The sequence below is a fragment of the Janibacter sp. DB-40 genome (assembly GCF_029510815.1).
Taxonomy (GTDB): Bacteria; Actinomycetota; Actinomycetes; order Actinomycetales; family Dermatophilaceae; genus Janibacter.
The window spans coordinates 1302571-1359598 of sequence record NZ_CP120360.1 but is presented as its reverse complement, the minus strand read 5'-3'; the positions used below and the strand labels follow the sequence as shown (position 1 = coordinate 1359598).

Annotated in this window: 53 protein-coding genes and 1 pseudogene (2 of these 54 running past the window's edge); 31 read left to right on the top strand and 23 right to left on the bottom strand. The window is 70.1% G+C overall.

Going from position 1 to position 57028, the window contains the following annotated elements:
• The 6 genes from PVE36_RS06440 to PVE36_RS06415 form a co-directional block, all read right to left on the bottom strand.
• On the bottom strand, positions 1–1118 hold the 5' portion of the coding sequence (locus PVE36_RS06440) for a branched-chain amino acid ABC transporter ATP-binding protein/permease (RefSeq protein ID WP_277455344.1). The gene continues 577 nt to the left of window position 1, outside the view; only the first 1118 of its 1695 coding nucleotides appear in the window; its start codon is at positions 1116–1118; the stop codon falls past the left edge of the window.
• A complete protein-coding gene (locus tag PVE36_RS06435; RefSeq protein ID WP_185989911.1) occupies positions 1119–1994 on the bottom strand; it encodes a branched-chain amino acid ABC transporter permease in 876 nt (291 codons plus the stop codon).
• 39 nt (positions 1995–2033) lie between these two features.
• Positions 2034–3206: an ABC transporter substrate-binding protein gene (locus PVE36_RS06430; RefSeq protein ID WP_277455340.1), complete on the bottom strand. Its 1173-nt coding sequence runs from the start codon at positions 3204–3206 to the stop codon at positions 2034–2036.
• Positions 3207–3247: 41 nt separating this feature from the next.
• Positions 3248–4414: an alpha-hydroxy acid oxidase gene (locus PVE36_RS06425; RefSeq protein ID WP_277455339.1), complete on the bottom strand. Its 1167-nt coding sequence runs from the start codon at positions 4412–4414 to the stop codon at positions 3248–3250.
• Between the two features lie 214 nt (positions 4415–4628).
• Positions 4629–5555, bottom strand: coding sequence for a haloalkane dehalogenase (locus tag PVE36_RS06420; RefSeq protein ID WP_277455338.1), 927 nt, complete (start codon positions 5553–5555; stop codon positions 4629–4631).
• A 63-nt stretch (positions 5556–5618) separates the two neighbouring features.
• Positions 5619–6953: a YjiH family protein gene (locus PVE36_RS06415; protein ID WP_277455337.1), complete on the bottom strand. Its 1335-nt coding sequence runs from the start codon at positions 6951–6953 to the stop codon at positions 5619–5621.
• A 152-nt stretch (positions 6954–7105) separates the two neighbouring features.
• On the opposite strand from PVE36_RS06415, the gene PVE36_RS06410 reads away from it, so the two are divergent.
• On the top strand, positions 7106–8185 hold the full coding sequence (locus PVE36_RS06410) for a helix-turn-helix transcriptional regulator (protein ID WP_277455336.1): 1080 nt from the start codon (positions 7106–7108) through the stop codon (positions 8183–8185).
• A 5-nt stretch (positions 8186–8190) separates the two neighbouring features.
• On the opposite strand, the gene PVE36_RS06405 is transcribed toward PVE36_RS06410, so the two are convergent.
• The 3 genes from PVE36_RS06405 to PVE36_RS06395 all read right to left on the bottom strand — a co-directional run bounded on the left by PVE36_RS06405 (position 8191) and on the right by PVE36_RS06395 (position 10993).
• Positions 8191–9330, bottom strand: coding sequence for an NAD(P)/FAD-dependent oxidoreductase (locus PVE36_RS06405; RefSeq protein WP_277455335.1), 1140 nt, complete (start codon positions 9328–9330; stop codon positions 8191–8193).
• A 98-nt stretch (positions 9331–9428) separates the two neighbouring features.
• The gene (locus PVE36_RS06400; RefSeq protein ID WP_277455334.1) at positions 9429–10376 is read right to left on the bottom strand and encodes a hypothetical protein; all 948 of its coding nucleotides are present in this window, start codon (positions 10374–10376) and stop codon (positions 9429–9431) included.
• Positions 10373–10993, bottom strand: coding sequence for a DUF6318 family protein (locus tag PVE36_RS06395; protein WP_277455333.1), 621 nt, complete (start codon positions 10991–10993; stop codon positions 10373–10375). The genes PVE36_RS06400 and PVE36_RS06395 overlap by 4 nt, the downstream gene beginning before the upstream one ends.
• A 109-nt stretch (positions 10994–11102) precedes the next feature.
• Between PVE36_RS06395 and PVE36_RS06390 the strand changes: the two genes are divergently transcribed.
• The 3 genes from PVE36_RS06390 (at position 11103) to PVE36_RS06380 (ending at position 14794) form a co-directional block, all read left to right on the top strand.
• The gene (locus PVE36_RS06390) at positions 11103–11390 is read left to right on the top strand and encodes a sulfurtransferase TusA family protein (RefSeq protein ID WP_277455331.1); all 288 of its coding nucleotides are present in this window, start codon (positions 11103–11105) and stop codon (positions 11388–11390) included.
• 291 nt (positions 11391–11681) lie between these two features.
• A complete protein-coding gene (locus PVE36_RS06385) occupies positions 11682–13385 on the top strand; it encodes an SPFH domain-containing protein (protein WP_277455329.1) in 1704 nt (567 codons plus the stop codon).
• Positions 13382–14794 carry an SPFH domain-containing protein gene (locus tag PVE36_RS06380; RefSeq protein WP_277455328.1) on the top strand — a complete coding sequence of 471 codons (1413 nt, stop codon included), beginning with the start codon at positions 13382–13384 and terminating at the stop codon, positions 14792–14794. The genes PVE36_RS06385 and PVE36_RS06380 overlap by 4 nt, the downstream gene beginning before the upstream one ends.
• Positions 14795–14901: 107 nt before the next feature.
• Here PVE36_RS06380 and PVE36_RS06375 read toward each other — a convergent pair whose 3' ends face one another.
• Positions 14902–16665, bottom strand: a complete 1764-nt coding sequence (locus PVE36_RS06375; protein ID WP_277455327.1) for a sodium:solute symporter family protein — start codon at positions 16663–16665, stop codon at positions 14902–14904.
• Positions 16662–16940 (bottom strand): DUF4212 domain-containing protein, encoded by a 279-nt coding sequence (locus tag PVE36_RS06370; protein WP_277455326.1) that lies wholly within the window; start codon positions 16938–16940, stop codon positions 16662–16664. The genes PVE36_RS06375 and PVE36_RS06370 overlap by 4 nt, the downstream gene beginning before the upstream one ends.
• Before the next feature lie 129 nt (positions 16941–17069).
• Between PVE36_RS06370 and PVE36_RS06365 the strand changes: the two genes are divergently transcribed.
• The 5 genes from PVE36_RS06365 (at position 17070) to PVE36_RS06345 (ending at position 21190) form a co-directional block, all read left to right on the top strand.
• Positions 17070–17465 carry a hypothetical protein gene (locus tag PVE36_RS06365; RefSeq protein ID WP_277455325.1) on the top strand — a complete coding sequence of 132 codons (396 nt, stop codon included), beginning with the start codon at positions 17070–17072 and terminating at the stop codon, positions 17463–17465.
• 163 nt (positions 17466–17628) lie between these two features.
• Positions 17629–19332, top strand: a complete 1704-nt coding sequence (locus tag PVE36_RS06360; protein ID WP_277455323.1) for a carbon starvation protein A — start codon at positions 17629–17631, stop codon at positions 19330–19332.
• Positions 19329–19586 (top strand): cory-CC-star protein, encoded by a 258-nt coding sequence (locus PVE36_RS06355; RefSeq protein ID WP_277240402.1) that lies wholly within the window; start codon positions 19329–19331, stop codon positions 19584–19586. Before PVE36_RS06360 ends, PVE36_RS06355 begins: the two co-directional genes overlap by 4 nt.
• Positions 19577–20596, top strand: a complete 1020-nt coding sequence (locus PVE36_RS06350; protein WP_277455776.1) for an ArsA family ATPase — start codon at positions 19577–19579, stop codon at positions 20594–20596. The genes PVE36_RS06355 and PVE36_RS06350 overlap by 10 nt, the downstream gene beginning before the upstream one ends.
• 69 nt (positions 20597–20665) lie before the next feature.
• Entirely contained in the window at positions 20666–21190 is a 525-nt protein-coding gene (locus PVE36_RS06345; RefSeq protein ID WP_277455321.1) for a YetF domain-containing protein, read from the top strand.
• Positions 21191–21196: 6 nt separating this feature from the next.
• Here the strand turns inward: PVE36_RS06345 and PVE36_RS06340 are convergent, their stop codons facing one another.
• On the bottom strand, positions 21197–22567 hold the full coding sequence (locus PVE36_RS06340; RefSeq protein WP_277455319.1) for an MFS transporter: 1371 nt from the start codon (positions 22565–22567) through the stop codon (positions 21197–21199).
• Between the two features lie 74 nt (positions 22568–22641).
• On the opposite strand from PVE36_RS06340, the gene PVE36_RS06335 reads away from it, so the two are divergent.
• The 10 genes from PVE36_RS06335 (at position 22642) to PVE36_RS06290 (ending at position 33895) form a co-directional block, all read left to right on the top strand.
• On the top strand, positions 22642–23421 hold the full coding sequence (locus tag PVE36_RS06335) for an IclR family transcriptional regulator (protein WP_277455317.1): 780 nt from the start codon (positions 22642–22644) through the stop codon (positions 23419–23421).
• Between the two features lie 157 nt (positions 23422–23578).
• Positions 23579–25309: a bifunctional 3-(3-hydroxy-phenyl)propionate/3-hydroxycinnamic acid hydroxylase gene (locus PVE36_RS06330; RefSeq protein ID WP_277455315.1), complete on the top strand. Its 1731-nt coding sequence runs from the start codon at positions 23579–23581 to the stop codon at positions 25307–25309.
• A complete protein-coding gene (locus PVE36_RS06325; protein WP_277455313.1) occupies positions 25306–26256 on the top strand; it encodes a 3-carboxyethylcatechol 2,3-dioxygenase in 951 nt (316 codons plus the stop codon). Before PVE36_RS06330 ends, PVE36_RS06325 begins: the two co-directional genes overlap by 4 nt.
• On the top strand, positions 26253–27104 hold the full coding sequence (locus tag PVE36_RS06320; RefSeq protein ID WP_277455312.1) for an alpha/beta hydrolase: 852 nt from the start codon (positions 26253–26255) through the stop codon (positions 27102–27104). The genes PVE36_RS06325 and PVE36_RS06320 overlap by 4 nt, the downstream gene beginning before the upstream one ends.
• 194 nt (positions 27105–27298) lie before the next feature.
• Positions 27299–28798 carry an SLC13 family permease gene (locus PVE36_RS06315; RefSeq protein WP_277455311.1) on the top strand — a complete coding sequence of 500 codons (1500 nt, stop codon included), beginning with the start codon at positions 27299–27301 and terminating at the stop codon, positions 28796–28798.
• Between the two features lie 4 nt (positions 28799–28802).
• Entirely contained in the window at positions 28803–30173 is a 1371-nt protein-coding gene (locus PVE36_RS06310; RefSeq protein ID WP_277455309.1) for a four-carbon acid sugar kinase family protein, read from the top strand.
• Complete coding sequence (gene pdxA, locus PVE36_RS06305; RefSeq protein ID WP_277455308.1) at positions 30170–31216, top strand: 4-hydroxythreonine-4-phosphate dehydrogenase PdxA; 1047 nt, start codon at positions 30170–30172, stop codon at positions 31214–31216. The genes PVE36_RS06310 and pdxA overlap by 4 nt, the downstream gene beginning before the upstream one ends.
• A 29-nt stretch (positions 31217–31245) precedes the next feature.
• The gene (locus PVE36_RS06300) at positions 31246–32043 is read left to right on the top strand and encodes a DeoR/GlpR family DNA-binding transcription regulator (RefSeq protein WP_277455306.1); all 798 of its coding nucleotides are present in this window, start codon (positions 31246–31248) and stop codon (positions 32041–32043) included.
• Positions 32043–33110 carry a glycerate kinase gene (locus PVE36_RS06295; RefSeq protein ID WP_277455305.1) on the top strand — a complete coding sequence of 356 codons (1068 nt, stop codon included), beginning with the start codon at positions 32043–32045 and terminating at the stop codon, positions 33108–33110. Before PVE36_RS06300 ends, PVE36_RS06295 begins: the two co-directional genes overlap by 1 nt.
• A 59-nt stretch (positions 33111–33169) precedes the next feature.
• Positions 33170–33895, top strand: coding sequence for a dienelactone hydrolase family protein (locus PVE36_RS06290; protein WP_277455303.1), 726 nt, complete (start codon positions 33170–33172; stop codon positions 33893–33895).
• A gap of 176 nt (positions 33896–34071) precedes the next feature.
• Here the strand turns inward: PVE36_RS06290 and PVE36_RS06285 are convergent, their stop codons facing one another.
• Positions 34072–35391, bottom strand: a complete 1320-nt coding sequence (locus PVE36_RS06285) for an HNH endonuclease signature motif containing protein (protein WP_277455301.1) — start codon at positions 35389–35391, stop codon at positions 34072–34074.
• 253 nt (positions 35392–35644) lie between these two features.
• On the opposite strand from PVE36_RS06285, the gene PVE36_RS06280 reads away from it, so the two are divergent.
• From PVE36_RS06280 to PVE36_RS06270, 3 genes are read left to right on the top strand one after another with little or no spacing between them, the layout of a single operon-like run.
• Positions 35645–36409 (top strand): alpha/beta hydrolase, encoded by a 765-nt coding sequence (locus tag PVE36_RS06280; RefSeq protein ID WP_277455300.1) that lies wholly within the window; start codon positions 35645–35647, stop codon positions 36407–36409.
• Positions 36406–37419, top strand: coding sequence for an asparaginase (locus PVE36_RS06275; protein ID WP_277455299.1), 1014 nt, complete (start codon positions 36406–36408; stop codon positions 37417–37419). The genes PVE36_RS06280 and PVE36_RS06275 overlap by 4 nt, the downstream gene beginning before the upstream one ends.
• The gene (locus tag PVE36_RS06270; protein WP_277455298.1) at positions 37416–38216 is read left to right on the top strand and encodes a DUF1295 domain-containing protein; all 801 of its coding nucleotides are present in this window, start codon (positions 37416–37418) and stop codon (positions 38214–38216) included. Before PVE36_RS06275 ends, PVE36_RS06270 begins: the two co-directional genes overlap by 4 nt.
• A gap of 24 nt (positions 38217–38240) precedes the next feature.
• Here the strand turns inward: PVE36_RS06270 and PVE36_RS06265 are convergent, their stop codons facing one another.
• Positions 38241–38885, bottom strand: coding sequence for a hypothetical protein (locus PVE36_RS06265; RefSeq protein ID WP_277455297.1), 645 nt, complete (start codon positions 38883–38885; stop codon positions 38241–38243).
• 89 nt (positions 38886–38974) lie between these two features.
• Here PVE36_RS06265 and PVE36_RS06260 point away from each other — a divergent pair, with 89 nt between their 5' ends.
• Positions 38975–39973, top strand: coding sequence for an MBL fold metallo-hydrolase (locus tag PVE36_RS06260; RefSeq protein ID WP_277455296.1), 999 nt, complete (start codon positions 38975–38977; stop codon positions 39971–39973).
• 24 nt (positions 39974–39997) lie between these two features.
• Here the strand turns inward: PVE36_RS06260 and PVE36_RS06255 are convergent, their stop codons facing one another.
• Both PVE36_RS06255 and PVE36_RS06250 read right to left on the bottom strand, forming a co-directional pair.
• Entirely contained in the window at positions 39998–40378 is a 381-nt protein-coding gene (locus PVE36_RS06255) for a hypothetical protein (protein WP_277455295.1), read from the bottom strand.
• 216 nt (positions 40379–40594) lie between these two features.
• Complete coding sequence (locus PVE36_RS06250) at positions 40595–41650, bottom strand: oxidoreductase (RefSeq protein ID WP_277455294.1); 1056 nt, start codon at positions 41648–41650, stop codon at positions 40595–40597.
• Positions 41651–41722: 72 nt separating this feature from the next.
• Here PVE36_RS06250 and PVE36_RS06245 point away from each other — a divergent pair, with 72 nt between their 5' ends.
• From PVE36_RS06245 to PVE36_RS06210, 8 genes and pseudogenes are all read left to right on the top strand, one after another.
• Entirely contained in the window at positions 41723–43645 is a 1923-nt protein-coding gene (locus PVE36_RS06245; protein ID WP_277455292.1) for a GAF domain-containing protein, read from the top strand.
• A 130-nt stretch (positions 43646–43775) separates the two neighbouring features.
• Positions 43776–44987 (top strand): annotated as a pseudogene (locus PVE36_RS06240) (hydroxymethylglutaryl-CoA reductase, degradative); the annotation flags it as partial.
• Between the two features lie 28 nt (positions 44988–45015).
• Entirely contained in the window at positions 45016–45411 is a 396-nt protein-coding gene (locus PVE36_RS06235) for a hypothetical protein (protein WP_277455290.1), read from the top strand.
• On the top strand, positions 45408–46913 hold the full coding sequence (locus tag PVE36_RS06230) for a hypothetical protein (protein ID WP_277455289.1): 1506 nt from the start codon (positions 45408–45410) through the stop codon (positions 46911–46913). Before PVE36_RS06235 ends, PVE36_RS06230 begins: the two co-directional genes overlap by 4 nt.
• Before the next feature lie 19 nt (positions 46914–46932).
• Positions 46933–48579: an AMP-binding protein gene (locus tag PVE36_RS06225; RefSeq protein ID WP_277455286.1), complete on the top strand. Its 1647-nt coding sequence runs from the start codon at positions 46933–46935 to the stop codon at positions 48577–48579.
• 54 nt (positions 48580–48633) lie between these two features.
• Entirely contained in the window at positions 48634–50094 is a 1461-nt protein-coding gene (locus tag PVE36_RS06220) for an APC family permease (protein WP_277455284.1), read from the top strand.
• 126 nt (positions 50095–50220) lie between these two features.
• Positions 50221–50490, top strand: a complete 270-nt coding sequence (locus PVE36_RS06215; protein WP_277455282.1) for a type II toxin-antitoxin system VapB family antitoxin — start codon at positions 50221–50223, stop codon at positions 50488–50490.
• Positions 50487–50876 carry a type II toxin-antitoxin system VapC family toxin gene (locus PVE36_RS06210; RefSeq protein WP_277455281.1) on the top strand — a complete coding sequence of 130 codons (390 nt, stop codon included), beginning with the start codon at positions 50487–50489 and terminating at the stop codon, positions 50874–50876. Before PVE36_RS06215 ends, PVE36_RS06210 begins: the two co-directional genes overlap by 4 nt.
• On the opposite strand, the gene PVE36_RS06205 is transcribed toward PVE36_RS06210, so the two are convergent.
• From PVE36_RS06205 to PVE36_RS06175, 7 genes are all read right to left on the bottom strand, one after another.
• Positions 50789–51184 (bottom strand): ERCC4 domain-containing protein, encoded by a 396-nt coding sequence (locus PVE36_RS06205; RefSeq protein WP_277455280.1) that lies wholly within the window; start codon positions 51182–51184, stop codon positions 50789–50791. The genes PVE36_RS06210 and PVE36_RS06205 overlap by 88 nt on opposite strands.
• Before the next feature lie 162 nt (positions 51185–51346).
• Positions 51347–51550 (bottom strand): hypothetical protein, encoded by a 204-nt coding sequence (locus tag PVE36_RS06200; protein ID WP_277455278.1) that lies wholly within the window; start codon positions 51548–51550, stop codon positions 51347–51349.
• Between the two features lie 29 nt (positions 51551–51579).
• Positions 51580–52785, bottom strand: coding sequence for an acyl-CoA dehydrogenase family protein (locus tag PVE36_RS06195; RefSeq protein WP_277455277.1), 1206 nt, complete (start codon positions 52783–52785; stop codon positions 51580–51582).
• A gap of 33 nt (positions 52786–52818) precedes the next feature.
• Positions 52819–53634: a 3-oxoacyl-ACP reductase family protein gene (locus PVE36_RS06190; protein ID WP_277455275.1), complete on the bottom strand. Its 816-nt coding sequence runs from the start codon at positions 53632–53634 to the stop codon at positions 52819–52821.
• Positions 53627–54709, bottom strand: coding sequence for a phosphotransferase family protein (locus PVE36_RS06185; protein ID WP_277455274.1), 1083 nt, complete (start codon positions 54707–54709; stop codon positions 53627–53629). Before PVE36_RS06185 ends, PVE36_RS06190 begins: the two co-directional genes overlap by 8 nt.
• A gap of 28 nt (positions 54710–54737) precedes the next feature.
• A complete protein-coding gene (locus PVE36_RS06180) occupies positions 54738–56117 on the bottom strand; it encodes an MFS transporter (protein WP_277455273.1) in 1380 nt (459 codons plus the stop codon).
• A gap of 45 nt (positions 56118–56162) precedes the next feature.
• A protein-coding gene (locus PVE36_RS06175; RefSeq protein WP_277455272.1) for an AMP-binding protein crosses the window boundary here: on the bottom strand, positions 56163–57028 show its 3' portion. Its footprint extends 778 nt past the window's final position; 866 of the gene's 1644 nt are visible here — the last part of the coding sequence; its start codon lies off the right edge, out of view — the gene reads right to left on this strand; its stop codon occupies positions 56163–56165.

Sequence of the window (57028 nt, the reverse complement as noted above, 5' to 3'; positions counted from 1 at the left end):
GGCTGCAGACCGAGCACCTCCGCGGTGCCGGAGGTCGGCTTGGAGAGGCCGCTGATCATGTTGATCAGCGTGGTCTTCCCCGCGCCGTTGGGGCCGATGAGACCGAGTACCTCACCGCCGGTGATCTGCAGGTCGATGTCCCGGTTGGCGAAGACCCCGCCGTAGTCCTTGCCCAGACCGGTGAGGCTGACGACGGTCTCGCCCGGGTCCGGGTGGACCCGCTGGGAGAGGCTGGTCTCCCCCCTTCGCCCGTCGTCGTCCCCGGCTGCACCGGTGGCCAGGCGCTGCCTGCGGTGCGGCAGGAAGCTGGCCAGACCACCGGGGAGGAAGAGGATGACGACGAGCAGCAGCAGGCTGGAGAGGAAGGGGCGGATCCAGCCGGCCTCGATGCCGATGGCGCGCTGCACCTCGGGGACCATCGTGAGGAAGACGCTGCCCAGGAGCGGGCCGATGAACATCGTCGAGCCGCCGACGACAGCCGTGACGAGCCCGTCGATCGCCTTGGCGAAACCGAAGTCCTCCGGGGCGATGAGCCGCACGTAGTAGGCCCACAGCACGCCGTAGAGCCCGGCGACCGCCCCCGCGGCGACGAAGGCGGACAGGCGGTGCCGACTGACGTCGATACCCATGGCCCGCGCGGCGAGCTCGTCCTCGCGGATGGCGTCCAGCGCCCGACCGTACCGGGAGGGGCCCTGCCGCCAGAACCAGTAGGCGACGAGCACCAGCGCCACCCACGCCATCCACGGCTCGAGCACCTTGGGCACCGACATCCCCCGGGCGCCGCCGGTCCACTCCATGTTGATCACGAGGATGCGCACCGCCTCGGCGAAGGCGAGCGTGGCGATGGCCAGGAAGACCCCGCGCAGTCGCATGGTCGGCAACCCGAGGATCACGGCGGTGACCGCACCGACGAGCATGCCGATGGCGATGGCGACGAGCAGCGCCGGCAGGTCCCCGATGTCACTGGGTGTCGGCGCCAGGGCGACCGCGGAGAAGGCTGCGAGCGAGGCGAAGCCGGCCTGGCCGAGGCTGAGCTGCCCGGCGACGAGGACGGCGTAGAAGGAGTAGGCGAAGATCCCGCCCAGGGCGATGAAGACGAAGGTCGATTCGACGAACATTCAGACCTCACGCACCTTCCGGGCACCGAAAAGACCCTGCGGTCGCACCAGGAGGATGAGGAAGAGCAGACCGAAGGCGACGAGGTCGCGCCACGAGGAGCCGACGTACTGCACCGCGAAGACCTCGGCGAGCCCCAGCAGCAGGCCCCCGACGAGCGCGCCGGGCAGCGAGCCCATCCCCCCGACGATGATCACGGCCAGCCCCTTGAGCTCGATCGCCGTGCCCATGCCCAGCTGGGCGCTGTTGACGTTCATCGCGAAGAGCGCGCCGGCGACGGCGCCCAGGGCCGAGGAGATGGCGAAGGTGGTGACCGTCACCCGGTCGACGTTGATCCCGAGGACCTTCGCGGCGGTCGGGTTCTCGGCGATGGCGCGCATGCCCCGCCCCAGGCGCGAGCGCGCGACGAGCAGGGTCAGGGCCACCATGAGCAGGACCGAGATGAGCAGGATCGCCACCTGCAGCACGGTGACCTGCGCACCGAGGATGCTGTAGGTCGTCGTCGGGAAGGACTCGGCGGGGAAGCGTCGCGTGTTCGGTCCGTATCTCCACTGGAGCAGGGCGATGAACATCCCCGCCAGGGCGATCGAGGAGATCAACCCCGCGAAGTGGGCATCGGGTCTGTTCTTCAGCGGCCGGAAGGCCACTCGCTCGATGACCACGCCGAGCACGCCGCCGACCGCGGCGACGATCGGCAGGGTGAGCCAGATCGAGAGACCGGCCACCTCGACCAGCTCGATCCCGATGAAGGCGGACACGGCGAACACTGACGGGTGCGCCAGGTTCAGCCGGTCCAGCACGCCGAAGACCAGCGTGAAGCCGATCGCGAAGAGCGCGTAGATCGAGCCGATGGACAGCCCGAGGAGCAGTTGTTGCACGTGTCCGCCTTCGTCAGGGGTGTCGATGAGGGGTGTCGGTCACTTCAGGACGGTGAACTCGCCGTCCTTGACGACCTGGACGACGGCCTCGTGCTCGGCGTCGCGGTCCTCGTTGATGCTGATGGTCCCCAGCACCGACTCCACCTCGGAGATGCTGCCCAGGCCCTCCTTGATGGCGTCGCGCTCAGCGGAGCAACCGCTGCGCACCGCGGAGTCGATGAGCATCATGCCGGTGTAGGCCTGCGCCGCGAACTGGTCGGGCTGGGAGTCGTACTCCTTCTCGTAGGCTTCGAGGAAGTCGGCGTTCTGCGGGTTGTCGGAGGCGGAGTTCCACGCGGCGCCAACGACCACACCCTCGGCGGCCTCGCCGGCATCGGCCATCAGCTGCGGGTTGTTGAAGCCGTTGCCGCCGATGATCGGCACGTCGATGCCCAGCTCACGCGCCTGGGTGACCAGCGGGATGGCCGCCTCGATCAGGCCGGAGACGAAGATGGCGTCCGGGTTCGAGGTCTTCGCCTCGGTCAGCAGGGCACGGAAGTCGGTGTCGGTGGTGGAGAACGTCAACGTGTCGGTGACCTCGGTGTCGCTGTCCTCCAGGGCGGAGGACATGACCTCGTAGCCCGACTCGGTGAACGCGTCGTCGTTGGAGTACATGACCACGACGTCCTCGAGGTCGTACTCCTCGATCGCCGTGGTCACGGTCTGCGGGATGACCTGGGACTCGGTCAGCGAGTCACGGAAGATGTAGTCGCCCTGCTCGGTGATGCCGTCGGCCGTATTGGAAATGGCCAGCACGGGCACGCTCTCCTCCTGGGCGATCGGCTGCGCCTGGAAGGCGGTGTTGGACAGCGTCGGGCCGATGATGACGCTGGCGCCGTCGTTGACGAAGCCCTCGAAGACCGAGATCCCCTGCTTCGGGTCGGTCTGGTCGTCCTCGACGGTCAGGTCGTAGGTGACGCCGTCCTTGGCGTTGAGCTCCTTGGCGGCCAGCTCGAGGCCGTTGCGCTGGGACTCCCCGTAGGAGGCCGCGGCGCCGGTGAGCGACAGTGCGGCACCCACGGGCACCTCGGCGTCGATGACACAGGAGTCGCCGCTGCCCTCGCCGACGAGGGCGGCGTTGCTGCCGTCGCTGCCGCCGTCGGAACCGCAGGCGGTCAGGGTCAGGGCCAGGGCGCCTGCGGCGGCCGACATCGTGAACAGGCTGGTACGCATGTTTCCTCCAGGGAGTGTGGTCGTGATGCTGGGTGTGGTGGTCAGTGCAGGACGGCGTGGTGCGGGGTGAGCTCGTCGACGCTGGTCACGCCGAGCAGCTGCATGGTGCGTGTGACCTGGCTGGTGAGGATCTGCAGGGCCCGGGTGACGCCCGCTTCGCCACCGGCCATGAGTCCGTAGAGGTAGGCCCGGCCGACCATGACGGCATCGGCCCCGTTGGCCACGGCGGCGACGATGTCGGCGCCGTGCATGATGCCGCCGTCGAGCAGGACCGGGACGCGCCCGTCGACGGCCGCGACGATCTCCGGAAGGACCTGCAACGGGGTGACCGAGCGGTCCAGCTGGCGCCCGCCGTGGTTGGAGACGACCAAGCCGTCAACCCCGAGGTCGACGAACTCCGTGGCGTCCTCGACGCTCTGGATGCCCTTGAGGACGATCGTGCCGGACCAGTTCTCCCGCAGCCAGGCCAGATCGGCGACGCTCAGCGAGGGGTCGAACATGCGGTTGACGAGCTGCTCGACGGTGCCACCGGACTGGGTCAGCGAGGCGAACGTCAGCGGCTCGGTCGTCAGGAGATTGGCCCACCACCGCGGGTGCAGCGCCATGTCCGCCATGGTCGAGGGCGTCAGCTGCGGCGGGATCGTCATGCCGTTGCGCACGTCGCGCAGCCGCTGCCCGGCGACGGCGGTGTCGACGGTGAGGACCAGGGTGGTGTAACCCTCGGCCCGGGCCCGGGCCATCAGCTCCAGGGAGGCGGGTCGGTCGCGCCATAGGTACAGCTGGAACCAGCGTTGGAGGTCGGGAAGCTCCGCGGCCAAGCCCTCCACGGACACGGTCCCCATGGTCGAGAGCGCGTAGGGGACGCCGGCCGCCAGTGCCGCTCGGCCCACGGCCCGCTCACCCTCGTGGTGCATCATCCGGGTGAAGCCGGTGGGCGCGAGCACGAGCGGGATCGGGCTGGTGACATCGAGGAAGCGCACCGAGGTGTCCACCTCGGAGACGTCACGCAGGACCCGGGGTCGGAAGTCGATGGAGCCGAAGGCCGCGCGGGCCCGGGTCAGGCTGACCTCGCTCTCGGCGGCCCCGTCGACGTAGTCGAAGGCCGACCGGGGCGTGCGGCGTCGGGCGATGCGGCGCAGGTCGTCAATGGTGTGTGCCCGCTCGAGCTGGCGTCGGGTGCGCTGGAGGGTCGGTCGCTCGATGCTCACGAGGGGACGCAACTCGTCCAGTCGTGGCAGACGCCGCTCCACCCGTGCCATGTACTTCCTCAATCCCCGCGTCGGTGCGGGACCTCTGTCGTTACTGCGCTGGACACTAGGCGCGCCTCGCCCATATGGCTACGACGACTCGGTGCCGTGACCAAAACGCAATCACGGCACCGTGAGTCCGCGCCGAGGGCTCAAACCTCGTCGGCCGCGGCCCTCAGTCGGCCTTGCGGGTGCCGCCGACGAAGTCCGCGACCACCTCCCCCAGCTCACACCCGGCGTCCTCCTGCAGGAAGTGCCCTGCATCAGGGATGACCGGGTGGTCCAGCCCCTGCGTACCGGGGACGTGTCGCTTGAGGATCGGACCCATCGCCGCGGTGATGGGGTCGCTGTCGCTGAAGGCGACGAGGAAGGGCTTGTCCCACCGCCCCAGCTCCTCCCAGGCGCGGCGGTTCGCTGTCGTGGCCGGGTCGTCGGGTGACGTCGGCACCAGCCCGGGCATCGCCCGGGGGCCGGCCTTGTACGTCTCGTCCGGGAAGGGCGCGTCGTAGGCGGCCCGCGCTTCGGCGCTCATCTCCTGCGCACATCCCGAGGCGACCAAGCGGCCGATGTCGAGGACCTCGGCCTTTTCCACGGCACGCCGGAAGTTCCACCAGACGGGCGGCATGTCGTGGTCGCCCGTCGGCAACCCGGTGTTGGCTGCCACGACCGACGCGAACCGGTCCGGGTTCTCCGCGACCAGGCGCAGACCGATGAGCCCACCCCAGTCCTGGCCGACGAGGGTGACGTCCCGCAGGTCGAGCTCGTCGAGGACGAGGCTGCGCACCCACTCCACGTGCCGCGCGTAGGAGTGCGCGGCGGGATCGGTCGGCTTGTCCGAGCGGCCGAAGCCGACGAGGTCCACCGCGACCGAGTGGACGCCCGCGTCGGCGAGCGTCGTCATCACGTGCCGGTAGAGGTAGGACCAGCTCGGCTCCCCGTGGAGCAGCAGCACCGTGGGTGCGTCGTCGGCCGGTGGGCCGGCCTCGACCCACGCCATCCGAAGGATGCCGCCGTCCTGGTCGGGCACGTCGGCGTAGCGGGGCTCGAGGTCGAAGTCGGGCAGGTCGGTGAATCGGTCGTCCGGGGTGCGCAGTGTCTCCATGCAGGGAGCCTACGAGCGGTCGGGCTGTTGGAGGAGGGGAAGGCTCCCCCGCTCGGCACGATGTCAGAGCAGCAGGTGTGCCAGCGGGGCCGCGAGCAGGATGGTCAGCACGACCCGCTCGAGCCAGATGACGACGAGGTGCCAGATCGTGATCGGGATGTCGGTCGCCATGATGCAGGGCACCAGCGCGGAGAAGAAGATGATCTGCGACACCGACACCACCCCGATGACGAACCGCGTGACCAGCGAGTCGACCTCGGCGGCCTGGATCGCCGGCAGGAACATCTCGACGATGCCCAGGGAGATGGCCTTCCCCGCGAGGACCGGCTCGGCCATCTGGGTCGCCCAGGTGAAGGGCACGAAGATCCAGCCCAGCCAGTCGAAGATCGGGGTGTGCTTCGCCAGGAGCAGTCCGATCAACCCGACGGAGAGGATCGAAGGGAGGATCGCCGCGGCCATGTAGACGCCGTCGCGGAAGTTGGACCACAGGTGGGTCCAGAAGCCGGGGACCTCGGCCAGCGCCCCCTTCGCCTCCCGCCAGGCGGCGGCCGTGCGCTTGCCGGTGACCTGCTCCTCCGGCTGCGGGGTGACGCCCGCGTGGAAGTCGTTGTGCACGCGGGAGAGCGGCGGGATCCACACGGTGATGGCGGTGACGGCGAAGGTCACCAGGAGCGTGACGAAGAAGTACGTCAGCCACTGGTCCATCAGGCCGAGGGTCTTGGCGACGATGATCATGAAGGTGGCCGACACGGTCGAGAAGCCGGTGGCGATGATCGATGCCTCGCGAGCGCTGTACTTGCCCTCGTGGAAGACGCGGTTGGTGATGAGCAGCCCGAGCGAGTAGCTGCCGACGAACGAGGCGACCGCGTCGATCGCCGAGCGGCCGGGGGTGCGGAAGAGCGGACGCATGATCGGCTGGACGAGCACGCCGACCAGCTCCATCAGCCCGTAGCCGACGAGCAGCGCGAGGAAGATCGCCCCGACGGGGACGATGAGGCCGACGGGGATGACGAGCTTCTCCCAGAGGAAGGGGCCAATGTCGGGGGCGGCGAGCCACGACGGCTGCCGGGTGAGCATGAGGACGGCGACGACGAGGCCGACGATGTTGAGCAGGGCGAAGATCGTTTTGGTCGGGCTGTCACGCCACGACCCCGTGGCGAAGGGTCGCGCGGTGCCGAGCAGGATGAGCGCCAGCGCGACGAAGGGGACGACCTGCGAGGCGTGCGTCTGCAGGCCGGTGACGATGTGGTCCAGCGGGATCGTGTTGGTGCCGCCGATGGTGACTGGCACAAAGAACATGACGATGCCGATGGCGCTGAAGACGAAGAACCGCCACAGTCCCGGTGGGTCGCTGCTCGTCCGGGATTGCTGGGTGTGGGTCTCGATCTGACTCGGCATGGTCGCGCCTGCCTCCGGTGAACGTCGGTGTCCTGGCTCAGGCCATCGTGGCTCCGGGGACAGACCGCCGACCGGCGGTCTGGACACAAAGTGTCTGGTATCCCAGACATCTCGTCGTGGACACGCCTGCGCCGGCGCGGCAAAATCGAGGGATGGTGGTGCGTCCGCGCGCGCAGGACGATCGCTTGGTCGAGGCGGTCGCCCGGGAGTGCGCACGCGCCCAGGACCCCCTCGCGCTCTACGAGCACGTCGCGACGCTGCTGCGTCGACGTCTCCCCTATGACTCCGCAGGCTGGCTGCTGGTGGACCCCGACACGATGCTGCTCAACGCGGTGTACGAGGAGGACGTCCCGCGCGAGGCCCATCTGGCGCTCATCGAGCTCGAGCTCACTCAGGATGACCTGAACAAGTTCGTCGACATGGTCAGGGCGGGCGTCGCGGCGGCCTCGCTCAGCGGGACGACCGAAGGGCGGCTCAGCAGAAGCCTGCGGTGGCGCACCGTGTACGAGCCCCGCGACTTCGGCGACGAGCTGCGCGCCGTCTTCTGCACCGGTGGGGTGTGCTGGGGACACGTCTGCCTGACCCGGACCGCGGACTCGCCGTGGTTCTCCCAGCCCGACGTGGACCTGCTGGCGAGGCTCGCACCGCACCTGGCCCACGGCATCCGTAGCGGCCTGCTCCTCGACGAGGCGTGGCTCGACCCGGCCCGGGAGGCCCCCGGCGTGATCGTGCTGGACGACGACGGTGGTGTCGTCTCGACCACGCCGCGAGCGCTGGACTGGCTCGGGCCCGTCGACGACGACAAGCTCGAGCGATCGATGGTCGTGCACGAGGTCGCCGCGCACGCCCGGGCCAGCATCGCGGGCGGGCTCGACCGACCGCCGCCGGTGGCCAGGGTTCGGGCCATCTCCGGCGAGTGGCTCCTGGTGCGCGGCTCCCGGCTGGCCGGCCGGGGGCAGACAGCCGTCCTGCTCGAGCCCGCGCACCGCTCGGACGTCGCGCCCGTGCTGCTGCACCTGCACGAGCTGACTCCGCGTGAGCGGCAGGTGGCCCAGCATCTGCTCACCGGACGGTCAACGGCCGACATCGCCGCCGACCTGTGGATCACCCCGGACACCCTGCGTGGCCACGTGAAGTCCGTCTTCGCCAAGCTCGGGGTCAACAGCCGCCCGGAGCTCTTCGCTCGTCTCGCGCACGAGCCCGTGGTGCGCTCCGCCCGCGCGAGGGCCTGACTCGCTCAGCCGACCAGCTCCCTGGTGCGGGACCGGGTGATCTCGCGGGCGGCTCTGCGCGCCAGTTTCCCCACGTACCCGGTGAGGCCCGGGCGGTAGACGTATCCGATGAAGCGAAGCCCATCGGCGGCCTCGCCGCCATCGACGACCCGCGGCATGCCGCGACCATCCAGGACGTCGAGGTGCCCGACCATGCTGTCCAGTCCGGTCGTGTACCCCGTGGCCAGGACCACGGCATCGACCTGCGCATGCTCCCCGTCGGTGAGCACCGCTCCGGTCGGGTCGAGGCGCTCCACCCCCGCCACGACGTGGATCGATCCCGCGCGGACCGCTTCGACCGACGCTCGATCGACGATCGCCGTCCCCGCGCCACGGCTGCGCAGACCGGCCATGACGCCCTCGGGCGCCGGTGGTAGCCCGTAGTCGCTCAGGTCGCCCCAGAACCTGCGCTGGGTCTGGCGCAGCATCGCGTCGACGAGCGGTTCGGGCAGCCCGAGGAAGAGCGGCACGGGAAGGTCGAAGGGCAGACCCCCGCTCTCCCGAGGGAGCAGGTTGGGTGGGGTGCGCACCGCCAGCAGCACCTCACCGGCGCCGCCTTCAACGAGTTCGCGCGCGATCTCCAGCCCGGAGGAGCCCGGCCCGACGACGAGGACGCGCCGGCCACGGAAGGGGGCGGCGTTGCGGTAGTCGCTCGTGTGCAGCACGGCGCCGCCGTAGTCGGTGTCGTGGGCCCACGAGGGGACTCGGGGTCGGTTCAGAGCACCGGTTGCCACGACCACCTGATGTGAGTACAGACGCTCTGCGGTGGTCGACAACTGCCAACCGTCACCGGCCGGAGCCGGGTCGAGACGCCGGACCTCGACCCCGGTGCGGACCGTCACCCCGTGCCGCGCTGCGTAGTCCTCGAGGTAGGTGACGTACTGGTCGCGGGTCGGGAACCATCCGTAGTCCTTCGGGAATGGCGCGCCCGGCAGCGCCGACCACCACCGGCTGGTGTTGAAGCGCAGCCCGTCATAGCGTCCGGCCCACGCGGCGCCCAGCCGGTCGCCACGCTCCAGCACTCTCACCTGCATTCCCCTGCGGCCCAGCTCGGCCGCTGTCGCCAAGCCCGCCGGACCACTGCCCACCACGATCATCTCGTCCATGCCTCAAGCCTCGGACCAGACAAAGGTCGGCACCATCCCCCAAGTGGGGGGGGTTGTGCGGGCTGGGCCGGCCACGACCGGGACCCGCGATGGCCGCGTCAGTTGTCGACGAGGCGCGTCCTGGTGCCCACGACCTGCAGCTCGGCCACAGGCTCGTCCTGCAGGTCCGCGACAGCGCCGAGGTCCTGCCAGGCGCCGCCATTGAGGCGGAACTGGCCGACCAGCCGGGCGTCGACCTTCACCGAGTGCGTGCCGGTGCTGTCGTAAGTGTGGGTGATGTCGCCGTCCGGGTAGACCCCACCCGAGCTCTCTGTCCATCCCGAGGAGGCGTCATCTCCGAAGGTGTAGCGGTAGTCCTTCGAGGCGACCTTGAACTCGATCGTCCAGGACAGCAGTTGCACCGGCTTGCTGACGTCACCGGGCTTCAGGCCGGCGCCCTCGGGCCACGCGGCCTGGTAATACGTTGGCAGGTTGACCAGTGTCTTGTTGCCGACGGGCTGCATCGACACCTCGGGCTTGGCGAAGGGCAGCGCCATGAACGCCTCGCGGATCTGGCGGATCGTGGGTACCGGTGGGGGCGGGGCCGACGTCTGCGGGATCGTGGGGTCGTTGACGTCAGGCGGGGCCGGGTAGCCCGGCAGACACGTCTGGGTCGGGCCGTACCACTGCTCGGTGCCCTCCTGGCGCCACCAGATCAGGCGCGGTGGCCCGGAGGCATCCGGGTTGGTGCGGCAGTCGATGATCGTTGCGCTGCAGGCGGGGTCGATGCCGCCGCCCGTGCAGGTGCGCTCCTTGGTGACCCACTTGGCCGGGGGCGCGCTCCAGGCGATGTCCTCAGCCTTGCCGGAGGAGCGGGATCGGGTACCGCCGCCAATCGCACGGTCCTTATCCAACTGGCGCTGGACGTCCGTGACCCTCTCTTGCCTGGCGTGAGCGCCCGTCTGGAAGTTGTTCGTCTTGGGCTTGGGCTCAACGTCCGCTCCAGCAGGGCCAGAAAGTCCCAACGCGATCAAGGCCGATGCGCATAGGAGTGCGAGAATTCTCATGTCAGCATGTAACTGTCGACGACCGACCATCGGCCCGAGACCCAATCAACGTAAATGACCACGTCATACTTGATGGGGTCGCTTGGGGCCATATCCGACTTCCCTGAATCATCGACAATCTTGTAGGCGCGGTCCTTGGCAGTCACCGTGACTGCTTGCTCCGACTTGCCTGCCGTATCGGAAGTCACCTTGGTCCCCAAGACCGTGGTGGGAAGAACGTCTGAATGTCGCCCGTTCTTGATCTCGGCATCGACGGCGTCTATGTACTCGTAGCAAACCGCGCAGTCGTCAGACACGAGTGTCTTCAATGTTGAGGTGTCGCCGGCGTGCAGCGCTCGGCTTTGCTCGTTCCAGTAGTACTTCGCAAACGCCACAGCCCCCTCCTGCGTGTGCTTGGTGGCTGCCTCGGGAAGATCGGGCGCAGCAGTGGCGCCACTCGACGACGACGACGCCGAGCTGGACGACGAGCTCGAGCTGCTCGACGACGGCTCGACCGGCTGCGGGCTCGCGGTGGACGACGAACTGGAGGACCCCCCTTCGCCATCACCACCACAGGCGGACAGCGCAAGCACGGTCGCGGCCAGGATGGCCGCCGGACGTCGTCGGACTACTCGCACGCGTGTTCCTCCCTCGGGCCTCCGAGCGAGGCCGCATCGGTGATCAAGGGTATTGAGATCTGGCCCGACCGCATCTCGAGTATCCACAGGCCTGCGCGACAATGACCCCATGGAACGACTCCCCGACGGTGCGCACCTGCTGCGTGGCGGCGACCTCGGGTGCGCACGGCTGCTGGTCCTGCTGCGCCAGGAGGCCCTGGCCCTCGACGCCGGGGCCGTGGTCCACCTCGAGACGAGCGACCCCATCGCCCCGATCGACCTGCCGGCGTGGTGCCGGATCACCGGGCACGGCTACCTCGGCCCGGTCGAGGACGAGGGCATCCCGCGGTACGGGGTGTGCATTTCGCCGCAGGCGAGGTCGACGGATCCAGAGTTCCCTTGGCGCGTGGTGGGGTAAGTCCCTTCGAGGCTCGGCCGCGGGCGGCCTCGCGCCTCAGGGACCGTGGGGTGGTTTCGAGGTTCGCGCCCGGGGGCGCTCACTCCTCAGCCAGCGTGGGGGTGGTTTCGAGGCTCGCGCCCCGGGGGCGCTCACACCTCAACCACCCAGGGAGTCACGGCGCTCACACCTCAACCACCGACGGCGCTTGCACCTCAACCAGCGAGTAGGCGTGTGTGACAGGATCGGGTGTGGTCACCGCCACACCGATTCGCAGGGGGAAATGGCTTGAGCAACCGAGCCCAACAATTCATGGACACCGCCCGCCAGGTCGCCGACTCGAGCGGCATGGGCGAGATGGTCGACCAGGCCCGAGAGGGCGCCGAGAGCGCCGGGTTCGACCTCAACGCGCGGGACTTCCCGGCCGCCCGGGGCGAGGGCGGATCGGCCGGCACCCGGATCAACGCCGAGCAGGTCTCCCTCGACGCGGCCGCGGAGCACCTCAGCCGCAGCCAGTACGAGATGGGCACCGAGGGACCGGTGCACGTCATCACCCCGATGGTCATGCCCAAGGGCGGCCGCCTGCGGGCGATGCTCCCCGCCGTGCTGCTCGTGCTCTTCGGCATCGTCGGGTCGATCTTCCTGCTGCCCTTCGACCTGACCACGGCGGTCTTCGGCCCGCACTACTGGCTGCTCGTCGTGCTCGCCGCGGCCTTCCTGTGGTGGCGCCACGGCATGGTCATGGTCCCCGAGGGCTGCACCGCCCTGATCAGCCGCTTCGGCAAGGTCGAGGACGAGGTCGGTCCCGGCCGGGTGACGCTGTGGAACCCGTGGAAGCGCGTCTCCTACATCATCAACACCACCCGCGAGTACCCCTTCAACGCGCCGATCCGCTCGGCCCCCACGAAGTCCGGCGTCCAGGCCTCGGTCGACCTCTTCCTCCAGTTCCGCATCGTCAGCGCCCGCGAGTTCGTCTTCGTCCTCGGCGCCGTGCAGGGATTCCAGGACAAGCTGAACAACGCCATCTCCGAGACCACCCGCTCGCTGATCTACGAGCAGGAGGCCTCGGGCATCTACGACCTCGTCGGCGAGAGCACCTCCCGCCTGCTCGAGCAGCTCAACGCCCAGTTCGCCCCCGCGGTGGAGCTGACGACGGCCAATATCACGCACGCCGAGCCGTCCGCACAGGAGTACCGGATGGACCTCGCCGCACCGGAGATGATCCGGGTGGCCAAGGAGGCCTACACCTACGACTACGAGCTGAGCCTGAAGAAGGAGCAGAACGAGGGTGACCTGAACAAGGACCTCGCCTCGCTCAACGAGAACCTCTCCGCCATCCAGGCCGACATCGCCCGCTACCAGGCGCAGATGGACACGGCGCTCGAGCGCGAGACCAACCGCGCCGAAGCGGTCGCCCGCCAGCGCTTCGTCGAGTCCGAGTCGGACGCGAAGGCCAACGCGGCGCTGCTCGAGGCGCAGGCACTGGACATCCGCGCGCTGAGCGCGGCGCTCGCGCCGGAGATCCTCGACTACCGCTACCAGCAGGACCAGCTGGAGAAGATGGAGTCGGTCTCCCACTCCCTTCCCCAGATCGTGCGCATCGGCGCGGAGTCCGAGAGCGTGGACTACCTGCAGATCGCCCGCCAGCTCGTCGGCGGCCAGGGGCAGCAGCTCTTCTCCACCGAGGCGATGGAGTCCATCCGCTCGCGCCAGGGCGACATCTCCGAGCGGGTCTCCGCCCGCGAGGCCGACATCGAGTCGCTGCTGCAGGCCCCCGAGGAGACGGACGTGGAGATCCTCCCCTCCTCGGAGACCGACCTCGACACCGAGGGCGAGCAGCGCCTCGACGCGATCCGCCAGTCGGTCACCGACGAGAGCGTCACCGCCCAGTTCGGGGACGAAGGGGGCTTCGCACCCGCCGAGGCGAGCTCACCCCCACCGCCGGCACCCGAGGAACCACCGGCGATGCCGGCCCCGCAGCAGTACGACGTGACGGACGAGGGTGAGCAGGCATGAGCGACCAGATGATGGAGCAGGCCGTCCGCGCCTCACGCGGGCAAGGGATGAGCTCGATCAAGGAGGTCGTCTCCTCGTGGGGCGACGTCGCCCGCTTCCTGCGCGGCGGTGACTCCGGCTCGCTCGTGCCCGTCGTCATCCCCAAGGACAAGCGCGGTCTGCGCTGGACGGGCCTGATCTGGTTCGCCGTGTGGGCCCTGGTCAGCGGGATCATCCTCATGGCGACCGGCGGGGACCTCGCAGGCGGCATGGGTGGGGTGGCGATCGTCGTCGCGATCATCTCCGTGCTGCTGGCCGCCCTGTGGTGGTGGCGCTCCTCGATCGTCGAGATCGAGGAGGGCACGGTCGGTGTGCTGACGAAGTTCGGCGCGATCTCCGGCCCGGGCCTCTCCCCCGGTCGCCACTACCTGTGGCACCCGTGGGCGCGCGTGGCCTACGTCGTCGACGTGACCACCGAGATCCCCTACACCGCCCCGGTGCTGTCCTCCCCCACGCACGAGAACGTCCCGCTGAAGTCGATCGAGTTCTTCCTGCGCTTCCGCATCGTCGACGCGATCCGCTTCGTGCAGACGATCGGCGCCGGCAACTTCGACCTCGTGCTGTCCAACTCGGTGCAGGACGCGATCCGCCAGCGCAGCCGCCAGGTGCTCACCGAGCAGGCCTACGACCTGCGCGGCAGCGACGTCAAGGACATGCAGGACCTGCTCAACCGCCAGCTGACCCGCTACGGCGTGCAGATCATGGGCTGCAACATCCCCGACGTGCAGCTGCCCGACACCTACCGGGAGCACCTGGCCACGCGCGAGCGGGTCGCCAAGGAGCTCGTCGCCTACGAGAAGGAGTGGGACCTGACGCGCAAGCGCCGGATCGACACCCTCCTGATGGAGATCGAGCGCTCCAAGAAGGTCCGCGACGCCAAGGTCGTCGAGGTGCAGGCCTCGCTGAACAAGGCCCGCAAGGACGTCGCGCAGATGCTCGAGGAGCGCGAGACCGAGGCGCAGAAGGTCCGCTACGAGATCGAGACCCGGGCGCGCACGAACCTCGTCGCCGCCCAGGGTGAGGCCAAGGCCCAGGAGCAGCTGGCCACGGCCTACCGCGACAACCGTGCGGTCCTGGAGTACGAGCTGGCCCAGCGTCGCCTCGACGTCGGCGCCACGCTGGCCGAGCACGCCCCGCGGCCGGTCATCGTGCACACCGACGCCGGCAGCGGTGACACCTCGGCGCTGTCGACGCTGCTCATGGCGCAGCTGCTGCCGCAGGTCTCCGGCGAGGGCAGCGCCCACCGCACGATCCGGCAGTCCGGGTCCGGCTCGGGTGGCCAGCAGCAGTCGTCCGCGGCGATGCAGGAGGACGCGCGGCAGGCCGCCTCGAACGCGGCCCGGGCGTACCGGGATCAGCGGGGCGAGTAGGAGCCGAGTCCCTTCGAGGCTCGCGCCCGGGGGGCGCTCGCACCTCAGGGAGCAGGGCGAAGGGGGTCGGAGACCACGTCTCCGACCCCCTTCGTCATGCCCTCCGGTCAGTGAGGACGGTGCCGACCGGGGCCCTTGTCACCCTCGTCCGGGTCGTCGTCGAGCTTCAGCTCGCCGGCGGCGTGCGCCGCGACCAGGGCGGTCTGCCCCGGGTAGCGGATCTCCTCGACCAGCTCCTGGACGAGTTCGGTGGGCTTGGTGGTGAACTGCGAGACGATGATGGTCACCAGCAGGTTGATCACCATGCCGACCGCGCCGAAGCCGGTCGCGGCGATCCCGAAGATGCCCTCGTTGTTGCCCCAGATCTCGATGGTCCAGATCATGTAGAACAACGTCACGCCGATGCCGACGGCCATGCCGGCCGCGGCTCCTGCGGCCGTGCACTTCTTCCAGAAGATGCCCAGCACCAGTGTCGGGAAGAAGCTGGCACAGCCCAGACCGAACGCGAGCGCGACCACTTCTCCGGCGAACCCGGGCGGGTTGACCCCGAAGAAGCCGGCGATGACGATCGCCACGGCCATGGAGATGCGGGCCACCAGCAGCTGCTTCTTCTCGTCCGCCTGCGGGTTGATCCGCTTGTGGTAGACGTCGTTGGCGACCGAGGAGGAGATCACCAGCAGCAGACCGGATGCGGTCGACAGCGCCGCGGCGAGACCACCGGCGGCCACCAGGCCGACGATGGGTGCCGGCAGTCCGCCGATCTCCGGCGAGGCCAACACCACGATGTCGTTGTTGATCATCACCTCGTTGGCGATGTCGGACGCGGCGCCGGTGAAGTTGTACGTCCCGTCACCGTTGACGTCGCGCAGCGGGCCACCGTCCGGCCCGGTGATCAGCCCGACGTTCGCCCAGGTGGAGAACCACGACGGCAGCTCCTCCGTCGGTGTGCCGCGCAGGTCGGTGAGGATGTTGTACTTCGCGAACGCGGCCACCGTGGGGGCGGTGGTGTACAGCAGGGCGATGAAGAACAGCGCCCACAACGCCGAGTAGCGCGCGGCCCGCACCGATGCCGCCGTGTAGAAGCGGATGATCACGTGCGGCAGCCCGGCGGTGCCGAACATCAACGACGCGGTCAGCAGGAACATGTTCAGCTGGTCGGTGCCGGCCAGTGCCGAGGTGTAGGAGCCGAAGCCGAGGTCGGCCTGCACCCCCTCCAGCTCGTCCATGATCTGCCCGAACCCGACCTGCGGGACCGGGATCCCGGTCAGGCGGGTGGAGACCGCGACGGCGGGGATGAGGTAGGCGACGATCAGCACGCTGTACTGCGCCACCTGTGTCCACGTGATGCCCTTCATCCCGCCGAGGACGGCGTAGAAGAAGACGATCGTCATGCCGATGATGACACCGATCGTCGTGTTGACCTCGAGGAACCGTCCGAACACGACACCGACGCCGGCCATCTGCCCGATGACGTAGGTGAAGGAGACGACGATCGCGCAGATCACGGCGATCAGCCGGGCGGTCTCGTTGTACCGGTCACCGACGAAGTCGGGGATCGTGTACTTGCCGAACTTGCGCAGGTACGGCGCGAGCAGCATCGCCAGCAGCACGTAACCACCGGTCCAGCCCATGAGGTAGGCCGAGCCGGAGTACCCGTTGTAGGCCAGGGCGATCAGGCCGGCCATCGAGATGAACGAGGCGGCGCTCATCCAGTCCGCGGCGATGGCGGCGCCGTTGGCCGGCGCAGGGATCCCGCCGCCGGCGACGTAGAAGCCCGCGGTGTCGGACACCCGGCTGCGGTAGGCGATGTAGATGTAGAGCGAGAAGGACAGGCCGACGAAGATCAGGGTCCACAGCTGGATCTCGCTCATGAGTGGCGCACCCCCTTCTCGTAGTCATCCGCGCCGTACTCCTTGTCCAGCTTGTCCATTCGCCAGACGTAGACCGCGATGAGGATGAGGAAGGTGATGATCGATCCCTGCTGGGCGAACCAGAAGCCCAGCGGTACCCCGATGAAGGAGACCTGGTTCAGCCATTCGGTGAAGAAGATGCCCGCCCCGAAGGAGACGAGTGCCCAGACGACGAGCAACACCGCCATCAGCCTCAGGTTGCGGCGCCAGTACTCAGTCCGTTGCTGCTGATCCACGACAGACCCCTCCTTGGAGTGCCCGTGCGGCCCCGTTGCCGCCGGGAGCACTTCCAGAGAAGCAGCAGGTGGTACAGCAGTCAAGCATTGTGACCTCTGTGGTACCGGACAGCGGTCTATGGTCCCGGTATGACTTCTCGGCCCGAACGGCAGCGACGGACCCGACGGCCCGGTCAGGGGATGCTCCTCGGGGTGGCCGCGCTGCTCATGGTCGGCGGCTTCCTGCCGTGGCTCTACACCCCGATCGGTGAGGTCAGCGGATTCCGCGGCCCGGGGCAGTGGACCTTCTACGTCGGCCTGCTCGCCCTGGCCGGTGGCATCGTCCGGCGACCGCGGCTGGCGGCCGCGCAGGGAGTGATCGCCGGCGTCGTCGCTGTCGCCCTGCCCGTGTGGCAGGTGGTGCACGTGCTGACGCTCGTGGGCACGCAGGGCTGGTACCCGGGCCCGGGCCTGGTCTTCAGCCTCGGTGGCGGGGTGCTCGCGCTCAACGCCGCCCGCCTCCTGTGGCTCGGACAGGACGACTGACCGAGGGGTCGGACGGTCCCCGACCACGGCGGGAGTGACGGCTGGGACACGCCGGCAGCGACCCCCTTCGTGATCCCTCAACTACCAAACGGTAGCCGGTACCGTGGAGAGGATCCCCTACTCCCCGTAGAGGAATGCCCCACTCGCCGTATCGGAGTCAACGATGAACTCGGTCCTGCTGGCAGTCATTGGCGTGGCGATGATCCTCGCCGGATACTTCCTCTACTCGAAGTACCTCGCCACCCGCGTCTATCGGCTGGAGCCGAACTTCACGACTCCCTCGCACGAGCTGACCGACGGGGTCGACTACGTCCCGACGAACAAGTACGTGCTCTGGGGCCACCACTTCACCTCCGTCGCCGGCGCCGCTCCCATCGTCGGCCCGGCGGTCGCGGTGATCTGGGGCTGGCTCCCGGCCTTCCTGTGGGTGACGATCGGCACCATCTTCATGGCCGGCATGCACGACATGGGTGCGCTGTGGGCGTCCGTGCGCAACAAGGGCAAGTCCATGGGGGCACTGTCCGAGCGGTACATCGGCGCACGCGGGGCGAACCTCTTCCTCGTCGTCATCTTCCTGCTGCTGCTCATGGTCAACGCCGCCTTCGCGGTGGTCATCGCCAGCCTGCTCATCAGCACCCCGACGGCCGTCATCCCGGTGTGGGGCGCGATCCTCGTCGCCCTCCTCATCGGCCAGGCCATCTACCGCCTCAACTGGAACCTCGCGGCCGTCTCCGTCGTCGGCGTCGTCGCGCTCTACACGCTGATCCTCATCGGCGACCAGTTCCCCATCTCCCTCCCCGAGACGGTCATGGGCGTGCCGGACAACGGGGTGTGGATCATCATCCTCTTCGTCTACGCGGGCATCGCCTCGATCCTGCCGGTGTGGCTGCTGCTCCAGCCGCGTGACTACATCAACGGCCTGCAGCTCTTCATCGGCCTCGGCCTGCTCTACGGCGCCGTGCTCTTCGCCGGCCGCGACATGGTGGCCCCTGCCTTCAACGACAACGTCCCCGACGGCACCCCGAGCCTCGTGCCGCTGCTCTTCGTGACGATCGCTTGCGGCGCCATCTCCGGGTTCCACGGCATGGTCTCCTCCGGCACCAGCTCCAAGCAGCTGGACAAGGAGACCGACGCCCGGTTCGTCGGGTACTTCGGCGCCGTCGGCGAGGGCCTGCTGGCGCTGGGTGCGATCATCGCCACGACCGCCGGCTTCCGCACGCTCGCGGACTGGGAGGCCGTCTACTCGGCCTTCAACGAGGGCGGCGTCACGGCCTTCGTCGACGGCGGCGCATCGATCATGAACGCCGGCATCGGCCTGCCGACCTCGCTCAGCGCGACCGTGCTGGCCACCATGGCCGTGCTCTTCGCCGCGACCACGATGGACACCGGCGTGCGCCTGCAGCGCTTCGTCGTCCAGGAGGCCGGTGACGCCATGCGGATGAGCATCGGCAAGGGCGCCGCCACGATCATCGCCGTCGGCGTCGCCCTCGCTCTGACCTTCGGTGCGGGTCTCGACGGCTCGGGCGGTCTGCTCATCTGGCCGCTCTTCGGCACGACCAACCAGCTGCTCGCCGGTCTGACGCTGGGCATCATCAGCGTGATGCTGCTGCGCAAGAAGCGCGGCATCCTGCCCGTCGTGGTGCCGATGGTCTTCCTGCTGACGATGACGATCTACGCCCTCTTCGTCCAGCTGGGTACGTTCTACCGCGACAGCAACTGGCTGCTGCTCGGGCTGGACCTGATCATCCTCGTCGCCGCCGTCTGGGTCATCGTCGAGTCGGTCGGCGCGATGAACCGCGCCCGCAAGGGCGAGGGCGCCGACGACGAGGAGTTCGAGCGGGCGACCGCCTCGCGGGACCGGCCATGACCTGGCTCGAGCGCTTCTCGGCAGGGCTGAAGGAGTTCTACTACGCGCCTTATCGGCAGGCCTTCGCCCGGGCGAAGCAGGAGGAGGACGACCTCTTCATGATGCTCGTGCTCTCCGAGGCGCTCGGCGTGCCCAACCCGGCGAGCTACTACACCGCCGAGCTGCTGCCGGTGATGTACGACCGGGTGCACGAGTGGCACACCCGGATGGGTCTGGACCGCTCGCCGCTGGACCAGTTCTCGTGCTGCTGCTAGACGTCGTCGAGGGCCGCTCGGTCCTCTTCGTCGGCGGCAAGGGCGGGGTCGGCAAGACGAGCGTCGCCTCCGCCCTCGCCCTCGCCGCCGCGCGAAGGGGGCGACGCACCCTCGTCGTCTCCACGGACCCGGCGCACAACCTCGGTCACCTGTGGGACCGCCCGGTCGGTGACGAGATCGTCCACCTCACGCAGGGATTGGACGGGGTCGAGATCGACCCCGCCCGCACCACCGACGAGCACCTGGCGGCGGTCGAGGCGACGATGCGCCGGCTGATGCCGGAGCACCTGCACGGCGAGGTCACCAAGCACCTCGACCTCGCCCGCGACGCCCCCGGCACGCACGAGGCGGCCGTCCTCGAGCGCGTCGCCGAGACGATCGAGGAGGCCGAGGGCCGCTACGACCTCGTCGTCTTCGACACCGCACCCTCGGGGCACACGAGTCGGCTGATGTCCCTGCCGGAGACGATGTCCGCGTGGACCGAGGGGCTGCTGCGGCGGCAGGACCGCTCGGAGAAGTTCGGCGCCGCCCTGCGCGGACTCGGGGGCCACGACCCCGATGACCCGGGTGTCTCGGTCCTCGGCGACCGGGAGGGCTCGACGCGCGGGCCGGACCGGCGCGGCCGGCGCGACCAGGAGATCCGTCGCATCCTGACCCGTCGGCAGACGCGCTTCACGCGGCTGCGCGAGCTGCTGCAGGACGAGCGACGCACCGCCTTCCTCATCGTGCTCACCGCCGAGCGGCTGCCTGTGCTGGAGACGATCGAGCTGCACGCGCAGCTGGAGCGCACCGGCGTCGACGTCGCCGCTCTCGTGGTCAACAAGCGCTCCCCCGCCGACGTCGGTGGGTTCCTGGAGTCGCGACGCGCCCAGGAGGAGGAGCACCTGGCGGTGCTCCACCAGCGGCTGCCCGGCGTGCCGGTGGTCCAGCTGCCGCTGCTCGGGGCGGACATCGTCGGCGCGGACGCGGTGGCCGACTTCGCGGAGATCCTCGGGACCCCGGCGGGTTGACGCAGCGCGTCGTCGCGCACGCGCCGCGCGGATGCAGGGTCCGGGACGCGCCTGTGGCACGGTGACGCGATGACCACCTCACTCCTGTGGACCGGCTGGACCCCGCTGCTGCAGGCGGCGGTGATGGCGACCGTCGGCTACCTCGTCCTCGTCCTGCTGCTGCGCGGGACCGGCCCGCGCACGATGTCGAAGATGACTCCCTTGGACTTCGTCATCGCGGTGACCATCGGCTCGGCCTTCGGCCGCCTGATCACCGCGGAGAAGGGGACGGTCAGCCAGCTGGTCGCGGTTCTCGTCCTGCTCGTCGTGCTCCAGTGGGTCCTCGCCTGGCTGCGCTCGCACTCGACGGGTGTCCGGCGGCTGCTCGACCACCCACCGGTCGTGCTCTACGAGGACGGCGTGATGCGTGACCGCGCGCTCCGCCGCCACCGCCTCATCGAGGACGACGTCCACGAGGCGGCGCGGGGCGCGGGCAAGGGGTCGCTCGAGGAAGTGCACACCGTGCTGCTCCTGCGCGAGGGCAGCTTGGGCGTCATCGGTCGCGAGGACATCGGGGACGGGTCGAGCGTGACCCCCTTCGTCGCCCGGGAGTGACGACGGTCAGGCGACCGTCACCGCTTCCTCGGCCGACTCCCTTCGCCCCGCCTCCGGCGCGGCCACGCGGCGGGAGAAGATGAGCGCGACGGCACTGACGACGTAGGCGCCGACGATGTACCAGGCGAGGTTCGTCGTGCTGGCGTCGGCGCCGACGAGTCGCTGCGCGACGAGCGGCGACAGGCCGGCACCCAGGAGGGAGCCGAGCTGGTAGGTCAGCGAGACGCCCGAGTAGCGGGCCGCGGGCTCGAAGAGCTCGGACAGGTACGCCCCGACGGGGCCGTACATCGTGGCCTGGATCAGCGGGTTGCCGACGAGGAAGGCGATCGTGATCAGCATGGGGTCGCCGCTGCCGAAGAGCATGAACATCGGCCAGATCGCGACGGCCGAGAAGGCGGCACCGGCGAGCATCACCGGCTTGCGGCCGAGGCGGTCGCTGAGCCAGGCGAAGAGCGGGATCGTGAAAACGTGCACGAAGTTGCTCAGGGTGAGCATGTACAGCGCGTTCTCCTGGGAGACGGCGCCGCTCGCGACGACGTAGGGGACCATGAAGACCGCAAGCAGGCCCTGCATGAACAGCGGTGCCATGACCGCGAGGCTGCCGAGCACGACCGTGCGGCGGTAGCTGGTGAAGAGCACCGCGACCGGCAGGCCGGTGTGGATCTCACCGCGCTTGCGGGCCGCCTCGAACTCCGGCGACTCCGAGACGCGCAGCCGCAGGTAGAGCCCGACGGCGACGACGACCGCGGAGAGCAGGAAGGGCACGCGCCAGCCCCACTCGAAGAAGGCGTCCCCGGTGAGCCCGGTGGTCATGCCGAGGACGAGGGTGGCCATGACGGCGCCGAAGGGGGCACCGGCCATCGCCAGGCTCGCACCGATGCCCTTGGAGCGGTTGGTGGAGTGCTCGCCGGCCATGAGCATCGCGCCGGCCCACTCGCCGCCGACCGCGAGTCCCTGGACGAGCCGCAGGACCGCCAGCAGGATCGGGGCGGCGATGCCGATGCTCGCGGCCGTCGGCATCATGCCGATGACCATCGAGACGATGCCCATGACGAGCAGGGTGACCACGAGCATGTTCTTGCGGCCGAGCTTGTCGCCGAAGTGGCCGAAGAGCAGGCCACCGATCGGCCGGGAGACGTATCCGGTGAAGAGCGTCAGGTAGCTCAGCAGGACCCCGGTGCCGTGGTCGACCTCGGAGAAGAACAGATCCGGGAAGACGAGACCGGCAGCGGCCGCGTACAGCAGGAAGTCGTAGTACTCCACGGCCGAGCCGAGGAAGCTGGACGACTGCGCGCGGCGTCGCTCGGCGGGCGTCGTCATGGCGGTGGCCCGCGGCGTCGCAGCGCCGCCGGGCGTGGCGAGATCATCGTTGATCATGGGTCCTCCAGGTAAGTGGTCTGGGACCATTGGTGGGTATCGCGCGCCCTGCGCAACATCGTCCGTGCCACCACGTGGCACGATGGTCACACCACGAAGGGAGCACCGTGCCGAAGAAGGTCAACGCCGTCGACCGCGCGGTCCGGCTGCTCGCGATGGTCGACCAGTTCGGGTCCGAGGGCCTGGGCGTCAGCGAGCTGGCGCGCCGCACGGACATCCCCAAGTCGACCACCTTCCGCCTGCTGCACACCCTCGAGGAGAGCGGGGCGGTCGAGCGGCGTGGGGACAGCTTCCGCACCGGCCCCCTCTTCGGCTCCCACCTCGCCCTGCCGGCCGACCCGGAGGCGGCGCGCGTGCAGACGGTACTGACCCCCTTCCTCTCCGTGCTGTACGAGGCGACCCGGCAGACCTGCCAGCTGGCGGTCCTGCGCGAGGGCGAGATCGTCTTCCTCAACAAGCTCCACGGCCGCCACCGCGCCCACTCCCCCTCCCGCATCGGCGGTCGCGCCCCGGCGCACTGCACGTCGCTGGGCAAGGTGCTGCTGGCCTTCGACCGGGAGGCGGCCGAGCGGGTGTGCGACTCGGAGCTGATCGCCTTCACCGAGCAGACGATCACCGACGGCGACGCGCTGCGGGTCGAGCTGTCGCGGGTGGCCCGGTCGCGGATCGGCGTGGACGACAACGAGTACGTCGAAGGGGTGAGCAGTGTCGCCTCGGTCGTCATGGACGGCGACGGTCGTCCCTGCGCATCGCTCGCCCTGACGGGTCCCCCCGATGTCGCCCGGGCCGGTCACGAGCAGCTCCTGCTGGACGTCTGCGCCCGTGCCACCCGGGCCATGGCCCGGACCTCCTGAGGCGACCCTCCCCCCCCTTCGCAACTGCTTAGGCTCCTGCGAGAACCGGGCCGCCTCCCTCGCAACTGCTTAGGCTCCTGCGAATCGCACGCCGAACCCGTGCCACGGGGTGGCACACGGGATGGGGCCGCGGCTGCCGTGCCGTCATGGTCGGTCCATGCACAGTGAAGTGATGATCGTGGGAGCCGGCCCCGTCGGCCTGGCACTGGCCAACCTCCTGGGCCGCTACAGCCGGGACGTGACCCTGCTCGAGTCGCGCAGCCGGCTCATCGACTACCCCCGGGGCGTGGGCCTGGACGACGAGTCGATGCGCTCGATCCAGACCATGGGCCTCGTCGAGCAGGTCGAGCCGTACACGATCCCGCACCACGTGATGCGCCTGGTCAACGGCAGGGGCGAGACGATGGTGACCAACGCCCCCCAGGGCGAGCCCTTCGGGTGGCCGCGCAAGTTCGGCTTCATCCAGCCGCTCGTCGACCAGCAGCTGCACGAGGGCCTCGAGCGCTTCGGGAACGTCAGGGTCCTCTTCGACCACACGGTCACCCGCAGCGTCGACCGCGGCGAGCACGTCGAGGTCACCGCGACCGTCACCGAGCCGGACGGGTCGACCCGCGAGCAGGTCTTCACCGCGGACTACCTCGTCGGTTGCGAAGGGGGGTCCTCCCCCACGCGCAAGCGGATGGACGTCGACTTCGTCGGCGAGTCCCCGTCGACCCGGTGGGTCGTCATCGACGTCAACAACGACCCGCTCGGCGCGCCCAATGTCTACCTCGGCGCCGACCCGGCGCGCCCCTACGTCTCGATCGGCCTACCGCACGGCATCCGTCGCTGGGAGTTCATGCTCTTCGACGACGAGCCCAGCGAGCGGGTGGAGGACGACGCCTTCGTCGCCGCCCTGCTCGCCGACCACGTGCCGGACTCCTCGACCCTCGACGTCATCCGTCGCCGCGTCTTCACCCACCACGGCCGCATCGCCAGCTCCTTCCGTCAGGGCCGCATCCTCATCGCCGGCGACGCCGCGCACCTGATGCCGGTGTGGATGGGCCAAGGGTGGAACTCCGGCATGCGCGACGCGACGAACCTCGCCTGGAAGCTCGCGAGCGTCCTCGCCGGCCAGGCCGACGAGTCGCTCCTGGACACCTACGATGTCGAGCGCCGCGACCACGCCAAGGCGATGATCGACCTGTCGATGACCTTCGGCTCGGTCATCAAGCCCACCAACCGCGCCGTCTGCGCCGTGCGCGACACGGTCAGCCGGGCGATGAACCTCAGCCCGAAGGTCAAGGCCTACTTCGCCGACATGCGGTTCAAGCCGATGCCGTTCTACGCCAAGGGCGTCGTCGTCTCCCCGGACTCGCTGCTCCCCGGCGAGCAGGAGCGCCGCCGCACCTCGCGCTTCATGACCGTGCGCAACGCCGTCGACAAGCAGACGCCCGTCGGCAAGCAGTTCATCCAGCCGCGGGTCAACACCCACGAGCACACGGGCGTGCGGCTCGACGACGTCATCGGTCCGTGGTGGACCGTCGCTGCCTGGGGGAACGACCCCGCGCGCCTCTTCACGCCGGAGGAGCGTCGCCAGCTCGAGCACATGGGGGCACGCTTCGTCTCCTTCATGTCCGAGAGCCAGCGTCCGTGGGCCGAACGGGAGTACGCCGGCTCCGGCACCCTGGTCGTCGGCGACACCGACGGCTCGCTCAAGGGTTGGTTCGACCGATCTGCCATGGGTGTGGTCTTCCTGCGCCCGGACCGGTTCGTCGCCGCGGCCTGCCTCGCACAGGAGTCGGGACGCGCGCTGGCCGCGCTGCGGGTCGCGATGGGCGCGACGTCGGTGGGGTCCCTACAAGGCCCGGCCGCGGACGACTTCGCGCAGCTGGCGGTGTCGGCATGAGCTTGTCACTGGTCGCGATGTCGCACACTCCCCTGCTCGGCCGGATCGAGGTCACCGACGAGGTGCGAAGGGAGGTCGACGGCGCCTTCGCCGCCGTGCGGGACTTCGTGCGCGAGGTGGACCCGGAGCTGGTCATCACCATCGGCCCGGACCACTACAACGGCTTCTTCTACGACACGATGCCGCCCTTCTGCCTGGGCCTGGGCGCCTACGGCCTCGGTGACTACGACACCGCGACCGGCCCCCTTCGCGTCCCGGCCGACGTGGCCGAGGACCTCGCCCGGTCCGTGCAGGCCCGCGACGTCGACCTGACGATCTCCCGCGCGATGGGCGTCGACCACGGCGCGGTCCAGCCGCTGGAGGTGATCTTCGGCGGGATCGACACCGTGCCGACCATCCCCCTCTTCGTCAACGGCGTGGCCGCCCCCTTCGTCCCGATGCGCCGCATCCGGCTGCTCGGCGAGGCGGTCGGCCGCTGGGCCGCCGAGCGCCCCGAGCGCACCCTGGTCATCGCCTCCGGCGGCCTCAGCCACGACCCGCCGGTGCCGCAGTGGGCCACCGCCACCCCACAGGTGCGCGAGAAGCTGATCGACGGACGCAATCCGACACCCGAGGCGCAGGCTGCCCGGCAGCAGCGGGTCATCGACACCGCCAGGGACTTCGCCGCCGGCACGGCCACCATCACCGACCTCAACCCGGAGTGGGACCACGAGTTCATGCGGGTCTGCCGCGCGGGCGAGGTGACTGCCTTCGACGGCTACGAGGCCGAGGCGATGGCCGCGACCGCCGGCAACTCCTCGCACGAGGTGCGCTCCTGGGTGGCCGCCTTCGCCGCGATGTCCGCCGTCGGCGACTACACCGTCGAGCACGAGTACTACCGCCCGATCCCCGAGTACATCGCCGGCTTCGGGGTCATGACCGCACGCACGAAGGAGAAAAACCGATGACTGCCACCACCACCCCCACCAGCGAGCTGACCTACGAGTCGACCAGCCGGATGGTCCAGACCCGCCGGTGGAACATCCACATCAACGAGGCCGGCACCGGCAAGCCGCTGATCCTGCTGCACGGCTCCGGGCCCGGCGCGACAGGGTGGAGCAACTTCTCGGCCGTCATCCCCCGCCTGGCGCAGCACTACCGCGTCATCGCCGTCGACATGCCCGGCTGGGGCGAGTCCGACCCGGTCACCTGGCAGGAGCGCGACCACTCCACGGCCCTGCTGGACCTGCTCGACGCCCTGGACATCGACACGGCCACCATCATCGGCAACTCCATGGGCGGCGGGACCACCCTGCGCTTCGGCTACGAGCACCCCGAGCGCGTGCACCGTCTGATCACCATGGGATCCTCCTCCGGCGCCCCCACCCTCATGGGCGCCGCCGGCCTGACCGAGGGGTTGAAGGTGCTGCAGAAGGGCTACCGCCAGCCCTCCTTCGAGACCCTGAAGGAACTGGTCGACGTGATGACCTTCGACTCGAAGTTCGCCACCGACGAGCTGATCCAGCAGCGCACCGACATGGTCCTCGCGTATCCCGAGCACGCCCGCAACTTCATCGAGGGCACCGGCAAGAAGCCCGTCGTCGAGCTCGACCACGCCCGCCTGCGCGACATCACCGCCCCTGTACTGCTCTTCCACGGCCGCGACGACCGCGTCGTGCACTTCGAGCACTCGCTGCGCCTGACCTCCATGCTGCGCAACTCACGCATGTACCTCATCAACGGCTGCGGCCACTGGCTGCAGATCGAGCACGCCGAGGAGTTCGCCGAGCAGGTGCTGCACTTCCTGCGGGACTGACCACCCCACAGAGACGCCTTCGGTCCTGATCCGTGCCACGGATCAGGACCGAAGGCGTTTTCGCATGCTACGGGCGGAGTGACGGACTTTTTCTGCGCGTTTCAAGCACTGAATGCTTGTTCTGCGCAACTACGAGTGCCATACTCGCTCAGGTCGGGCAGTGACGCCCGCCCCTCGCGCTCAGGAGTGTCATCGTGGACATACAACTGCTACTCGCCCTCGTGCTGGGCATCGCGGCGATCATCGTGCTGGTGCTGCGCACCCGGCTGGACGCCTTCATCGCCCTGCTCATCGCCGGGCTCGTCACCGGCATCGTCGCCGGTCAGCCGCTCATCGACATCGTCGGCTCGATCACCGACGGCTTCGGCTCGACCCTGGGCAGCATCGGCATCGTCATCGGCCTCGGTGTGGCCATCGGCAAACTCCTCGAGGTCTCGGGGGCCGCGGACGCGCTCGCTCGCGCCTTCCTCAGGGGCTTCGGCAAGGGCCGTGAGGAGTGGGCCATGGGCACCGTCGGCTCGCTCGTCTCCATCCCGGTCTTCTGCGACTCCGGCTACGTGATCATGAACCCGCTGGCCCGCTCCATCGCGCGCGTCAAGCGCGGCGGCTACGTCGCCCTCGCACTCGCCCTCGGCTGCGGCATGACCCTGACCCACCACCTGGTCCCCCCGACCCCCGGCCCGCTCGCCGCCACCGGCATCCTCGGTGCCGACCTGGGCATGGTCATCGTGGCCGGCCTGGTCTTCACCGTCATCCTGCTACCCGTCGTCGTGATCTACGCCCGCTGGGTGGGCCCGCTCCTCGAGGACCGCGTCATCCCCGAGGTCCGGGAGGCCGTCTACGGCCACGCCGCCACCACCGGGACGGGCTCCACCGCGACCCTGACCCGCGAGTCCGACGAGCGCGACACCGCCACCGGTCGCGGCGACGACATCGCGGACGTGCAGACCTACGACCCGGCTGCCTACCTCGGGGAGCCTCCCGCCGGTCAGAAGCACCGCCCCGTGAGCGCCCTCCTCGGCTCCCTCCCCCTCCTCGTCCCGCTGCTGCTCATCGTGGGCAACACCGTCACCGCGGCGATCGACCGCAACCAGCAGGGCGTCCTCTCCGGTGAGTACGAGCCCAGCGGATGGACGACCCCCTTCGCCTTCCTCGGCAACCCGGTCGTCGCCCTGGTCATCGGCGCCGTCCTCGCGGTCTACGTCCTGCTCCCCCGCTGGACTCCGCGCAGCAAGGTCCAGGGCTGGTTCGCCGACGCCGCCGCCTCGGCCGGCCTGATCCTGCTGATCACCGGTGCCGGTGGCGCCTTCGGTCAGGTGCTGCGCGACTCGGGTGTCGGCGATGCCCTCGCCGAGGCCATCGCCGCAACGGCTCTGCCTGCCTTCCTCGTCCCCTTCGTCATCGCCAGCGTCGTGCGTGTCGCCCAGGGCTCGGGCACGGTCGCGATGATCACCGCCGCCTCGGTCACAGCTCCCCTGGTGAGCAGCCTGGGCATCGACCCGGTGGTCGCGGTCCTGGCGTGCACCTCGGGCTCGATGGTCTTCAGCTACTTCAACGACTCCTACTTCTGGGTCGTCACCCGCTTCACCGGCCTCGAGGGGACGGCAGCGCTGAAGGGCTGGTCCGGCATCACCACCGCCGTGTGGGCCGGGTCCCTGCCGCTGCTCTTCATCCTCGACCTGGTCATGGGCTGACGAGATGGCCACCGTCCTCGTCGTCGCCGACGACCTCACCGGCGCCAACGCCAGCGCAGCCGGCTTCGCGAGGACGGGCATGCGTGCGGTCACCCTGGGCCGGGCCGACGAGTGGAGCGCGATCGCGCGGTTCCACCCGCAGTTCGACGCGATCGTGGTCACGACCGACTCACGGCACGCCGACCCGCACGACGTGCGTGGACCGATCCACGACGCCGTGCGGGCCGGCTGGCCGGTCGAGCTGCTGGGCACCCGGGTCGACACCACCCTGCGCGGCAACATCGGGGTCGCCACCGAGGCCATGCTCACGGCGGTCCGGGAGCTTACGGACCGCCGGGTCATGGGCCTGTGCCTGACGGCCCACCCCCTGGCCGGCCGGGTCACGGTCGATGGACACCAACTGTTGCAAGGTCGTCGTCTCGAGCACACCGAGCTGGCCAGGGACCCCCGCACCCCCGTCGACACCTCCGACGTGGGCGAGCTGCTGACCCGCTTCACCGACCTGCGCATCGGCTACCTGGGGCTGAGTGCGGTCACCAGCCCCCACACGGAGCTCGTCGCGTCGATCCGCGCCCTGCTCCGCGAGGACATCGACGTCATCGTCGCCGACGCCCTCACCGTTGAGCACCTCGACCAGGTCGCCACCGCCGCGGTGGCCGCCGACGAGGGGGTCCAGTGGGTGACCGTCGACCCCGGCCCGGGCGCCCTCGCCATGGCAACCGCGCTCGGGCTCCCCGACCGGTCCGGAGCCGGGCCGCTGCTGGCCGTCTCGGGATCGGCCACCGACCTCACCCGGGCCCAGCTGCACCGACTGATCACCGAGCGCGGTTGCCGGGTCGTGCGCCCCACGACACTGCCCGACTCGGTCGTCCCCGACGTCGACGCCACCGTCCCGGACGTGGTGCAGGCCCTCAAGCAGGCCGGCCCCGGTGAGATCGTCCTCGTGGCCACGGTGCTCGACGGCAGCGATCTGCGCCGGCTCTCCCCCGAGGAGGGTGATGAGCTGCCGGTCGCCCTCGGCGAGATCACCAGACGTGCCCTCGCGGAGTCCCCCGTGGACGGCCTCTTCACCACCGGCGGTGACGTCACCGCCGCCGTGCTGCACCACCTCGACGGCCAGGGCCTCGAGGTCGAGGACGAGGTCGTGCCCCTCGCCGTGGCCGGTGAGATCGTCTCCGGACCGCACGTCGGTCTGCCCATGGTGACCAAGGGCGGACTCGTCGGCGACACGGAGACCACCCTCCAGTGCCTCGACCGCCTCGCCGAGATGGCCCAGGCGAGGACCCGCGCCGTCCGCGCCGCACCGTCCCTGACCCACCCCCTTCCACCCACGACGTCGGCCCGACCGGGCCACGAAGGAGACACCACACCATGAGCACCGCTCCCGTCCTCGCCCTGACCGTCGGCGACCCCGTCGGCATCGGCCCCGAGATCACCGCCCAGACCCTCGCCGAGTTCGCCGGCGACCCCGACCACCACGGCATCGCCGTCGGTGACCGCATCGCCCTCGAGAAGGCCGTCGAGGTCCTCGGCCTCGACGTCGAGGTGCGCAGCGTCGACGGTTGGGACACCCCACCCGCCGGCAAGGGCGTCATCGACGTCCACGACATCGGCGTGCTCGGCGACACGATGCTCGAGTGGGGCACCGTGGACGGCACCGCCGGCCGCGCGGCGATCACAGCGATCGAGATCGCGACGAAGGCCGCGATGGACCAGCAGATCGCCGGCATCGTCACCGGCCCGATCAACAAGGAGGCCATCTGGGCCGCCGGCAGCGAGCACCTCGGCCACACCGAGATGCTCGGCGAGCTCACCGGCGTGACCAAGCAGGACACGATGTTCGTCGTGCGCAACGACGCCCACGGCGGCCACCACCTGCGCATCTTCTTCGCCACCCGGCACACCTCCCTGCGCAAGGCACTCGACAAGATCACCGTCGAGACGCAGATCGACTCGATCGAGCGCGCCCACCGCGCGCTGCAGATCTACGGCGTCGAGAACCCGCGCCTGGCGACGGCGGCGATCAACCCGCACGCCGGGGAGAACGGTGCCTTCGGCGACGAGGAGATCGAGATCCTGCGCCCCGCCGTCGCGGCTGTCAACGACAAGGGCCTGCAGGTCACGGGCCCAATCCCGGCCGACTCCGTCTTCCACCACGGCCTCACCGGGCGCTACGACGGGGTGCTCTCGCAGTACCACGACCAGGGCCACATCGCCGCCAAGACCTACGACTTCGACGGCACCATCTCGGTGACCGTGGGACTGCCCATCCTGCGCACCTCGGTCGACCACGGCACCGCCTTCGACATCGCCGGCAAGGGCAAGGCGGACCACGGCACCATGCGCTCGGCCTACCTCGCCGCTGTCGACTACGCTCCCTTCGTCGACGGCATCCGGGAGGAGTACCTGCCCAGGTGACCGGCCCCCCACGACAGTCAGGCAGCCAGATGAACGAGCACCGCGCCGGGATGCACCGGGGCCGTGGCCAGCGGCTGAGCGAGATCGTCCGGTTGCTGCACTCGGGGGTCACCCGCGTGGAGGACCTCGCGGTCGCGGTGGCGGTCTCCGATTCGACGGTGCGCCGCGACCTCGCCTCACTCGAGGCCGAGGGCGTGATCGCCCGCACCTACGGCGGTGCTCAGCCCTTCGCTCCTTTCCGGGAGACGCTCCTGCAGGAGCGGATGACCCTCGAGGTGACCGCCAAGGCGCGCATCGGTGCGGCAGCGGCCGGGCTCGTCGAGGACGGGGCGACGATCTTCGTCGACGCCGGGTCCACGACCTCCCACCTCGTCGAGAACCTGCGCACCCGAACGAACCTGACCGTCCTCACCCGGGGCGTCGAGATCGCCCTGGCCCTCGCGGACAGCCCGATCGAGGTGATCGTCGTCGGTGGCGCGGTCTCGCCCTCCAGCCACGGACTGACCGGCTCGATCACGCAGCTCGTCCTCGAGCGATTCGCGGTGGACATCGCCTTCCTCGGCTGCGACGCCGTCCACCCCGACCGGGGTGTCGGCGAGCCGACCATCGAGGAGGCCGCGACCAAGGAGGTTGCCGCGCGCAACGCCCGCCGCACGGTGGTCCTCGCCCACGCCGCCAAGCTGACCCCGGGCGCGGTGCCGGCCTGGGCCCCCTTGCCCCGCGGCTGGACACTCATCACCGACGAGTCGAGCGAGACCCGTCTGCAGCCCTTCCGTGAGGCCGGAGTCGACGTGCTCCCGCTCGCCGCAGGCCGCACGGAGGGGTGATGACGGCCATGGACGAAGGGGGTCGACCCGGCCGTCGCACACTGCTCGCCGCGCCGGACAAGTTCCGCGGGTCACTGACCGCGCCGGAGGTGGTCGCCGCGGTCACCGCGGCGGCCGAGGCGTCGGGCTGGGACGTCGTGGCCGCTCCGATGGCCGACGGCGGGGAGGGCATGCTCGATGCCTTCGGCGGTCCCAACCGCACGAGCCGGGTGACGGGTCCGCACGGCCGCGGGGTGGAGGCGCGGTGGCGCCACGAGGACGGTGTCGCCGTCATCGAGAGCGCACTCGCCTCGGGCCTGGACCTGGCCGGTGGCGGCTCGGACAACGACCCGATGGCGGCCACCAGCCGCGGCACCGGTGAGCTCATCGCCGACGCCGTCCTCGACGGGGCGCGCCGCATCATCGTCGGGCTGGGCGGCTCCGCCATGACCGATGGTGGGCTGGCGGCCGTCGAGGCCGTCGTCGATCGTCTGGGCGGCGACCGACCGGTCGACCGCGGCGTCGAGCTGCTGGTCGCCTGCGACGTCGAGACGGTCTTCACCGACGCAGCCCGGGCCTTCGGTCCGCAGAAGGGCGCCGACCCCGACCAGGTCGACGAGCTCACCGACCGACTGCACCGGGTGCGCGCCCACTACGAGGACCGCTACGACAACTGGTTGGCCGACCACGATGTCGACCTCGCGACCGCACCCGGCGGTGGTGCCGCCGGTGGTTTGGGTGGCGGCCTGCTCGTGCTCGGCGGGCAGCTCCTCCCGGGGCTCCGATTGGTGGCCGAGCAAGTCGGTCTGGATGACGCGCTCGGGCGAGTCGCTGTGGTCGTGACCGGCGAGGGCGCCCTGGACGCGGAGTCCTTCAACGGCAAGGTCGTCGGTGGCGTCGTGGAGGCCGCGCTCCCCCACGACCTCCCGGTGATCATCATCGCCGGCACCATCCGGGCAGACGTCCCCGACCTGCCCGCCCGGGTGACGGCCGTCGACCTCAGTGAGCGCTTCGGGGCGGACGCGTCGTGGGATCGGACGGCACAGTGCATCCAACGCGTGGTCGAGCAGGAGATCGAGCGACTCTAGCCGTCACGTCGTCGAGCGGCTCTAGCCGTCCTGTCGGGACTCGTGGAAGGGTGACCGGCATGACCGACACCATGCCCGACGAGCGCTCCACCGTCACCGTCGAGGACGGGGGTCTGCCCGTCCAGCTCTTCCTGCCTGCGGCCGGGAGCGGCCCGGGGATCGTGCTCTTCCAGGAGATCTTCGGCGTCACCGAGTACATCCGCTCACGGGCGCGTGATCTCGCCGACCTGGGATACGTCGTCCTGGTTCCGGAGTCCTACTGGCGCCTGGGTAGCCCGGTCATCAGCGAGGCGATGGACGGACTCGAGGAAGCCATGGGAGCCGCCGGTCGGCTCGACTGGGACCAGACCGTCGCCGACGCGGTCGCAGCGACCCGGCACCTGAAGCAGCGGCCCGAGGTGGTCGGCCGGACCGGGCTGGTGGGCTTCTGCTTCGGTGGTGGTCTGGCGTGGGCAGCCGCCGCGCAGCTGGCCGACCAGGGCGAAGCGCCCGATGCGTTGGTCGCCTACTACGGCTCGCAGATCCCGACCCTGCTGGACATCGCGGACCGCATCCGGTCACCCCAGCTGCACCACTGGGGCAATGCCGACCAGTTCATCCCGGCCGAGGGCGTCGACGCCGTGGAGCAGGCCGTCACGGCTGCCGAGGACGCGACCTTCTGCCGTTACGACGGCGCGGGCCACGCCTTCGACAACCCGTCACCTGCCTTCCACCACGCGGAGGCATCCGCACGTGCGTGGCCGGTCACGACGGACTGGCTCGCGTCACGACTGCTTCCCTCGTAGGACCCGCTGCACGGATGCTCCCTCCTGGGCCCCCCGACCCGCCGTGCAGACACCGGCGTCGCGACCCCGCCCGTGCAGGCACCCGCCCCACGATCCCCCTTGGAGGCACCGGACCACGCCCCGCCCAGGGCATGCCTTCGAGCCCTTCCTTGGGGAAGGGCTGTGGGGCGGGGTCGCTACAGGTGCCAGGTCACGCCGGTGGGGGTGATGCTCGCTCGCAGGTCGAGGGTGTGGACCCTGGTGTGGTGGCGTTGGCACAGCAGGGCGGCGTTGTCGATGTCGGTGGTCCCGCCGCGGGACCACCAGGCCACGTGGTGGGCGTCGCACCACTGCGGGGGCATGGTGCACCCGGGATACGTGCAGCCGCCGTCCCGCAGCCACAGGGCGCGTTTCTGACCGGGGGTGAACCAGCGCGCCGAGCGGCCCAGGTCCAGGATCTCGCTGTCGCCGCCGAGCACGACCGGGACGATCCCCGCGTCGCAGGCCAGCTTGCGCACCACCGACGGGGCCAGCACCTGCCCGGTCGCGGTCACCCCCGCGCCGTGGGTGCCCTCGCGCAGGTCGTCCAGGCCGATGGTGACCACCACCTGCGCCTTCTCGCACGTCGGCTCCGCCCCCGGGGAGGCGACCCCGCGGCGGATGATCTCCACCAGCGCGTCCGCCCGGCGCTGGGCCGCGGGCCGCTCGTCGGGTGCACCGTCGGGTCCCTTGACCGGTCCCGACAGGGCGGCCAGGGCCGCGTCGAGGACCGCGGCGCCCTCGGGGTCGAGCACCACCCGATACAGCGACATGCCGGCCGGGCCCTGGCTCTTGGTCAACGAGCGGCCGCGCTTGGCGCGGCGGTCCTCGTCCTCGCTCTCCTTCTCCGGCTTCAGCAACCGCCCCGTGCGGGTGATCGCCACCGCCAGCTCCTTCTCGTCCAGGCCCCGCACCCGCTCACGGCGTCGCCCCTGCGGACCGGTCTCGACGACATCGTCCTTGGCGCCCTGCACGAGGATCGTCATCTCGGCCTCAAGCAGGTCCTCGTCCGCGACCGGCGCGACCTGCGCATGGAAGCGCGCGAGCTGGTCGGCCTTGCCCAACGGGAGCTCCCCGGCCTCGAAGGCTCCTCTCAGGTCGTTGACGGCATCTGTGGCCTTCAGCGCCGATGGGCCAGCCATCCGGGTGCCGGCCTGCGCGACCCGGACCACCGACGCGGTGTGCCGCACCCCCGGGTCCGGCGCCCGCTGGCCCTCGGCGCGGGTGACCCAGTCCGCCGGCGACCACGCCGACTCCCCCGGCAACCCCCGCTGCAGGCCTTCGCGGACCAGGTCGACCTCGGCGACCTCCAGCAGGGCGCGTGCCTGCCCGACCACGGCCAACGCGTCCGTGACCTCCGCGTCCCCCAGACGCCACAGCTCCCCGCCACCACCAGCGCCCTGCGTCAACGAGCGCAGCGCGTCACGCAGGCCGGGAGCAGTCCCGTAGCCCTCGTCCCACTGCGCTGTCATCGCCATGAAGAGACTCTGCCAGCGACCACCGACAACCCAGCCCGGGGCATGGTTTCGAGGCTCGCTCGCCGAGCGAACTCACACCTCAACCACCGAGCGTGGAGCTCGCCGACCGGACCCCACGGATGGCGAAGGGAGCGGGAGGGTCTCCCGCTCCCTTCGCCCTGTCCCACCCCAGCCATAGACTCCCCACCGCCAAGACGGAGCAGCGAGCGCCGCGCCCGCTGCGGTCGACAGGGATGCGAAGGGGAAGAGATCGATGACGATCAAGCACACGCTCGTGGGCGAGGGCCCGACCAAGGTCATCACGGTGCACGGCTGGTTCGGCGGGGAGGACGGCTGGGGGCTGCTGCCGGACCTCGTGGACACCGAGGCGTACAGCGTCGCCTTCTTCGACCTGCGTGGCTACGGGTCGCGTGCCGACGTCGAGAGCAGCTACACCCTGGACGAGGTCGCCGACGACGTCTTCGCCCTCGCCGACGACCTCGGCTGGCAGCGGTTCGCGCTGGTCGGTCACTCGATGGGCGGGGCCATGGCGCTGCGTGCCTTCAGCCGTGACCCCGGACGGGTCACCGCCCTGGTGGGCATCAGTCCCGTCCCGGCCTCCGGCGTGCCACTCGATGCGGATTCGCATGCCCTCTTCGACGGCGCGGCACAGGACCACGCCAACCGTTACGCGATCATCGACTTCACGACCGGCAACCGTCAGCCCAGGAGCTGGATCCAGAGCATGGTCGCCTACTCCGCGAAGCACTCCCGGCCGGAGGCAGTGGCCGGGTACCTGAAGGCGTGGACGGGCGCCGACTTCGTCGCCGACCTGCCCGCGGTCAGCGTGCCGGTCCACGCCGTCGTCGGCGAGCACGACCCCGCCCTCGGCGAGGAGACGATGCGGGCGACCTGGCTGGAGCAGCTGCCCGGCTGCGAGCTGACGGTCATCCCCAACGCCGGCCACTACGCGATGTTCGAGACGCCGGTGTCGTTGGTGGCGGCGATCGAGTCGACCCTGTCGTCGAGCGACGCGTGAACGCACCCCGCATCGGCGTGGCCGCACTCGGCGGCACGATCGCCATGACGTCGGAGAGCGGGCGCGGTGTCACCCCCACCCTTGCGGCTGACGACCTCATCGGGGCGGTCCCCCGGCTCGGCGAGGTCGCCGACATCACGGCGACGACACTGGCCACCTGGCCGAGCGCCTCGGTCACCTCCGCCGACCTGACCTCGGTGATCGAGTGGGCGGACGACCGGGTGGCGGCGGGGGCCTCCGGCATCGTCGTCACGCAGGGGACGGACTCGATCGAGGAGACGTCCTACTGGCTGGACCTGCACTGGGACCGCCCAGAGCCGCTGGTCGTCACCGGTGCGATGCGTCCTCCCACCACGCCCGGGGCCGACGGGCCGGCCAACCTGCTCGCCGCGGTGCTCACCGCCTCCTCGCAGGAGGCTCGTGACCGCGGCGTGCTCGTCGTCATGGGCGACACGGTCCACACCGCCGTGGAGGTCCTCAAGGGGCGCAGCAGCCACCCGGACGCCTTCGTCTCCCGGCCCTTCGGGCCGCTCGGGTTCCTCGAGGAGGAGCGGCTGCACCTGCGCCCCGCCGGGGTCCGACGACCCGCACTGCCCATGACGAAGGGGGGCACTCCCCCTTCGGTCGCACTGCTGGAGACCCACCTGGACGACACCGGTGACGTGCTCGACCTCGTCGTGCAGGCGGGTCACGGCGGCGTCGTCATCGCCGGCTTCGGTGTCGGCCACGTCCCGGAGCGCATGGTCGACGCGGTCCAGCGCGCCATCGACGCGGACGTGGTCGTCGTCATGGCGACCCGCGCGGGCGATGGCCCCACGCACCGGTCCAGCTACGGCTACGCCGGCTCCGAGGTCGACCTGCTCGCCCGCGGGGTCGTCCCGGCCGGCTGGTTGCACCCGCGCAAGGCCCGGGTCCTGCTGGCCGAGCTGCTTCGACGAGGTGTCGGGCTCGGGGAGGTCAGGGAGGAGTTCGCGGACCGGGGAGCCGTCCGACCCGAGACGTCGTCGTGAGCTACCTCGTCGTCGCCATGATCCGGCTCGGCGTCGTCGGGCTGGCGGGAATCGGCGTCGTCGCCGCCGCGCTCGTGGTCACCGCGGGGGTCGCGCGGCGCCAGCGCCGCTTCGCGGTGGTCGATGCGACGTGGCCGCTCCTCTTCGTCCTCATCGCCTGGGCGAGCGTGGTCACGGGCGACGGGAGCACCCGCTCCTGGTTGCTCGCCGGGCTCACCACGGTGTGGGGTGGGCGTCTCGCGTGGCACCTCGTCGGTCGTCTGCGCGGCGCCGGTGAGGATCCGCGCTACGCGGAGCTCCTGGAGGACGTCCCGCCCGAGCGCCGTTTCGCCGTGGCGGTGCGCAAGGTCTTCCTCACGCAGGGCGTGGTGGCGTGGTTCGTCGCCCTGCCGCTCATGGTGGCCGGGACGACCGACGAGCCCTTGGGTCCCATCGCAGCGCTCGGGACGCTCGTGTGGCTCGTCGGCCTCCTCTTCGAGGCGATCGGCGATGCCCAGCTCAAGGCCTTCAAGGCCGACCCGACCACCAGGGGCACGGTCATGGACCGCGGTCTGTGGGCGTGGACGCGGCACCCGAACTACTTCGGTGACGCCTGCGTGTGGTGGGGCCTGTGGCTCATTGCCGCCGAGGCGTGGCCGGGCGTGCTCACCGTGCTCTCGCCGGTGGCCATGACCTACGTCCTCGCCTTCGCCACCGGCGCCCGCCTGCTCGAGCGGCGGATGGCCGACCGGCCCGGCTACCCGGAGTACGCGGAGCGCACCTCGATGTTCGTCCCGCTGCCGCCGAAGCGCCCCTGACCTGCCGCGACCACCGGTCGACGCTCAGCCGCGCGCCGCGACCTCCACGACGGCCCGCGCAGCGAGGACGTGCCACCGCCGCGGACGCTCGAGGAGGGCGTGTCCACCCGGCAGCCCCTGGTACGTCGCGTCAGCGCCGGCGGAGCGCAGCCGCTCGATGAAGTCGCGTGACCGCTGCGGGCTGCACACCGTGTCCGCCTCACCGTGGACGACCCGCACGACCTTCTCCCGCAGGTGGTCGTCGGGGTCCTCCTCGCCGATCCACGGAGCGAGTGCCACGCTGCCGGCGACCGCCTCCTCGTCACCGCACCGCAGCGCCGCCCATCCGCCGCTGGAGTGGCCCAGGAGCACGACCGGCAGTCCGTGCTCGTGGGCCAGACGCCGCACCAGCTCGCGGGTCTGGGCCAGGCCGCTCCCGGTGGGGGCGATCCAGCCTCCCTCCTGGTTGTGCACGAGGACCGGCGCGACCCGTCCTCGCGAGGCCCGCCACACCGCGGGCGCGAAGGGCAGCATCCGCAGGTAGGAGACGTCGCGCGAGCGACGCGGTCGCGGCTCGACGGCACGACCCCCGTGCAGGATGAGCGCCACTGCCTGGGCGTGCGGCCCCACGCGCACGCGGCCCTGTCGGATCGCGGCCATGAGGTTGTCGGGGTCGTGCCACGTGGTCACCACGTGAGTCTGTCACGCCCGCGGGAGCGGGGAGGGCGCTCGCCGAGCGCACGGCTACGGTGGCGGGCAACCGCGACGAAGGGAGAACGATGGGCTGGACGAGGCCGGGACCCGAGGAGGTCGCGCCGGGAGTGCACCGGATCCCCCTTCCACTGCCGATGGACGGCCTGAAGGCGGTCAACGTCTACGCCGTCATCGGTGAGGACTCGCACACCCTCATCGACGGTGGGTGGGAGATCGACGTCGCCCGGCGTGCGCTGGAGGACGCTCTCGGGGAGCTGGGGCTGGCGACGCAGGACTTCGACCAGTGCCTCGTGACGCACCACCACCGCGACCACTACACGATGGCGCTCGGTCTGCGACGACGTGCGGACCTGGTCGTCGGTCTGGGCGAGGGGGAGGCCGAGCAGCTCGAGGCGATCCGCGCGAGTGACGGAGCATTCACCGGGGCGGATGCCCTCCTCCTCGCCGCGGACGCCACGAGCGTGATCGAGGGCCTGGCGGCCCTGCCGGTGGACCCGGTCGACCTCGCCGGCTACCGCGATCCGGACCGCTGGCTGCGCGACGAGGAGTGCGTTGCAGCAGCAGGCCGTTCGCTCCGGGTGCGGGCGACGCCGGGTCACACGCAGGGGCACGTGGTCTTCTTCGACGACGAGTCGGACCTCGTCTTCGCCGGGGACCACGTACTGCCGCACATCACGCCCTCGATCGGCTTCCAGGCCAGGCCCGTGAGGACACCCCTCGCGGACTACCTCGGGTCACTGGCCGACATGCTCCTCGAGCGCGACCGTCTGCTGCTGCCGGCGCACGGCCCGGCCGGGGGTGGGCTGCACGCCCGTGTCGAGGAGCTGCTGGCCCACCACGAGAGGCGTCTGGCCCAGACCGAGACCGCCGTGCGCGCCGGCGCCTCGTCCGGCTTCGCGGTCACCGAGTCCCTGCGCTGGACGCGTCACGAGCGGCACCTGTCGGAGCTGGACCCGATGAACCAGATGCTTGCCACCACCGAGACCCTCGCACACCTGCAGGTGCTCGTCGCCCAGGAGCGGGTCCGAGAGGTCGAGGTCGACGGGGTCTGGCGCTACAGCTGACGCCGGGGCGACGGCGGGCCGGGCTCACGGCGCACGGTCGGCCACCGCGCATGCCAGCACGTTCCACCGGCCCAGCTCGCCGGACACCAGGGCCTCGTCGAAGCCGACCTCGGTGATGACCACGTCGGCGCCGGCGTCACCGGGAACGGTCAGAACCACGTCGTCCAGACGGGCGTGCGCCGGGTCCACGCAGTCGGTGAGGCCGTGCGCCTCGGCATGGGCGAGAGCCGCCTCCAGCGCACCCATCGGAGCGGCCGGCACCGCGGCGCTCGGCTCGACAGTGGTGAACTCCACCGTGCGCGCCTGCTGGGTCATCACTCCCGGCAGGATCGCCACCCCCACGACGAGAGCCCCCAGGAATGCCACGAGGGCAGACGTGATGAAGGCCTTGAAGAACATGGACATCCCCCCGGATGAGTTGGTACGTCGCGCGAAGGACGTCCCCACCCGGCGTGCCGAGCGGTGACCAGACCGCATCGGCGATCCCCCGAGCGACCAAGCAGCACAATGGCTTCCACGCCGGACAGCAGCTCTACTTCTCTGCTGGGCACGACGCCCCGGTCACTCCCCTTCGTTGTCCTGCGGTGGACGAAAAAATACTATCAATTTCGTGTTTTTGTTTCAAATACTGCGCCCCACGCGCCCGTCGCCACCGGCAGCCCAGCACTCCCCCGAGGGCACGCAATCCAGCGTGTGGAAGGCCTCGTCGCCGATCCGCTCCCACGTCCGGCCACCGTCGTGGGTGATGCTCGTGCCACCGGTGCCGCCCCCTTCGCCGACGGTCAACGCAGTGGCCCGGCCACGGTTGATCCAGGCGACGTCCTCGCCGAGGTGGGTGAGTTCGCCGGCTCCGTCCCACTGACGGCCGTCACCGCTGGTCGAGCTGGTACCGGCGCTCGGGTCGGCGAAGTCGCCACCGACTGCGATCCCCTGCCTGGGGTTGGCGAAGTCGAGCGCGAAGACACCGGCGGCCGCACCGCTGGGCAGCGCGGCATCGCCGGCTTCCCACGTGGTGCCGCGGTCGTCGGAGTGGTAGACCCGGGCGTCCTCACCGCCGGCGCCGAACCACGCGTCGTGCCCGGTCATCGTCAGGCAGTCGCCGCTGGCGGAGAAGTTCACCTCGCCGCTCGAGTCCGGCATGCCCGCGTCCGGCAGCACCTCCCAGCTCGCTCCCCCGTCGGTGGTGCGGATGATGCGGAACTTCCCGTCGACCGGATCGCTCACCCCGAGCCCGACGCGGTCACCGGGCGCGAAGTCGATGCAGTTGAAGAAGGCGGCTTCTTCCTGGTTGCGGAAGGCCTCCTCCCACGACTGCCCGCCGTCGGTGGTCCGGTAGACCCGTGAGGCCTCCCCCGGCCCGATCGCGAGGACCACAGCGGTGTCGTCATCACGCGCCTCGACGTCCCGGAACATCAGCCCGTCGCTGCCGGGCGGGCGCACGTCCTGCCACGTCTCGCCGCCATCGGTGGTCCGGTAGACCGACCCGGCGCCACCGCTGACGCTGCCGCCGGCGACCCAGGCGGTATCCCGGTCGACGGCGTCCAGCCCGCGGAAGCTCTGGTCGGAGTCGACGACGCCCACCTCCCAGTCCGAGGACGAAGGGGGTGCTGCCGCCGACGCGGTCGCGGCGAGCGGGAGGGTGAGGAGGGCGGACAGGGCAGCGATGTGTGTGCGCATGTTGGAACCCTGCTCCGCTTCGGTGAGGGTGTCCACCGGAACGAGCCCAGCACAGCGCTACGCTGCCAGACCATGACCGGCGGCTCACTTCCCCACGAGTCGGTATCCGTCGACGCCGTCTCGGCACTCCTCGATCTCATCGTCTCCGACGACGCATCGGGCACGAGCATCCACACCGCGCTGGCGGCAGAGGGCATCTCCACCGCGGCCAGCGAGCACCTCGCACGCCAGGCCGACCAGGTGCGCATCTCATTCCGCCGCTGGCGGCGACGTGAGCAGGAACTGTCCGCGATCCTCTCCGGCGTGCGCGAGCTCGCCGAGCTGCGCGACGTCGACACCCTCCTCGAGCGGATCGTGGACCGTGCACGCCGACTTCTCGGCGCCGACGTCGCCTACCTGACGGGGCACCATGACAACGCCCTGCGCGTGCGCACCACCTCGGGTGTCGTCGCCCCGGAGCTGCGTGATCTCGTCGTCCCGGTGGGCGTCGGTCTGGCCACCCGGGTGGTCACGCAGAGGACTCCGCAATGGACCTCGGACTACCAGGAGCACCTCGAGGTACCCCATGGAGAGAGCGTCGACAAGGCCGTGGCGGCGGAAGGCCTGCGGTCGTTGCTCGGCGTACCACTCCTGGCCGGTACCGAGGTCCTCGGAGCGCTTTTCGCCGCCAACCGCACCAGCTACGAGTTCAGTCCTGACGAGATCGCCCTGCTCGGCGCATTCGCCGACCACGCCGCCATCGTGCTGCAGACAGCGCGACTGCTCGAGACGACCCAGGCCGCCGCCAAGGCCGCTCGCGAGGCGACCACCGTGCTCTCCGAGAACCTCGCCGCCACCGAGCGTGCCAGCCGGGTCCACGAGGACCTCACCTCCGTCGTCGTCGGCGGTGGGTCCGCCCGGGAGATCGCCGAGACTCTCAGCCACTCCCTCGGCCGACGCGTCGTCATCCTCGGCCGGGACCTCGTGCTGGTGGCGGACGCCCCCTTCGCCGGTGGTGATGCGCGGGCTCCGGCCCTGCCCACGGGCCCCGTGCGTGAGGCCATCGCCCGGAGCCGTCGTTCCGGCCGGTGTGTGCCCGTCGAGCCCGACGACGAGGTCGAGTTCGCGGTTACCGTCGTCTCGGACGACGCCCTCCTGGGCGCCCTCCTGCTCGGCCCCGGCGAGCGGGAGCTCGGCCCGGTCGAGCGGCGCACCGCCGAGCGCGCCGCGCAGATCATGGCCCTGGTGACGATCAAGCAGGACGCGATCCTCGACGCCGAGAACAGGGTCAGCGACGAGATCCTCTCGGACCTGCTCCATCCCCGCAGCCAGGACCCGGCGACCATCACGACCCGGGCGCGCGGGCGCGGCATCCACCTCGATCGAGTGAGCTCGCTGGTGCTTCTGGCGGTTTCCGCCGAGGCCCGTCGCCCATCCCTGGAGGCGGTGCGGGCACTGCCCACGAGCATCCTCGTGGGCGAGGAGAACGGGCTCCTGGTGGCGCTCACCAGCGACGTCGATGCCCCCGGGGCCGCGGACGCGATGCGGCAGCACCTCGCGCGACGGTGCACGGACCACGTGCTCGCGGTGGCCGGTCAGCCGATCACCGAGGTCGAGGACGTGGCCGCTGCCTTCCAGACCGCACGTCGGTGCGCCGCGCTCCTCGAGACGATGGGCCGGAGCGACGGTGTCGCCGACGTGCGCGCCTACACGCCGTACCTCGCGATGTTCGGAGCCGGTGGCGCGGACCCACAGGAGTTCATCGACGTCGTGGTCGGCCCCGTCATCTCCTGGGACGCCGGTCACGGCGGCGACCTGCTGACGACGCTGGCGGCCTTCATCGACGCCCAGTCCAGCCCCACGCGGACCGCCCGCCGGCTGCACGTGCACGTCAACACCGTGCTGCAGCGGCTGGAGCGGATCACCTCGCTCCTCGGCGAGGACTGGCGGGAGCCGGAGCTCCTCTTCCGGATCTCGGTGGCCACCCGGATGCACGGCCTCATCCACCCGAAGTAGAGGATCCATCCACTCACCCCCGCAGACGATGGATGGATCGTCTCTGTGTTCTGGGTCACGCCCTCCCTAGCGTGAGTCATCACCGGCGGGCGATCGCCGGACCACCAGCGGCGCCGCTGACCGGCGGCACGCTGCCGTCACGAGGGAGCAGCGCATGGGCACGACCAGCAGGCCGACGGACTTCCGGCACCGATCCCCCGCCGACCGTCGCAGCCTGGCCCTCGCCGCCGCCGGTCTCCCGGAGGGAGGACTCGAGGCCCTGGCGGACGAAGGGGGCCTGACCGTCGACCGCGCAGACCACATGATCGAGAACGTGGTCGGCGTCTTCGGAGTACCGGTCGGTGTCGCCACGAACTTCATCGTCAACGACGTCGAGGTGCTCGTGCCGATGGCGACCGAGGAGCCCTCCGTCGTCGCGGCCGCGAGCCACGCTGCACGCATCGCCCGCCCCACAGGTGGGTTCCACGCCTCCTGCAGCGCCCCGATGATGCAGGCGCAGATCCAGGTGGTGGACGTGGCCGACCCGCAGGCCGCCCGCCTGCGCGTCCTGGCCGCGCGAGAGGAGCTCATGGCCGCCGGGGACGAGCAGGACCCCGCGCTCGTCTCCTTCGGTGGTGGGGTCCGTGACCTCGTCGTGCGCACAGTGCAGACCCGTGTCGGCACCCACGTGGTTGTCCATCTCGTCGTCGACGTCCGCGACGCCATGGGTGCGAATGCGGTGAACACCATGGCCGAGGCGCTGGCGCCCCGGATCGCCGAGCTGGCCGGCGGCCGCGCACTCCTGCGCATCCTGACCAACAAGGCGGACCGGCGACTGACACGTGCCCACGCCGTGCTCGACGTCCAGGAGATCGGTGGGCCGCAGGTGGTGCGGGACATGGTGGCCGCGGCCGCGCTCGCCGAGGCGGACCCCTACCGGGCAGCCACCCACAACAAGGGGATCATGAACGGCATCACCGCGGTCGCCCTGGCCACCGGCAACGACACCCGTGCCATCGAGGCCGGCGCGCACTCCCACGCAGTCACCGCCGAAGGGCGGTACTCGGCCCTCTCCCACTTCGAGGAGGACGCCGACGGCAACCTGTCCGTCAGCCTCGAGCTCCCGATGGCCGTCGGCATCATCGGCGGGGCGACCAAGACCCACCCGAGCGCCGGAGCGGCGCTGCGCCTCATGGGGATCACCGGCGCGGAACGACTGGCCGAGGTCATCACCTCGGTCGGGCTCGCCCAGAACGTCGCCGCCCTTCGCGCACTGGCCACCGAGGGCATCCAGCGCGGCCACATGACCTTGCACCGACGCAGCGTCGCCTCGGCTTCGTCGGGTCACACCGACGCGACCTGACGGCACCCGTCCACAAAGGAGAACCAACATGCGATCAACCGATCGACTCGTGACGCTGCTGCTCGTGCTCGTCACCATCATGCTCGTCGGGATGCTCACCGCCTCGTGGCGCGTGGTGCTCTACCCCTACCTCATCGTCATCGGCGTCATCATCCTGCTCGGCGTCGGCAGTCGGCGCGGGAAGGACGCAGTGCTGCTCGCGTACGGGATCGCCGTGCCGATCATCTACATCGCCCTCTACGTCTGGCTCGAGGCCGCCATGGCAGATGATCCCGGATCAAGCAGGGACCTGGTCCTCGGGCTCGTGCCCGCCACCGCCGTCTACTTCCTCGCGATCTGGCCATTCGGCCTGATCGTGGCCGCCTGCTACGCCATCTTCCACCGGCGGATCATGACCGACGCCACCACCGGAGACCACTCATGAACCTCACCATCGTCTCGATCGTCGCGGCCTACCTGGTCGTCATCCTCCTCATCGGCCTGTGGGCCACCGGCCGCACCAAGACGAGCGGCGACTTCTACATCGCCGGCCGCAGCCTCGGCGTCATCGTCATGGCGGTCGCCGTCTTCTCCTCCATCCAGAGCGGCTTCGGCGTCGTCGGCGGCACCTCGACGGTCACCGCCGGCGGCTACGGGTTCGTCTCCGGAGTCATGATCGCCACGCCTCTCGGCTTCGCTCTGACCTGGCTCATGCTCGGCAAGCGGATGATGGGCGTCGGTGACATGGGTGAGATGTACACCGTCGGTGACGTGGCGGAGCTGCGCTACAAGAGCCCGGTCGCACGCGGCGTCATGGGACTGACCGTGGCGCTGGGCGTCCTCGGCTATCTCGGGACCCAGGTGCTGGCGATGGGCATCGTCGTGGCCGCCATCTTCGAGGTCAGCACCACCACCGGCGCCATCATCGGCATGGCCGTCCTCGGGCTCTACGTCATCGGTGGCGGCATCCTCGCCGGCGTGTACACCGACCTCTTCCAGGGCGTGCTGATGCTCGTGGTCTCCTTCGTCGCCTTCTACTACGCCCTGGAGAGCGGCGGCGGCATCGCATCGATGACCCGGACACTGCAGGCCGAGGCACCCGATCTGGCGACGCCCTTCGGCCTCTCGCCGTGGGTGACCATCCCCTGCTGGATCTTCCTCTTCAGCCTCGGCGGCTCTGCCCAGCCGCACGGCCTGACCAAGTTCCTCATGCTCAAGGAGCGCAACAGCCTGCGTTGGGGACCGCTCATCAGCGGGACCGGCTACGCGATCACCACTCTGATGGTCGTCGGGATCGGTTCCGCCGTCTCGGTGCTCACCCTGCGCGGTGAGTTCCCCGCGATGGACTCCCCCGACGAGTCCTTCACCCAGTACCTGACCGACTTCACGCCCCCGGTCGTCGCAGGTCTGGTCATCGCCGGTCTGCTCGCGGCGATCATGTCCACCGGGTCGAGCTTCCTGACCCTGGGCGCGGCCAGCGCCGTGCGCGACATCCCTCGCGCATTCAACATCACGGTCCGTCGCGAGCTGCTGTGGAGCCGCATCGCCGTCGCCGTGCTCCTCGTGCTCTCGACCGCCTTCGCCCTCTACATCGGCAACGTCGTGGCCCTGCTAGGCACCTTCGGTTGGGGCACCTTCGCCGCCAGCCTCTTCCCGGCGCTGGTGCTCGGGATGATGTGGCAGGGCGGCACGAAGGAGGCGGCCATCTCCAGCGCCCTGATCGGCATCGTCCTCAACTTCGTGCTCGAGGTCGGCGGCAAGTACGGATGGACACCGCTGCCGGAGGGAGTCATCGTCGGAGCCTTCGTCTTCGCGGTCACCCTGATCGTCTACATCGGCGTCTCGATGGCGACCCGAGGTCGTGCCACAGATCCCGAACCCCACCTCGCGAGTGTCATCGAGGGTGGTCCCGGCCATGAGCCCGTCCCCGCGCCGCAGAACGTCTGAGCGAAGGGAGGACATCCGCATGATCGAGAGGATCGCCGGAGCGACGCACGCCAGCCTGACAGAGGGCTTTCGCTGGGACGTCCCGGAGCAGTTCAACATCGGCACGGCGTGCTCGACCGAGCAGGACCAGGAGGCACTCGCCCTCGTCGAGGTGGTCGGCGAGCAGATCCGCCGCTACACCTTCGGGGACCTGACCGAGCAATCGGATCATCTGGCCGGAGGTCTGCAGCGGCTCGGAGTGTCCCGAGGCGACCGGGTCGCGGTGATGCTCCCTCAGGGACTGGCCTGCGGGATCGCTCACCTGGCCACCTACAAGCTCGGTGCGATCGCGATCCCGCTGACCCAGCTCTTCGGTCCGCAGGCCCTCGGCTACCGGCTGGGCGACAGCGGCACCCGGGTCGTCATCACCGACCCGGCGAGCCTCGAGCTCGTCGTCGAGGTGACCCGGGACCTCGACGGTGTCGACATCGTGGTCGCCGGCGGGCAACCGGGGGGCGAGCACGTCACGCTGGAAGGACTGATGGAGGACGCCCCCTTCGGCTTCGAGGCGGAGGCGACGAGGTCCGAGGACCCGGCCGTGATCATCTACACCTCCGGCACGACCGGGGCACCGAAGGGCGCACTGCATGCCCACCGGGTGCTGCTGGGGCACTTGCCCGGCTTCGAGCTGATGTACGACTACTTCCCCCGGGAGGGCGATCGGATCTGGACCCCGGCGGACTGGGCGTGGATCGGCGGGCTCTTCGACGTGCTCATGCCGGCCTGGTTCCACGGACGGCCGGTCATCGCCACACCGAAGGCGCGCTTCGAGCCGGAGTCCGCCCTGCGCCTGATGGTCGAGCACGAGGTCACCGCGACCTTCCTGCCGCCGACGGCGTTGAAGATGATGCGGCAGGCAGACCTACCGGACCTGGCCCACTCCCTTCGCGTCATCATGAGTGGGGGCGAGCCCCTCGGAGGCGAGATGCTGGCCTGGAGCCGGGAGCGTTTCGGCGTGGACATCAACGAGATCTACGGCCAGACCGAGGCGAACATCCTCGTGGGCAACAGCTCCGCGGTCTGGGACGTGCGTCCCGGGTCGATGGGCCTGCCCTACCCCGGTCACCATGTCGCGGTGCTCGGAGCCGACGGCGAGCTGGCCGCTCCCGGGACCGAGGGGGAGATCGTGCTGCGTGCCGACGACCCCGTCGTGATGCTCGGGTACTGGAACAACCCCGGCGCCACGGAGGACAAGTTCACGACCATCACGGGAAGCGACGACCAGCCTCATCGCTGGCTGCGCACCGGCGACCTGGGGAGCGTCGACGAGGACGGCTACTTCTGGTTCAGCAGTCGCGAGGACGACGTGATCACATCCGCTGGGTACCGGATCGGTCCGGCCGAGATCGAAGAGTGCGTCATCGGGCACCCGGCCGTGGCGATGGTCGCCGCTGTCGGCGTCCCCGACGAGCTGCGCGGCGAGGTGGTCAAGGTCTTCGTCAAGCTCGCTGACGCGTACTCACCCTCCGACGAGCTGGCCGGCGAGATCCGGGCGCACGTGCGCGCCCGCCTCGCGACCTACGAGTACCCCCGCGAGGTGGAGTTCATCGACGAGCTGCCGATGACCACGACCGGCAAGGTCCGGCGCAGCGAGCTGAGGTCTGCGCGCCGGGCCCCCAAGCCCTAGCCTTCGATCGGCACCCAGGAATAGGCTGACGGACCCCTGTTCGAAGGAGTACCAATGGGACCGACGAACACGCCACCGGCTCCGGCCGAGGGGCAGCTGAAGCGCTCCCTGGGGCGCGTGGAGACCTTCTTCATCGGCTTCGGCGCGATGATCGGCTTCGGCTGGATCACGACGACGAGCACCTGGCTCAACGACGCAGGGACGCTCGGCGCAGCGCTCGGCTTCGTCATCGGTGGCGCCATCATGGGCCTCGTCGGGCTCGTCTACGCGGAGCTGGTGTCGGCGATGCCGCGGGCCGGAGGGGAGCACAACTACCTCTTGCGCGGCTTCGGTCCGCGACTGGCCTTCATCGGATCCTGGGGGATCGTCGGCGGCTACGTCAGCGTCGCCGCATTCGAGGCCGTGGCGATCCCGAGGACCATCGCCTACATCGTGCCCGAGGTGTACTCGGTGCCGCTGTGGACCGTCGCCGACTCGGACGTATACCTCGTGTGGGCACTCATCGGGACCGCCACGGCAGCCTTCCTCACAGTCCTGAACATTCGCGGCATCAAGTCAGCCAGCCTCCTGCAGACATCGGTCGTCATCTTCCTCATCGTCATGGCCCTGGCCATGATCGGCCTGACGTTCCTGGAGGGCGACGTCAGCAACGCGCAACCGCTCTTCACCCGCACTTCCGGCCTGCTGGCCGTGCTCGTCGTCGTGCCCTTCTTCTTCGTCGGCTTCGACGTCATCCCGCAGTCGGCGGAGGAGATCAACGTCCCTCCGCGCAAGATCGGCCGATTGGTCCTCGTCTCCGTGGCGATGGCCACGCTCTTCTACATCGTCATCATCCTGACCACGTCGACGGCCCTGCCGGCCGCGGAGATGCAGGACTTCGACCTGGCGACCGCCGATGCGATGGACGCACTCGCCGGCGAGTTCGGCAGCAACCTCGTCATCGCCGGCGGGCTCGCGGGGCTGATGACATCGTGGAACGCCTTCCTCATCGGCGCCTCACGGCTGATGTGGGCCATGGCCAGGTCGGGCATGTTGCCGACGTGGTTCGCGAAGCTGCACCCGACTCACCGCACCCCGAGCAACGCCTTGATCTTCATCGGCATCGTCTGCGCGATCGCGCCCTTCTTCGGGGAGGTGATGATGGGCTGGCTCGTCGCCTCCAGCTCACCGTCGATCGTGATCACGTACCTGCTCGTGTCGGTCGTCTTCCTCGTGCTGCGGCGGCGTGACCCCGGGATGGACCGGCCGCTGAGGATCGGGGGCCGCGCGCCGGGTGGTGGCACAGCGATCGGCGTGGCTGCCGTGATCGCCACCGCGTGCCTCCTGGCGCTCTACATCCCCGGCATGCCCGCCGCGCTCGACATCCAGCCCTACGTCATCTTCGGGCTCTGGTGGCTGCTGGGCCTGGCGTTCCTGCTCCGCATCCCCGGCGGCGTCAGGCCGGGACCGGACGCCGAGGACGACCTTCTCGGCAAACTGGCCGAGCGTGGTCGTGGTCCGCGAGCACACTCATGACGCCAGCGCCCGCAGACAGCTGATCGGGCCCTGAGGGCGGTCATCCGGTGGTCCGGCCGAGACCTGCGCGCCCGAGCACGTACAAGAGGGTATACGTCTACCTTTCGTAATAGGTATAGTTCGACCATGGGGATGAACATCAAGAATGAGCGCGTCCACGAGCTCGCACGCCGAGCCGCCTCGGTCACGGGCAAGTCGCAGACCGGCGCCATCGAGGAGGCTCTGACCCGATTGTTGGCCGACTACGACATCGACCCCGAGCAGCACAGGGTGGCGGCGAAGGTCGACAAGGTGCACAGCATCGTCCGCGCCTACCTCGATACCCCATCCGACGCAGACCGCACCATCCGCCGCGTCGATGACCTCTTCGACGAGCAGACCGGTCTCCCCCGGTGATCGTCGACTCCTCCGCCCTCATGGCCGTCCTCGAGGGTGAACTGGGATCCGAGGCGGTCATCCGCGCGGCGACGCAGGCCACCTGCCTCATGTCCGTGGCCACCCGGCTCGAGGTGTCGATCGTTGCCGACTCCCGGTCCACCTCACACGGCGCCCGACTCGACGACCTCATCGCTGCACTCGAGATCACGATCGAGCCGACGACGGTGCAGCAGGGCGAGATCGCTCGTCGGGCCTACCAGAGGTTCGGCCGGGGCTCGGGCTCACCTGCCCGGTTGAACTTCGGGGACTGTTTCGCCTACGCCCTGTCGGTGACGACGGGCGAACCCCTGCTCTTCGTCGGTGAGGACTTCGCCCACACCGATGTCGTCCCCGCCATATCCTGATGAGCACTCGTCAGGCACGGCCGGGCGCACGTGCTCGAGCGCGAAGACCTGTGGTACCGGTCCTCGACGACGACCGCCGCGCGCGGCAGGTCGCTCAACTCTGCCACCGCGTAGGTGAGCTTGCCGCTGGTGAGGCTCGAGCTGAGGTCGGCCAGGCTCTTGCGCTCGACGGCGGCGACGACCTGCTCCCCGTCGGTGACGGCGTAGTCTCCGCAGGGCAACCCCCAGCGCTTCGTCACCGCCTGCTGGTGGGTGAACCGCCACGGGTACCGCTCGTGGCTGTCCACGAGGATCTGCAGGTCCTCCACCTCCTGCGCCCGCGCGGTAGGCAGCTCGACGTTGGGCCGGGCCTGCTTGGTCGTGCGCGCGGTCTGCCAGAAGATCGCCTACCGACCCCCGCGAATGCGGGCGATGAACTGGGAGCGGCTCTCCCGCCGCCGGTCGAGGACGAGGTCGATCGCCGCTCCACGTTAGGTACAGGAGCGGGCGGGGACGCGCTCGATGATCCCCGCGTCCTCGGGCCACTCGTGGGTGCGGTGGCAGTAGAGCTTGGCGGTGCGTGGCCACACGTCCTTCGTCTTGAGCACGACCCCCTCCCCGAGCGGGATGCGCACCAGGTACGGCAAGCGGCTGTCCGTCTCGGCGTTGCGGGCGATGAGGAAGTCGTCCACCACGCCTCCAGTGTGCCGGAGGCGTGGTCGGGTCAGCCGACGAAGGGCGGTGTCGGCTTCAGCTCCCCGCGGGCCACGGTCCGCCGGTGCACGGCGTCAGGACCGTCGACGATGCGCAGCGCTCGCGCCCACGCGTAAAAGTATGCGAGCGGGAAGTCGTCGGAGACGCCACCGGCGCCGAAGATCTCGATCGCCCGGTCGACGACGGTGCAGGCGACCTGCGGAGCGATGACCTTGATCGCCGAGATCTCGTAGCGCGCATCCTTGGCGCCGACCGTGTCGATCATCCACGCGCAGTGCAGCACCTGCAGGCGGGCCTGGTCGATCTCGATCCGGGAGTTGGCGATGTGCTCCTGCACCACGCCCTGATCGGCCAGCCGCGAGCCGAAGGCGACCCGGCTCTTGGCCCGGTCGACCATGAGCGCCAGCGCCCGCTCGGCCATGCCGATCGCCCGCATCGCGTGGTGGATGCGGCCGGGACCCAGACGCGCCTGGGCGATGGTGAAGCCGTCGCCCTCCTCGCCGAGCAGATTCTCCGCCGGCACCCGCACGTCGTCGAAGACGATCTCGGAGTGACCGTGCTGGTCCTGGTAGCCGAAGAGCGGCAGGTGCCGCTCGATCCGCAGACCAGGGGTGTCCCGCGGCACGAGAACCATCGACTGCTGGCGGTGCGTCGCCGCGCCGGGGTCGGTCTTGCCCATGACGATGAAGATCTCGCACCGGTCGTCAGCCACCCCGGTGATCCACCACTTGCGCCCGTTGACGACGTAATGATCGCCTTCGCGCCGGATCACGGTCTGGATGTTCGTCGCGTCCGAGGAGGCCGCGTCCGGCTCGGTCATCGCGTAGGCCGACCGGATCGTGCCCTCCTTCAACGGCTCGAGCCAGCGCTGCTTCTGCTCCGCCGTGCCGAAGAGGTTCAGCGTCTCCATGTTCCCCGTGTCCGGGGCCTGGCAGTTGATCGCCTCGGGTCCGATGACCGGCGACCAGCCGGAGATCTCCGCGATCGGCGCGTACTCGAGGTTGCTCACCCCCGACCACTCCGGCAGGAAGAGGTTCCACAACCCGCGGCGACGCGCCTGCTCCTTCAGCTCCTCCATCACCGGGGGGTGCTCGTGCACCCCGTGCTCACGCAGGTACTGCGCCCACGTCGCCTCGGCCGGGAAGACGTGCTTGCGCATCAGGTCCCACATCGCCTCCTGCAGCTCGACGGTGCGGGGGCTGGGGTTGAAGTCCATGGGTCTGCTCCTGGAGGTGGTCGGTGGGGATGATCAGTGCAGGGTCGTCCCACCGTCGACGGCGAGCGTCGTGCCGGTGATGAAGGAGGAGGCGTCCGAGGCGAGGAAGAGCACCGCGGAGTCCAGCTCCTGCTGCCGACCGAGCCGGCCGAAGAGCGTGCGGGAGGTGATCGTCTCGAGCAGCGCCTCGGGGATCTCGTCGGTCATCTCGGAGGCGAAGTAGCCCGGCGCCACCGCGTTGACCCGGATCCCCCGCCGGCTGCCCCACTGCGCCGCGAGGTCACGCGTCAGGCCGAGGACGGCCGCCTTGGACGAGGAGTACGCCGCCTGCGGCGCGAAGCCGGCGGTCAGGCCGAGGATGCTGGCGATGTTGACGACGCTCGAGCCCGGCCCCATCACAGCCGCGCACTCCTTAGCCATCCAGTACGCGCCGTTGAGGTTGACGTCGACGACCCTGCGGAAGTCCTCGGGTGACTCCTTCAGCGCCGGTACCGCCGTGCCCAGACCCGCGTTGTTGACGAGGACGTCGACCCGCCCGTGCTCGGCCATCGCGGCCTTCACGAGGTCTGCGCACTGCTGCGGGTCGACCACGTCGCAGGAGACCGTGGACGCGGTGCCACCGTCAGCGCGGATCTCCTCGGCGAGCGACTCCAGGCGCTCGCGCCGTCGGGCGGCGAGGACCACGGTCGCGCCCGCCGAGGCCAACGCCCGGGCGAAGCCCGCGCCGAGCCCGGAGGAGGCGCCGGTGACGATTGCGACGCGGCCGTTGAGTCGGAAGCGGTCGAGGAGCGAGCCCTCGCCCCCTTCGCCCGTGCGGGGGTCGATCGGGGTGCGGTGTGGGTCAGCCACGGGTTCCTCCAGGGTGGTCGTCGAGGATCGAGTGGGCGTGGTCGACGAGGTGGCGGATGCTGTCCCCGATGTCGCCGAACTTCTGGCCGGCCATGTCACCGGCCGCGGCACGCGTGGCCACGCCCTGGGCGATGGCGGCGAACTTGAAGCACGCGAAGGCCCGGTACCAGGGCAGGACGGCCGGGTCGGCCCCCGACGCCGCGCAGTAGCGCTCCACGAGGTGGGACGAAGGGGGCCACCCCGCCTGCCGGCTCAGGCTCGGGATGAGCGGCATGGCCGGACCGTCGGCGTCGCCCCAGTACATCGCGGTCTGCGCCAGGTCGGCGATCGGGTCACCGAGGGTGGACAGCTCCCAGTCGAGGATCGCCCGGATGCGCCCGGGGTCGTCCGCGTCGTAGACGCAGTTGTCCATCCGATAGTCACCGTGGACGATCCGCGACGGGGGCGACTGCGGCATCGACTCCCCCAGCCGGGTCGCCAGGTCGGGCAGGCGCGGGGCCTGCACCGACGCGGTGGCCTTCTCCGACTGGCCCAGCCACCGGCGCAGCTGCCGCTCGAGGTACCCGTCGCGGCGACCGAGGTCACCGAGACCGACCTCGTCCGGGTCGACCGCGTGCAGCGCGACGAGCGCGTCGACGAGGGCGTCAGCCATCGCCTCCTTGCTCCGGTCGTCCTGCGCGTAGCCCGTCGGCAGCTCGTCGCGGATGACGTGACCGACGACCTCCTCCATCACGTAGTACGGCACGCCCAGGTCGTCCCCGCTCGTCTCGTTGACGACGACGTGCGCGACGGGGACGCCGGACCCGGCCAGCCCGGTCTGGATCCGTGCCTCGCGGCCCATGTCGTGGGCGCTGGGCAACAGGTCCCCGGTCGGAGGACGCCGCAGGATCAGCCGGTCACCGTCGGTGCTGGTCAGCACGAAGGTGAGGTTGGACTTCCCGCCCGCGATGAGCTGGGCGGAGAAGTCCCGCCACGCCTCGCGGCCGGTGGCCGCGACGAGCCGGGGTCCGACGACGTCGGGTCTCAGGAGCTGCTCGAGTGTCGGGTCGAGGGTCGGGGTGTCGGTGCTGTGCACGGAAGGTCCTTCGGGTGTCGTCGGGCGGTCAGTGCTGGCCGACCGTGTGCAGGTCGATGCCCCGCGTCTCCTTCATCATCAGTGTCGCCCCGATCGTGCAGAGGCAGAGCACGATGATGTAGACGTTGACGAGCCAGTCGAGCCCGCGCCCGATGAAGAGCGCGTTGAGGTAGGGCGCGCTGCCGCCGAAGGCGGCGACCGAGAGCGAGTACGCGAAGCCGATGCCGGCCGTGCGCACCTTCGTCGGGAAGGCCTCGGACATCATCGAGGACAGGATGGAGCCGGCCGCCGCGACGAAGGTCATCGCGATGAACGAGGCGAGGAAGAGCGTCCAGAACTCGTCGGCGATCATCGCCTTGAGCGGGATGGTCGTGATGATCGTGCCGACCGCGAAGATGAGCACGACCGGGCGACGCCCGATGTGGTCGGACAGCAGGCCCCACAGCGGCAGGGTGAGCAGCGCGAGGAACTGGCTGGCCGTGATCGCCCAGAAGGCGGTGTTGGGGTCCATTCCCTGCTCGGTGATCGCGTAGGTGGAGGCGTAGGAGCTCCAGGTGTAGTGGGCCACGGTGATACCCGAGACCATCATCACGACGAGGGCGATGGCCTTGGTCAGCCGGCCGCGGGTGTAACCGGCTGCCGCCGGTGCCACGGTCTGCGCCGCCGCCGGGACGACCTCCTGCTCCACGGCCTGCGCCGTGTCCGCCCGGTCGAAGACGTCCGACTCCTCCATGCCGGTGCGCAGGTACAGCACGAAGACCGCGAAGACGGCACCCAGGAGGAAGGGCACGCGCCAGCCCCAGTCGCCGACGGCGCTCTCGGTGAGGAAGGCGGTGATGCTGCCGCCGATCGCGTAGGCGGTCACGGTCCCGCCCATGATGGCGACGAAGACGAGGCTGCCCCACATGCCGCGGCGGTGCGGGGGCGCGATCTCGGCGACGTAGGTGTTCGCCGTCGCCGACTCGCCACCGTGCGCGAAGCCCTGGATCATCCGGCTGGCCAGCAGCAGCACCGAGGCGAGGATGCCGATGCTCTCGTACCCCGGCAGCAGCCCCATGACGAGGCTCGCCGAGGCCATCATCAGCATCGTGACGATGAGGACGTACTTGCGTCCCTTGACGTCGGCGATCCGCCCGAAGACGACCCCTCCGAGGGGCCGCATGAGGAACCCGACCGCGAAGACCGCGAGCGTCGCGAGCAGCGCCGAGACCGGGTTGCTGTCGTTGAACATCACCGCGGCGATGAAGGGGGCGAAGACCGCGTAGGCGGTCCACTCGTACCACTCGAAGAGCTGGCCGATCGTGCTCGCGACGAGGGATCGTCGGGCGGAGGGGTTGCTGCGGGTGGTGAGCTCGGGGCCGGTGCGGATGTCACCGGTGGCCACTGTCCGGGCGTTCGAGGTGGTCATGTCGTCTTCCTTCTCAGGGGAGGGTGGGGAGTGGTGCGAAGGGGGTCAGACCGCGTCGTCACGCAGCGCGCGGCGGCGGATCTTTCCCGTCTGGGTCTTCGGCAGGTCGCCGACGACGTGGACATGGCGCGGTCGCTTGTAGGCGGCGAGGCGGTCGGCGACGAACTGGCGCAGCTCGGCCTCGTCCCCCTTCGCCCCCTCCTTGAGCGAGACGAAGGCGGTGACCTCCTCGCCGCGGTACTCGTCGGGCAGGCCGACCACGGCCGCCTCGAAGACGGCCGGGTGCTGGTAGAGCACGTCCTCGACCTCGCGTGGCCACACCTTGTAGCCGGAGGTGTTGATCTGGTCCTTGAGCCGGTCGACGAGGTAGACCCAGCCGTCCTCGTCGATGACCGCGCCGTCGCCGGTGTGCAGGCGCCCGCCGGGCATCGTCGCCTCGGTCGCCTCCGGGTTTCGCCAGTAGCCGCGCACCATCTGGGGACCGGTGAGGACGAGCTCGCCCTGCTCCCCCGGTGCGACCGGACGGTCGTCCGGACCGACCACCGCGGCGCCCACACCGGGCAGTGGCTTGCCGATCGACAGCGTGCCGCTGGCCCCGTCGACGGGTGCCCGACTGCCGGGTGGGACCGCGATGACACCGGAGGTGGTCTCGGTCATGCCGTAGCCGTTGTGGATGTAGTGGCCGAAGCGCTCCTCGAAGCGCTCGACCGTCGACGGCGGGATCGGTGCGCCACCGCTGTAGAGCGTCTTGACCGAGGCGAAGTGCTCGGCGCTCGCGTGGTCGAGACGCATGAGCGCGTTGAACGCCGTGATCGACCCGATGGTGAAGGTGACGCCGTGCTCGTGGAAGGCGTCGAGCACGACCTCGGCATGGAACCGTCCGGTGAAGACGAGGGTCGTCCCGTGGACCA

Excerpts from the sequence above, each read along its gene's own strand:
- PVE36_RS06215 (WP_277455282.1), top strand. The coding sequence starts at position 50,221 with ATGGGGATGAACATCAAGAATGAGCGCGTCCACGAGCTCGCACGCCGA.
- PVE36_RS06220 (WP_277455284.1), top strand. The coding sequence starts at position 48,634 with ATGGGACCGACGAACACGCCACCGGCTCCGGCCGAGGGGCAGCTGAAG.
- PVE36_RS06195 (WP_277455277.1), bottom strand. The coding sequence starts at position 52,785 with ATGGACTTCAACCCCAGCCCCCGCACCGTCGAGCTGCAGGAGGCGATG.
- PVE36_RS06405 (WP_277455335.1), bottom strand. The coding sequence starts at position 9,330 with ATGGACGAGATGATCGTGGTGGGCAGTGGTCCGGCGGGCTTGGCGACA.
- PVE36_RS06360 (WP_277455323.1), top strand. The coding sequence starts at position 17,629 with ATGAACTCGGTCCTGCTGGCAGTCATTGGCGTGGCGATGATCCTCGCC.
- PVE36_RS06385 (WP_277455329.1), top strand. The coding sequence starts at position 11,682 with ATGGACACCGCCCGCCAGGTCGCCGACTCGAGCGGCATGGGCGAGATG.
- PVE36_RS06340 (WP_277455319.1), bottom strand. The coding sequence starts at position 22,567 with ATGATCAACGATGATCTCGCCACGCCCGGCGGCGCTGCGACGCCGCGG.
- PVE36_RS06250 (WP_277455294.1), bottom strand. The coding sequence starts at position 41,650 with ATGCGCACACACATCGCTGCCCTGTCCGCCCTCCTCACCCTCCCGCTC.
- PVE36_RS06375 (WP_277455327.1), bottom strand. The coding sequence starts at position 16,665 with ATGAGCGAGATCCAGCTGTGGACCCTGATCTTCGTCGGCCTGTCCTTC.
- PVE36_RS06285 (WP_277455301.1), bottom strand. The coding sequence starts at position 35,391 with ATGGCGATGACAGCGCAGTGGGACGAGGGCTACGGGACTGCTCCCGGC.
- PVE36_RS06380 (WP_277455328.1), top strand. The coding sequence starts at position 13,382 with ATGAGCGACCAGATGATGGAGCAGGCCGTCCGCGCCTCACGCGGGCAA.
- PVE36_RS06290 (WP_277455303.1), top strand. The coding sequence starts at position 33,170 with ATGACCGACACCATGCCCGACGAGCGCTCCACCGTCACCGTCGAGGAC.
- PVE36_RS06390 (WP_277455331.1), top strand. The coding sequence starts at position 11,103 with ATGGAACGACTCCCCGACGGTGCGCACCTGCTGCGTGGCGGCGACCTC.
- PVE36_RS06415 (WP_277455337.1), bottom strand. The coding sequence starts at position 6,953 with ATGCCGAGTCAGATCGAGACCCACACCCAGCAATCCCGGACGAGCAGC.
- PVE36_RS06345 (WP_277455321.1), top strand. The coding sequence starts at position 20,666 with ATGACCACCTCACTCCTGTGGACCGGCTGGACCCCGCTGCTGCAGGCG.
- PVE36_RS06230 (WP_277455289.1), top strand. The coding sequence starts at position 45,408 with ATGAACCTCACCATCGTCTCGATCGTCGCGGCCTACCTGGTCGTCATC.
- PVE36_RS06280 (WP_277455300.1), top strand. The coding sequence starts at position 35,645 with ATGACGATCAAGCACACGCTCGTGGGCGAGGGCCCGACCAAGGTCATC.
- PVE36_RS06300 (WP_277455306.1), top strand. The coding sequence starts at position 31,246 with ATGAACGAGCACCGCGCCGGGATGCACCGGGGCCGTGGCCAGCGGCTG.
- PVE36_RS06325 (WP_277455313.1), top strand. The coding sequence starts at position 25,306 with ATGAGCTTGTCACTGGTCGCGATGTCGCACACTCCCCTGCTCGGCCGG.
- PVE36_RS06430 (WP_277455340.1), bottom strand. The coding sequence starts at position 3,206 with ATGCGTACCAGCCTGTTCACGATGTCGGCCGCCGCAGGCGCCCTGGCC.
- PVE36_RS06330 (WP_277455315.1), top strand. The coding sequence starts at position 23,579 with ATGCACAGTGAAGTGATGATCGTGGGAGCCGGCCCCGTCGGCCTGGCA.
- PVE36_RS06320 (WP_277455312.1), top strand. The coding sequence starts at position 26,253 with ATGACTGCCACCACCACCCCCACCAGCGAGCTGACCTACGAGTCGACC.
- PVE36_RS06365 (WP_277455325.1), top strand. The coding sequence starts at position 17,070 with ATGACTTCTCGGCCCGAACGGCAGCGACGGACCCGACGGCCCGGTCAG.
- pdxA (WP_277455308.1), top strand. The coding sequence starts at position 30,170 with ATGAGCACCGCTCCCGTCCTCGCCCTGACCGTCGGCGACCCCGTCGGC.
- PVE36_RS06235 (WP_277455290.1), top strand. The coding sequence starts at position 45,016 with ATGCGATCAACCGATCGACTCGTGACGCTGCTGCTCGTGCTCGTCACC.
- PVE36_RS06245 (WP_277455292.1), top strand. The coding sequence starts at position 41,723 with ATGACCGGCGGCTCACTTCCCCACGAGTCGGTATCCGTCGACGCCGTC.
- PVE36_RS06255 (WP_277455295.1), bottom strand. The coding sequence starts at position 40,378 with ATGTCCATGTTCTTCAAGGCCTTCATCACGTCTGCCCTCGTGGCATTC.
- PVE36_RS06180 (WP_277455273.1), bottom strand. The coding sequence starts at position 56,117 with ATGACCACCTCGAACGCCCGGACAGTGGCCACCGGTGACATCCGCACC.
- PVE36_RS06295 (WP_277455305.1), top strand. The coding sequence starts at position 32,043 with ATGACGGCCATGGACGAAGGGGGTCGACCCGGCCGTCGCACACTGCTC.
- PVE36_RS06310 (WP_277455309.1), top strand. The coding sequence starts at position 28,803 with ATGGCCACCGTCCTCGTCGTCGCCGACGACCTCACCGGCGCCAACGCC.
- PVE36_RS06355 (WP_277240402.1), top strand. The coding sequence starts at position 19,329 with ATGACCTGGCTCGAGCGCTTCTCGGCAGGGCTGAAGGAGTTCTACTAC.
- PVE36_RS06400 (WP_277455334.1), bottom strand. The coding sequence starts at position 10,376 with ATGAGAATTCTCGCACTCCTATGCGCATCGGCCTTGATCGCGTTGGGA.
- PVE36_RS06410 (WP_277455336.1), top strand. The coding sequence starts at position 7,106 with ATGGTGGTGCGTCCGCGCGCGCAGGACGATCGCTTGGTCGAGGCGGTC.
- PVE36_RS06260 (WP_277455296.1), top strand. The coding sequence starts at position 38,975 with ATGGGCTGGACGAGGCCGGGACCCGAGGAGGTCGCGCCGGGAGTGCAC.
- PVE36_RS06420 (WP_277455338.1), bottom strand. The coding sequence starts at position 5,555 with ATGGAGACACTGCGCACCCCGGACGACCGATTCACCGACCTGCCCGAC.
- PVE36_RS06225 (WP_277455286.1), top strand. The coding sequence starts at position 46,933 with ATGATCGAGAGGATCGCCGGAGCGACGCACGCCAGCCTGACAGAGGGC.